Source organism: Aeromonas sp. MR19 (assembly GCF_963899305.1).
GTDB classification, from domain to species: Bacteria; Pseudomonadota; Gammaproteobacteria; order Enterobacterales; family Aeromonadaceae; genus Aeromonas; species Aeromonas bestiarum.
In genome coordinates, this window is record NZ_CAWQWZ010000014.1 from 1 (window position 1) to 46497 (window position 46497).

The following is a 46497-nucleotide window of genomic DNA, read 5'->3' on the forward strand; positions in this document are numbered from 1 at the left end:
AGCGCCGTGGAACCACCTGATCCCATGCCGAACTCAGAAGTGAAACGCGGTAGCGCCGATGGTAGTGTGGCATTCGCCATGCGAGAGTAGGACACTGCCAGGCACCCAACATTGAAAGCCCGCTCATTTGAGCGGGCTTTTTTATTGCCTGAAATCAGCCATTTATAAGCGATAAACAGCTGATCCTCTTCTTCATTGGCCCTGATTGGCACAGGGTAGCTCCATGTTGACCACCCCATCTTCCAGCTGGATGTCGATCTTGAAGCCAAGCCGCTTGGCCAGATTGATCATGCCGCGATTGCTGGGCATGGTCATGCCCGATAGCTGGCCAATGCCCCGCTCTCTGGCGTAGCGCACTATCTTCTCCATCATCAGCTTGCCGAGCCCGAGTCCTTTCAGGTCGGAACGTACCAGAATGGCAAACTCCGCATCGGACAGGTCCGGGTTGGAAATGGCCCTCACCACCCCGAGGATCTGCTGGCTGAAGGCCCCGTCCTGCCCGACGGCAACGAAGGCCATCTCCCGGTCGTAGTCAATCTGGGTCATGCGGGCCAGCTCTTCATGACCCAGCTCCCCTACGTCGGCGAAGAAGCGCTTGTACCTGTCTTCATCCGATACCTTGAGTACAAACTGCTTGTGGGCAGGTTCATCCTCCGGCCGGATCGGGCGCAGCAGAACATGACTCTGATCCTTGAGCCAGGCCCCCTCTTCCAGTTCGGTGGGATAGGGGCGTATGGCCAGTGTATTGCGTCCCTGCACCACAGGCATCAGCGTCAGGCTGGCATCCAGGATGACCATCTCGGCCCCGCATGCCTGCAGCGGATGCAGGTCCAGCTCCTGGATCTCGGGGAAGGCCAGCAGCAGCTCCGACAGCTGGCACAGCACCTGACCGAGAGCATCGATATCGAGTTTTTCGGGGGTGGCCTGCTCGCGGATCTTGCGACTCTTGAGGGCTCCTATGATCTGGTAGCGTGCCAGCGCCTGGTTCAACGGCGGGAGTGCGGCCACCATCTCTTGCGGCTCGGCCCCCGATTCGCCGAGAAGGATGACGGGACCGAAGACAGGATCCTGTTGCAGGCGGATCCTCAGCTCCAGCCCGCCGCTGCGGCGCGCCATCCGTTGTACCAGCAACCCCTCGATCCGTGCTCCCGGGTCGTGTTGCCTCACCCTGTCGAGAATGGCATCCGCTGCCTGGGCGACTTCGGCCGAGGTACGCAGGTTCAGCATGACGCCGTGCACCGAAGACTTGTGGGCAATATCCGGTGAGCGCAGTTTGACCGCGATCGGATAGCCGATCTGCTCTGCGGTCAGAGTGGCCTCGATGGCATCGGAGACGATCCAGGTCGGCAAAGTAGAGAGCCCGGCGGCCTGCAGTATGGGGTGCACCAGGTGGGTATCGAGTGTGAGCTGTTTGCGCTCCAGCGCTTGGCGGATAAGTTGTTGGCAGAGTTCGGCGTTGAGCTTGTCCCCCTGCAGGGAGGCAGGGGTCTCCATCAGCTGCTTCTGGTTGCGGCGGTATTCCACCATGTGCATGAAGGCGGCGACGGCGCTCTCCGGAGTACGATAGGTCGGAAATCCTGCCTCGCTGAACAGACGGCGGCCCTCTTGCGCCGAGTATTCTCCGGCCCAGTTGGTCAGGATATTGAAGCGCCTGGCCCTGGGATGTTGTTTGACGTAGTCGATCAGGCTGCGGGCCAGCTCGGCTCCGCGCGCCGTGAGGGAGGGGGCGTGAATGAGCAGGATGGCGTCGGCTTCATCCCCTTGCAGCAAGGTCTCCAGCGCCTGCCGATAGGCGGCAATATCGGCATCACTGCCGATGTCCCGCGGTGGCATGGCCAGTTTGCCGCCCCGCTCCAGCAGCACGTCGACCGCCATGTTGGCCAGTCCACGGCCATTGGAGATGATGGCCAATCTTTCCCCCTTGAGGGTCAGGGAGTGGCTCAGGGTCTCGACCGCGGCAAACAGCTCGTGGGTATCTCGCACCCGCAGCATGCCTGCCCGCCGAATGGCGGCATCGTAGACGTTGTCGAGGCCATTGGCCGGATCGTGGCGGCCGCTCTTGAGCACCAGGATGGGCTTGTTGCGTGAGGCTGCCCGTGCTGCCGAGAGGAAGTGGCGGGCGTCGTGCAGCTTGTCCATGTAGAGCAGGATGGCGCGAGTGGTGCCATCGCGGGAGAGCTGATCCAGCAACTGGCCGAAGTCGATGTCACAGTGATCGCCGAGGGAGATGAAGGCGGAGAAACCCAGCTCATGTTGCTTGGCCCAATCCAGGATGGTGGTGCTGACGGCGGCTGACTGGGAGAGAAAAGCCACCTGGCCAGGTTTGGCTGCGATGGGGGAAAAGCTGGCGTTGATGCCCTGACCCGGCAACAGCATGCCCATGCTGTTGGGGCCGAGCAGGCGAATGTCGTATTGGCGGCTCAGCTGTTGGAGCTGCGATCTCTCCTGCATGGAGAAGTCGGCAGCCAGTATGATGGCAGCTCCGGCGCCTTTCTTGCCCAACTCTTCGATGAGTGGCAGTACCCGTTCGCGTTTGGTACATATGATGGCGAGGTCGGGGGAGAGCGGCAGGCTGCTGATATCGGGATAGGCCAGTACGCCGGCGATGGCCTTGTTGTGCGGGCTGACCGGCAGTATGGGGCCCTTGAACTGGCCCGCGAGCAGGTGCCTGATCACCACATGACCCGCTTTCTGCGGGTTGGTCGAGGCACCGATGACGGCGATTGACTGGGGTTTGAAGAGCCGATCCAGGCCGCTTGGTTTCATGGGCACTCCCGTGGGTGGCGGATGGTGCCAGTTTAATACGCTTTGACTGCCTGTTCTGTGACCGGTTGCGGATCACTGTTTGGTGAGGGCGCTGACTCGCAGATAAAACTTCATCTTGCCCTGGATCTGGCGCACCGCCGCCAGATGGCGTTCCTGCAGATAGATATCCTGCTCCCGATCCAGCGGGGTCTGTGGTACGCCCAGACTCTGCAGGTACTCTTCAAACAGCTGTGAGCTGTTGATTTCGATCAGATGACGCATCATGGCGAGGCTCCTTCCATTCAGGCTGAACGTAGAGTCTAGTCTGTGACTGCCATCTCGTTATGACCATTGTCAGATTTGACACGAAGCGGCTCACACATCTGCGGGGCCGGGCTCAGTACCGGGCCCGCACGCATTATAGTGAGTGCATGAAACGCTGAGGGGCGAGGTACATGATCAGAGTCTGGCTGTGGTGCATCACACTCTTTGCGGGGAGTGCTCTGGCTGCCGAGTCGCACATTCGGGCCTGGAACCTGCTGCTGGATCATCCCAATCCGGCCGTGGCAGGCTTGCTGCGGCTGTCGCTCGATCTGACCGTGCCCGAATACGGTCCCTACCGCCTGAGTGCCAGCCCGCCGATGGAGCAGGGACGAGCCGTCAAGGAGTTGCAGGGTGGCGAGCTGGTGCAGATCGGGGTATTCGCGCCCGATGAGGAGCGGGAACGCACCCTGCTTCCTATCCATATTCCGCTGGCGAAGGGGTTGCTGGGCTGGCGGGTCTGCCTCATCCGGCAGGGGGATGAGGGGCGGTTTGCCAGGATCCACTCCTTGGCTGACTGGCATCACTCCGGGCTCACCATAGGCCAGCACAGATCCTGGCCCGATACCCGCCTACTCAAGACGAACGGTCTCAGGGTCGTGGTCGGCAGCCTGTATGAGGCCCTGTTCAACATGCTGCGCAAGCAGCGTTTCGACTGCTTCCTGCGCTCCGTCATCGAAATAGAAGATGAGCTCAAGTCACATCCGGATTTGGCCATAGAGCCTCATCTGGTATTCCGTTATCCGCTGGCACTGCTGTTTTTTGTCTCGCCCAAATATCCCGAGCTGGCACAACGTATCGAGCTGGGATTGCAGCGGGCGCGCCAGTCGGGTGCCTTTGATCGGGTCTTTGAGGAGGGGTTCGGCAGTACCATCCGTCGGTTGAAGCTGGATGAGCGGGCCATGCTGGAGTTGGATAATCCGGATCTGCCCGCCAGCAGCCGCGCCATGATGGCCGACCCGAGCCTCATCTATGCACCGGTCGCGGTCAGCCCGTCAGCGCAGTGATCCCTGGCCGCGCGCCGTATCCCAGAAGGCGCGGATCAGCGGCTCTTCCAGCCGCTTCTTGAGTACGGCGATGCCGACATCGAACGGCTTGAGGGCGGGCTTAGGCTCGACGATGCGCACCTTCTCCCCCATGGGGCTGTGGTCGATCACGGCGGCAGGTACCAGCCCGACGCCAAAACCGAGCGCCACCATGGCGACTATGCCCTCGTTGCCCGCCACCTCGGCATAGATGTTGGGGGCTATGCCCTTGTTGCGAAACCACTGGTCACAGCGTTTTCGCGCCAGACCCTGCTCGGAGAGGATCAGCGGCAGCCGCTCCCAGTCAGGCTCTCCCTGCAAGAACCACTGGTTGGGTTGAGGCGGGCTGCGTGGGGCGATAAACACCAACGGCACCTGTTGCAGGCTGGCAAACTCCAGCTTGGACGAGAGCGCATCCGGCCGCGCGGCGATGGCGAGATCGGCCTCGTCCGCCAGGATCTTGTCCACCGCCAGCGCCGGGTCGCCGGTCTCCAGCTTGATCTCCAGCTGGGGATAGCGGCGACGAAAGCGCTCCAGCACCTCGGGCAGCAGAAAGTAGCTGGCGGTGACCGAGCAGAACACCCGCAGCCGCCCTTGCAGCGGTTCGTCGCTGCGTTTGAGCTCCTGCTTGAGCTGACGCCACTCCTGCAACAGGCCGCCGCCGAACTCCCGCAGCTTCTCGCCAGCGGGGGTTAATCGCACCGAGCGGTTGTCCCGATCGAACAGCACGCAGCCGGTCTCCTGCTCCAGTCGCTGGATGGCACGGCTCAGGGTGGAGGGGCTGACCGCCATGGCATCGGCGCTCTTGCCGAAGTGGAGTGAGTCGGCGAGGTGGAGAAACAGCTCGAGATTGCGAAGGTCCATCTTTCAATTCCTGCCGCGGCGCTTGCCGATCTGGGATGACACAGGGTGAGATTGCCAAGAATCATCTTTCAATTCTTGCAACATACTGTTTCGAATATATCAGTTCAGGCAATAAGTGTCCCGCGCTATAGTGGTTCAGACAACGCCGTCATCCGGCATGGAATCAATCTAACGGAGCAATCACCATGGCTAACTATTTCAACACCTTGAACCTGCGTCAGCAGTTGGCCCAGCTGGGCAAGTGTCGTTTCATGCAGCGGGCGGAATTCGCCGACGGTTGCGACGTGCTGAAGGGCAAGAAGGTGGTGATTGTGGGCTGTGGTGCCCAGGGTCTGAACCAGGGTCTGAACATGCGCGACTCCGGGCTGGATATCTCCTATGCCCTGCGCAAGGCCGCCATCACCGAGAAGCGTGCCTCCTGGCAGAAGGCCACCGACAACGGCTTCGCGGTCGGCACCTATGAAGAGCTGATCCCGAGCGCCGATCTGGTGCTGAACCTGACCCCGGACAAGCAGCACTCCGACGTGGTGAAAACCGTGATGCCGCTGATGAAACAGGGCGCCGCCCTGGGCTACTCCCACGGCTTCAACGTGGTGGAAGAGGGTCAGCAGATCCGCGCCGACATCACGGTCGTCATGGTCGCGCCCAAGTGCCCGGGTACCGAGGTGCGTGAAGAGTACAAGCGCGGCTTCGGCGTGCCGACCCTGCTCGCCGTCCACCCGGAGAACGATCCCAAGGGTGAAGGCATGGCCATCGCCAAGGCGTGGGCTTCTGCCACCGGTGGCGACCGTGCCGGCGTACTGGAATCCTCCTTCGTGGCGGAAGTGAAATCTGACCTAATGGGCGAGCAGACCATCCTCTGCGGCATGCTGCAGGCCGGTTCCCTGCTCTGCTACGACAAGCTGGTTGCCGAAGGGACAGACCCGGCCTACGCCGGCAAGCTGATCCAGTTCGGTTGGGAGACCATCACCGAAGCCCTGAAGCAGGGTGGCATCAGCCTGATGATGGACAGGCTCTCCAACCCGGCCAAGCTGCGCGCCTTCGAGCTCTCCGAGCAACTGCGCACCCTGATGCGCCCGCTGTTCGAGAAGCACATGGATGACATCATCGCCGGTGAGTTCTCCCGCGGCATGATGGCCGACTGGGCCGAAGACGATGCCAAGCTGTTCGGTTGGCGCGAAGAGACCGGCAAGTCCGCCTTCGAAAACGCGCCGGCGTTCGCGGGCAAGATTGCCGAGCAGGAGTATTTCGACAATGGCGTTGTGATGGTGGCCATGGTCAAGGCGGGTGTCGAGCTGGCGTTCGAGACCATGGTGGCTTCCGGTATCTACGAGGAGTCTGCCTACTACGAATCCCTGCACGAGCTGCCGCTGATCGCCAACACAGTCGCTCGCAAGCGTCTGTACGAGATGAACGTGGTCATCTCCGACACCGCCGAGTACGGCAACTACCTGTTCGCCAACGCCGCCGTGCCCTTGCTGCGTGAGCACTTCATGCCGACCCTGAAAGCGGGTGATCTGGGTGCCAGCAAGGCGGAAGGGCAGAGCGTTGACAACCTGGCGCTGCTGGCGGCCAACGAGGCGACTCGCAACCACCCCATCGAAGCGATCGGTCAGGTACTGCGCGGTTACATGAAAGACATGAAGCGTATCGCCGTTGGCGGTTAAGCCTGCATCGAGCAGGATGATGAAGGGGCGGGGATGACGATCCCCGTCGCCGGTCGGACTGGACACCCGAACGGTCAGCCAGAAAAACCAGCCCGACCCGCCATAAAAAAGCCCCGCTCATCGAGCGGGGCTTTTGCATTCAGAAAGACCGGATAAATCAGGCTTTCCAGGCTTTCCAGGTGTTGATAAGGCCATTGGTGGAGCCGTCGTGGCTGGTGACAGCCGCGTCCGTGTTGAGCTCCGGCAGTATCTTGTTGGCCAGCTGTTTGCCCAGTTCCACGCCCCACTGATCGAAGCTGAAGATGTTCAGGATGGCGCCCTGCACGAAGATCTTGTGCTCGTACATGGCGATCAGGGAACCCAGCGTCTTCGGGGTCAGGCTCTTGAACAGTATGCTGTTGGTCGGGCGGTTGCCTTCGAACACCTTGAACGGCACCAGATCCTTGACCTGCTCCAGGGTTTTGCCGGCAGCCAGGAACTCGGCTTCGACCTGTTCTTTGCTCTTGCCGAAGGCCAGTGCCTCGGTCTGGGCGAAGAAGTTGGCCAGCAGTTTCGGATGGTGATCGCCGATCGGGTTGTGGCTGATGGCCGGCGCCAGGAAGTCACAGGGGATCAGCTTGGTGCCCTGGTGGATCAGCTGGTAGAAGGCGTGCTGGCCGTTGGTGCCCGGCTCACCCCAGATGATGGGGCCAGTCTGGTAGTCAACCGGCTTGCCGTTGCGATCCACCTGCTTGCCGTTGGATTCCATGTTGCCCTGCTGGAAATAGGCAGGGAAGCGGTGCATGTACTGATCGTACGGCAGAATGGCTTCGGACTCGGCACCGTGGAAGTTGTTGTACCACAGGCCGATCAGCGCCAGCAGCACAGGCACGTTCTGCTCATAGGAGGCAGTGGCGAAGTGCATGTCCATCTCGAAGGCGCCTTGCAGCAGGGCTTCGAAGTGCTCGAAACCGACGGACAGGGCGATGGGCATGCCGATGGCAGACCAGGAGGAGTAGCGGCCGCCAACCCAGTCCCAGAACTCGAACATGTTGTTGGTGTCGATGCCGAACTCGGCCACGGCCTTGCCATTGGTGGAGAGTGCAGCGAAGTGCTTGGCAACATGGGCCTTGTCACCGGCGATCTTGATGAACCAGTCGCGGGCGGTCAGGGCGTTGGTCATGGTCTCCTGAGTGGTGAAGGTCTTGGAGGCCACCAGGAACAGGGTGGTTTCCGGATCGATCTTCTTCAGGGTTTCGGCGATGTGGGTGCCATCGACGTTGGAGACGAAGTGCATCTGCAGGTGGTTTTTGTAGGGGCGCAGCGCCTCTGTGATCATCACAGGGCCGAGATCCGAGCCACCGATACCTATGTTGACCACGTGCTGGATCGCCTTGCCGGTGTAGCCTTTCCACTCGCCGGAAATGATCTTCTCGCAGAAGCCCTTCATCTTGGCCAGCACGGCGTTCACTTCCGGCATCACGTCCTTGCCATCGCACTCGATGGGACGGTCGGAGCGGTTGCGCAGGGCCACGTGCAGTACGGAGCGACCCTCGGTCATGTTGATCTTGTCACCGTTGAACATGGCATCGATCGCGCTGCGAAGATCGGTCTCTTTGGCCAGATCAACCAGCAACTTGAGGGTTTCCTCGGTGATCAGGTTCTTGGAGTAGTCGACCAGAATGTCGCCGCCAAAGGTGAGGGAGAACTTGTCGAAGCGCTTCGGGTCCTGCGCGAACAGATCCTTGAGTCGAGTCTCTTTGTTAGCTGCAAAATGGGCTTCCAGCGCCTGCCAGGCCTGGGTCTGGGTTGGATTGATATTTTTCATAGGATTACCGATCTTCCAAGTTGTGTTTGAACCTTGCAGGCAAGGCTCCCGCCAAACCTTATTATTCGAGCACTCTATCGGGCCCATTATACCGGGCTCATTGCGTGGCCCGTGTAACAGAGCTTTACCAATTGTCTGCCATCGAAGGAGTTTACAACCAAAACGCTGCGATTATGAGTCACTCATGGTCAGGGGATCTTGAGTTTGCTCATACTTCACCCGGCTTGCGCGGGTTGAAAGGGCTTTCATCTATGGCTGGCCGTGGCTTGCTGCCTGGCAAGTTCGTGTTACAGCCAAAGGGGTATCTGACAGTCGCTTTTCGGCTCATTTTATGAGCAAGCGCAAGTTGTCGGGGTGAGGCCTTGGCTAGCATATGAGCCGAATGGACGAGATCTCCCAGGGATGGCCACTGTCTGGAATGAGGAGATCGATATGAAACACGTTTTATCCCTGTTTGCCCTGAGCCTGATCGCCACCGGCCTCATCGGCCTGTTGACCATGGTGCTGACCAGTGCGGCGCCAACCCTGGAGATACGGGTGCTGGCCGTGATCGGTGCCGTCCTGGGGGGCTATGTGCTGGTGCAGCCGTTGCTCAACCGGGTCGCGCGTCGGCTGGGGTAAGGGGCTCCACCGCCTGTATGGATGGGCGTGCCGATCCAGGATGACAGCTGAGCGAATTCCGGCCCCGGTGGCCGGATTTTTTATGTCTGTGGCGCGCACATGAGGCCCAGAAACGACCATGCCAGCACTAAGGCTGGCATGGTGGCAGTCAGGTCCGGGTTCAGGCCTGGGGTTTTTGCATGTGCATGACCATCTGCGGGAAGGGGATCTCGACGCCTTCGGCGTCAAACGTCAGCTTCACCTTCTCGTGAAAGTCGAACCAGACACCCCAGTAATCGGCGGTCTTGACCCAGGGGCGTACCACTATATTGACCGAGGAGTCGGCCAAGGCGGCGACGGCGATAGTAGCGGCCGGATCCTTCAGGATGCGCGGCTCTTCATTCACCAGGCGCTCCAGGATCTGTTTGGCCTTGCGCAGGTCCGAGCCGTAGCCGATGCCGAAGGTCATGTCGACGCGACGGGTATCCATGCGCGAGTAGTTGACTATGGTGCCGTTGAGGATGGCGGAGTTGGGTACCACCACCATCTTGTTGTCACCCGAGGTGAGGGTGGTGGTAAACAGCTGAACGGATTGCACCACACCCGCAGTGCCCGCCACTTCGATGAACTCGCCCGCCTTGATGGGGCGGAAGATGATCAGCAGGAAGCCGGCGGCGAAGTTGGAGAGCGAGCCTTGCAGCGCCAGACCAATGGCCAGACCGGCGGCACCTATGATGGCGACGAAGGAGGCGGTCTGTACCCCGACCCGGCCCAGGGCGGCGATCACCACGAACACCAAAATGGTGTACTTGAGGATGCTGCCGACGAAATGGGTGACTGTGATGTCCAGCTTGCGGGCCTGCATTACCTTGACCACTGCGCTGCTGAGGAGGTTGGCGGCGATGTAACCGATCAGCAGGGTGATCAGGGAGGCCGCGATGTTGACGGCATACTCGATCAGCAGGCCCTGGTTATTGACCAGCCAGGTCTGCGCTTCGGTAATGATTTCGGGTTCCATAGGATGTCCTGTCAGGCAGTAAAGGTTTATGACGCATGAATCTAACACTGGAATGCGACAATCCGGGTCGCATCTGGTGCTCATCCCCTCTTTTTTGCCACAAAAAACAAGGGAGGCCAAGGCCTCCCTGTTTGCTCCAACCCGTCTGGACCAGCATTGTTGCTGATGATTGCGGCTGAATAGCCGCTGGGCTGAGTGGTCAGCTTTGCAGCAGCTGGCTGCGGATGAACAGCCATTGATCCTCGAAGCCGGCGGTGGGCTTGAGTTTGAACTCGGAGCGGACAAACTGGCTTATCCGTCCCTCGGTATAGGCCAGCAGCAGATTGGCCAGCATGGTTTCGTCGAGCTGGAAGCCCTGGCCTTCCCGCAGCCGCTTTTCCCGCAGTACCTGCTTGATCTGGGTCTCCAGCTTGTCGAACAGAATGCTGATGCGATCCCGCAGCCGATCGTGTTCGCCCAGCAGGGCGTCGCCGTTGAGGATGCGGGTGATGCCGGGGTTGCGCTCGGCGAACACCAGCAGCAGCTGAAGGATGTGATGGCAGCGGGCCATGGTGTCCTTCTCTTCCGCCATGATCAGGTTGACCCGTGACAGCAGGGAATCCTCGATAAAGTCGATCAGCCCCTCGAACATCCGCGCCTTGCTGGGAAAATGTCGATAGAGGGCTGCCTCAGAGACACCCACCTCGGCCGCCAGACGTGCCGTGGTGATACGCTGGCCAGGACTGGTCTCCAGCATATGGGCGAGTGCTTGCAGGATCTGATCGCGCCGACTCTGTTTCTGATTACTGCTTGCCATGGATTCCCCTAAAAAAAACAATGGCTTGATTCTATTATTAGGCACAGGCCCAAGGGCCCGTGTGGTCTGTTATTGGCGACCAGAAGAACCAAAACCGCCTTCACCCCGTTCACTCTGATTGAACTCATCGACCAGTTGGAAGCTGGCCTGAACCACCGGCATGATCACCAGCTGGGCGATGCGTTCGCCGGGCTGCATGGTGAAGCTGTCGTTGCCACGGTTCCAGACCGAGACCATCAGCTGGCCCTGGTAATCGGAATCGATGAGGCCCACCAGGTTGCCCAGCACTATGCCGTGCTTATGGCCGAGGCCGGAGCGGGGCAGAATGGTGGCGCACAGGCCGGGATCCTGGATGTGGATGGCCAGACCGGTCGGTACCAGGGTGGTATCGCCCGGTGCCAGCGTGATGGGCGCATCCAGCAGGGCGCGCAGATCCATGCCGGCAGAGCCCGGTGTGGCATAGGCGGGCAGCGGGTAGTCGGTGCCGATGCGGGCATCCAGAATCTTCAATTCAATTTGTGTTGTCATGGATAGTTCGTTTTTCAATGAGTGCTTGTGTGGACGTCCAGCATGGCCAGTGCAGTCTGTGTCGTCGTGAATCGTTCGCCTGCCGGGCGTGCCGGCAGACGGGCCGGGTGTTAGCCCCGGTAGTGACGCGCAATCAGGGCGATGAGGTGACGGGCCAGCGTCAGCTTATCGGCCAGCGGCAGAGGGGCTTGACCCCCTTGCCAGAACACGGTCAGGGCATTGTCATCGGCGTTGAAGCCCTGGCCCGCGCGGGACACGTCGTTGGCGGCGATCATGTCCAGCCGCTTACGCTGCAGTTTGTCGAGGGCGTATTGTTCCACATCCACGGTTTCGGCGGCAAATCCGACGGTGAAGGGCTTGTCTGACAGCGCTCCCACGGCGGCTATGATGTCGGGATTCTTGACCAGCTTCACCACCATCTGGTCGTTGTCGCCGGTCTTCTTGATCTTCTGGTTGGCGACCTGCTCGGGCCTATAGTCGGCCACGGCGGCGCAGCCAATGAAGAGATCGCAGTCGGCCACCCGGCTCATCACCGCCTGATGCATCTGCTCTGCGCTCTCCACATCGACTCGTACTACCCCACCCGGTGTCGGCAGGGCGACCGGGCCGCTCACCAGCGTCACCTCGGCACCCGCCTCACGGGCGGCGCGGGCGATGGCGTAACCCATCTTGCCGGAGCTGTGGTTGCTGATGTAGCGCACCGGATCCAGCGGCTCGCGGGTCGGCCCTGCGGTGAGCAGCAGTCTGACGCCAGCCAGCAGCGGCTCGGCGGCCAGTTGCTGGCAGCAGCGCTCAACCAGTTCGAGGGGATCCAGCATCCGGCCCGGGCCCACGTCGCCGCAGGCCTGGCTGCCTGAATCCGGCCCCCACAGCAGGATGCCGCGACCGGCCAGTGTCTTGAGGTTGGCCTGGGTGGCGGCGTTGAGATACATCTGCTGGTTCATGGCCGGGGCCAGTGCCACCGGTGCCGGTGTCGCCAGACAGAGGGTAGTCAGCAGTTCGTCGGCCATGCCGGCGGCCATGCGGGCCATCAGATTGGCGCTGGCCGGGGCGATCAGCACCAGATCCGCCCACTTGGCCAGTTCGATGTGGCCCATGCCCGCCTCGGCGGCGGGATCCAGCAGGCTGTCTGCCACCGGATGGCCGGAGACGGCCTGCAGGGTCAGCGGGGTGATGAACTCCTTGGCGGAGCGGGTCATCACCACCCGCACCTCGGCTCCCTGATCTTTCAGGCGGCGTACCAGTTCGGCACTCTTGTAGGCGGCGATCCCGCCACTGACACCCAACAGGATGCGTTTATCGGCCAATCTCATCTGCTGCTTCTCTTCCGGCTCACTCTGACTGGTCGGCTAAGATACCACAGGCAAGGGATGACGACAGAGGCTGACATGGGGGACTTGTGGTCGGGCTCCCGCGATTTTTTGCTATGTTTTCTCTCAATAGGCATGAGGGAGAGACAAATGAGCATCAAGGAGTGGCCAGAGGATGAGCGTCCCCGAGAGAAGCTGTTGCGCCAGGGGCCCGGCGCCTTGTCCGATGCCGAGTTGCTGGCCATCTTCCTGCGCACCGGTGTCAACGGGCTGAGCGCGGTGGATCTCTCGCGCCAGCTGTTGCAGCAGTTCGGATCCTTGCGAGCACTGCTCGGCGCCGAGCAGTCGGCCTTCTGTGATGCTCATGGGCTGGGGCCGGCCAAATACGCCCAGTTGCAGGCGGTGCTGGAGATGGGCAAGCGTCATCTGGCCGAGCAGTTGCAGCGGGGCGATGCCCTCACCTCGCCCCAGTTGACCCGGGATTATCTGCAGGCCCAGTTGCGGGATCGGCCGCGAGAAGTGTTCGCCTTGTTGCTCCTGGACAACCAGCACAGAGTGATTCAATTCGTTGAACTTTTTTACGGAACCCTCGACTCGGCGAGCGTCTGGCCCAGAGAAATCGTGCAGATCGCGCTCAAACATAATGCAGCCGCCGTGATTCTGGCGCATAATCACCCGTCCGGCGTGGCCGAGCCCAGTCGGGCCGACCGCCAGATCACGGATCGGATCTTGGCCGCCTTGGCCCTGATCGATATCAGAGTGCTGGATCACTTGGTGATCGGTGATGGCATCACGGTTTCTTTTGCAGAGCGTGGTTGGTTGTAACTGGCTCTGGCACTGTATTAGTTGATCTTTGATCACGGATGCTGTATAAAATGCCGCCTTCTGTTTGCCCCGCAATCGAAGGCCAGCGGGGCAGATATTTGCTCGAGCAATGAAGTAAGATTTGGAGAGACTGACATGTCTAGAGTATGCCAAGTAACCGGCAAGCGCCCGGCAGTTGGTAACAACCGTTCGCACGCTAACAACGCTACCAAGCGTCGTTTCCTGCCGAACCTGCACACTCACCGTTTTTGGGTTGAGGGTGAAAAACGCTTCGTAAGTCTGCGCGTATCCGCAAAAGGCATGCGTATCATCGACAAGCGTGGCGTTGAAGTGGTTCTGGCTGAACTGCGCGCCAGCGGTGTTAAGGTATAAGGAATTAGATCATGGCTAAAGGTATTCGCGAGAAAATTCGTCTGAACTCCAGCGCCGGTACTGGTCACTTCTATACCACTACCAAGAACAAGCGCACCATGCCCGAAAAAATGGAGATCAAAAAGTTTGATCCCGTTGTTCGTCAGCATGTGATCTACAAAGAAGGCAAAATCAAGTAATCACTTGAATTTGTCTCAAAAACCCGGCCTTGTGCCGGGTTTTTTTATGGCTGGAATTCAGTACACTGCCGGTTCGAAGGGAGGCTTGCCATGTTCAGATTGAGCCGCAAAGGCTGGAATAACGTGATCATAGTGGCCGTGCTGGCGGTGATCACCCTGCTGCACCGGCTGGAGATAGCCCAGCAGGAGAACAGCGCCCAGCGCGCCCGTCCCCTGTTGCCGGACAGCGCCGTCGTGCTCACCTGGCAGGGACCGAGCTGGCAGATCGAGCGCATCGGTCAGGGCTGGCGCAGCGGGCCGGATCTGGGGCTCAGCAGTGTCCAGCTGGCCGCTCACATCGAAGGCTGGCAGGGGTGGTTGTTGCCACCGGGTAGCGCCGTGCGGGGCACGCCGGTCACCCTCAAGATCTGGGTCGCCGGTCAGAGCGATCCGATTGAAGTGGGGCTCTATCAGGACAGCGGCAAGTTTGCCGCCCTGCTGCCCCCTTCGACCTGGCTCAGCCTGAGTCAGGAGCAGTACCGCAGCCTGCTGCGTCCCACCCCCTAATCCATTTTCGAGCGAGAGGACCCCATGCCTGAATTACCGGAAGTCGAAGTCAGCCGCCAGGGTATCACTCCCTGGCTCACCGGCATCAAGGTCACTCGCGTCGTGGTGCGGGATGGCCGGCTGCGCTGGCCGGTGCCGGGCGAAATCCAGGAGCTGGTGGATCTCGTCATCCACAGGGTCAGCCGCCGCGCCAAGTACCTGCTGCTGGAGACCGACTTCGGCACCGCCATCCTGCATCTGGGCATGTCCGGCAGCCTGCGGGTGCTGAATATCGGCACCCCGGCCGAGAAACACGACCACGTGGATATAGAGCTCGCCAACGGCAAGCTGCTGCGGCTCAACGATCCGCGCCGCTTCGGCGCTCTGCTGTGGACCCGTGAACCGGCCGAGGCCCATGCGCTACTGGCCAAACTGGGGCCGGAGCCGCTCACCGACGCCTTCAGCGCCGATTACCTGCAGGGGCGCGCCAAGGGGCGCAGCACCCCCATCAAGACCTTCCTGATGGACAATCATGTGGTGGTCGGGGTGGGCAACATCTACGCCAACGAGGCGCTCTATGCCGCCGGCATTCATCCCAAGCGGGCGGCGGGCAACATCAGCGCCGAGCGACTGGCAACCCTGGTAGCCGAGATCAAGCGGGTACTGGCCGAGGCCATCAAACAGGGGGGCACCACCCTCAAGGATTTCACCAGCGCCGATGGCAAACCTGGCTATTTCGTGCAGCAGTTGCAGGTCTATGGGCGGGGTGGTCAGCCCTGTTTTCATTGTCACACCCTGCTCAGTGAAATCCGGCTGGGACAGAGAACCACAGTGTTTTGCTCCCACTGCCAGCGCTGAATGGCCGTTATTTTGGCCAAAAACGGCCAAGTTGTAAGAGAGTATTTCCAGTCTGTTGAATATTTGCGCGCCCGTCACTAGTATCTCGACCGTTCAGGCAGTTTGAGAAAATAAAATGACAGCTAAATCAATAGACTGGGATCATTTATCCCGGCAGGGGCACTATTGTGCCCAAAAAATGGCCCGTTTCCTCTATCCCGATGACAGCGCCCGCAAGACCTTCAATCGCGCCAAGTTCGTGCTGCGCAGCCTGCTCTATCGGCAGCAGCTGAGCCGGGTATTCGAGCTGTTTCAGGCCGAACCCCTCAAGGCCCTGCCTGCCCACTATCCCGAGCTGCTCGACAAGCCGATGCGGCCCTACCGCTTTGCCGGCTCCACCGCGACCGAGCGGGCCGAGATGCTGGAGAACCACTACCGGCTGATGCTGGCCCGCTACCCGGATCTGATCGACCCGCTCTATCTGGGCGATGGCATCGAGCTCGGCCGCTATCCCGAGAGCGGCTGCCGCATCATATTGCGTCACGACGGTACCTTCCGCCGCGAGGCCGAACTGGCCCTCTCCATCGTCGACCCGCAGGGCAAGCGGCTTTACAGCTGTGCCTTCTCGCTGGCCGGTACACCCAAGCGGCTGGCCGTGGTGATCGGCTCGGTACAGGGCCCGGAGCCCTGCATCGAGCAAGCGCAGGACAAGGTGCGTGCGCTGACCAAGGAGGGCCACGGTCTGAGACCCAAGTCGCTGGTGGTGATGCTGGTGATGCAGCTGGCCGAGGCGATGGAGGCCGAGCATATCTCGGCGGTACGGATGAAGGCCCACATCTATCAGGCCAGGCGCTACAGCAAGAAGAAGAAAGCCTGTCTGCAGGCGGATTATGACGAGCTGTGGCAGGAGTTTGGCGCCATCGATCTGGATGACAACTTCGTACGGTTGCAGCCTGCCCAGCGCAAACCGCTGGAGGAGATAGCTTCCAAGAAGCGGGCCATGTACCGGCGCCGCTACGAGTGGCTTGACCAGCTGACCCTGGCGAGTCAGCAACAGCTGGGCCCGCGTCTGGCAGGTTGAGATGCGCAGGCTGCAGTGGCAAACAGGCTACCCGAGGGTAGCCTGTTTTTGATCACTTGCCTTGCTTGGCGGCAATCGCCTTGGCGACGATCGGGTCGACAAACTGGCGGATATCGCCACCGTGCAGGGCGACCTCTTTCACCAGGGTCGAGGAGATGAAGGAGTTCTCCTCCGCCGGGGTGAGGAAGACGCTCTCCAGCTCCGGCATCAGGCGGCGGTTCATGTTGGCCAGCTGGAACTCGTACTCGAAGTCGGAGACGGCGCGCAGGCCGCGGATCAGCACGTTGGCCTGCTGCTCTTTGGCGAAATCCACCAGCAGGCCGGAGAAGCCCACCACCTTGACGTTGGGCAGGTGGGCGGTCACTTGCTGGGCAAGCAGGACGCGTTCTGCCAGATCGAACAGCGGGCGCTTGCTCGGGCTGTTGGCGACGCCGACCACCACTTCATCAAACAGTCTGGCGGCCCGGCCAATGAGGTCGGTGTGGCCATTGGTGATGGGGTCGAAGGTGCCGGGATAAATTACCTTGTTGGTCATGTTGTTGATTCCTGCAACCTGGGAATTTGGTCGCATTATAGGGTCTGTTGGCGTTTTGTCGCGACCGGGATGGGGTGAGTGCCGGGGCGAGGCGCTAAGTTTGGTCGTTCAAATCGCTGTCGCCTGGCGTCTTCGCTTGAGAATAGCCCTGCATCAGGCAAGAATACCCGCACCGCGCATCAAGCCTCCTTGCATTGGTGACAGGGAGCAAAGGGATTTTTTATGAAACGTATTCTGGTAGTACGCAATGACAAGATTGGTGACTTCATGCTGGCCTGGCCGAGCTTTGCCATGCTCAAGCGCTCCATGGAGTGTCATGTGACTGCCCTGGTTCCTGCCTATACGGCGCCGTTGGCCCGCCTCTGTCCCTGGATCGACGAGATCATCCTGGATCCGGGTTCACGGGCCGACAAGGAACAGCAACGTGCCTTGCAGGCGCGCATCAAGGCGGCCGCCTTCGATGCCTCCATCTGCCTCTTCTCCAACTCTCGCAATGCCATGCTGGTGTGGAAGGCGCACATCCCTTACCGGCTGGCCCCTGCCACCAAGCTGGCCCAGGTGCTCTACAACCAGCGGCTGATCCAGCGTCGCTCCCGCTCCCAGAAGCCGGAGTACGAATACAACCTGGATCTGGTGCGCCGCTTCCTCGCCGACCAGCAGGTGAGCGTGGTCACGCCACAGGCGCCTTACCTCAGCTTCGATCCCCAGAGCCTGCAGCAGGTGCGCGAGCAGGTTGCCACCCGCTTGAAGCTGGATGCCAGCCGCCCCTGGCTGATGGTGCATGCCGGCAGCGGCGGCTCGGCCAACAACCTCTCCATCGAGCAGTACGCCCGCCTCATCATCAAGCTCAATCAGGCCTGCCCTGAGTTGCAGTGCATACTGACGGCGGGGCCGGGGGAGGAGAAGATCGCCGAACAGCTGGCGGCCGAGCTGCTGGCCCACGGCGGCAACGGCTGGATCTACCGCTCCGACGAAGGGCTGCCCAAGTTCTGCCAGGTGATGGCCAATGCCGCCCTGTTCGTGGCGGGCAGCACGGGGCCGCTGCACATAGCCGCGGCGCTGGACGTGCCCACCATAGGCTTCTTCCCGGCGCACCGCTCGGCCACCCCGCTGCGCTGGCGTCCGCTCAACAGCGAGGGGCGCCACCTGGCGTTCAGCCCGCCGGAAGACAGCGATCACCCGGAAGACATGAGCCAGCTCGATCCCAAGACAATGGCGGCGGCGATCGCCCGCTGGGCTCCACCTTTCTGGCGGGTCGAGAGCTGATAGCTACAAACAGGGCCCTTTCGGGCCCTGTTTCGTCATGCTGGTTTGAGCGGTTACGCAATTAGTGGCCGGTCTGATCCGGCGCCTGCGGCTGCTGGCGGATCCAGAGGTCGGCGTACTTCACGAAGGTGGAGTGGGCCGACAGTATGGCTAGCAGGAGTCCCTGCTTGCCATCGAGGAAGCCCGCCTTGAGCAGGTACATCTTGAGGAAGCAGCCCAGCGCATGCACCAGCCCCTGGCTGAGGGAACCCTTCTTGCCACGGGCGGTGCGCTGATCGGCCCAGGCCCTGGCATAGCCGGCGGACTTCACCAGATAGTGCTCCAGATCCCGATAGGTGAAGTGGAGCAGGTCGCCATGGATATTGACGATCTTCATGTTGGCACGCACCTCTACCTTCTCGTGCACCAGCACCTCGTTGTAGCTGGTGAGCGCTTTGGGGTAGAGGCGCAGCACCCGATCCGGATACCAGCCGCTGTGACGGATGAAGCGGCCAAACACCCAGGAGAGGCGCGGGATCGAGTAGATGGTATCGCTGGCCGGGTTGGCCATGACGGTGGCGATGGCCGCTTTCAGCTCGGGAGTGAGCCGCTCGTCGGCATCCAGCCACAGCACCCACTCTGACTGGACATGAGACTGGGCGAGGCGGCGCTGGCGACCGAAGCCCGGCCATACCGGGTTGACGAAGAAGCGGGCGCCGAATTCGGCGGCGATGGCAGGGGTTTCGTCCTGGCTGCCTGAGTCCATGATGACGATCTCGTCCACCAGGCCATCGAGGGAGGCGAGGCAGGCTCTCAGGTTTTCGGCTTCATTCTTGACGATCAGGACGGCCGCCAGGGTCGGTTTTTTCACGGATTAAGGGCTCTTGTTGGCGCCCGGCTGGCGGGCCATGCTCGAATTGGCGCCCATTCTAGCCTAAAACGGCAGGCGGGGCATGGTTCCGGCGCCTATGGCGCGTCAGTTGCAAATGGCTTCTTTTTTGGCATGAGAGCGGATGGTACGGGGATCTTCTGTTATTTCTCGGGCCATTCTTGGGGCATAATCTCGGCCAGCAACGATTAACCGCAGGGCTTGGCCCCAAGAGACGCGTGAGATGAAGATATTGGTGATCGGCCCCTCCTGGGTCGGCGACATGGTGATGTCCCAGAGCCTCTACAAGGCGATCAAGGCCAATCACCCCGACAGCGAGCTGCATGTGATGGCGCCCGCCTGGTGTGGTGCCCTGCTGGAGCGGATGCCGGAGGTGGACAAAGCCATCCCCATGCCGCTTGGCCACGGCGACTTCAAGCTGAGCGCCCGTCGTCGGCTCGGCAAGCAGCTGGCGGCGGAGAAGTACGATCAGGCCATCATACAGCCCAACTCCATGAAGTCGGCGCTGATCCCCTGGTTTGCCAGGATCCCGGTACGTACCGGCTGGAAGGGGGAGCACCGCTTCGGCCTGCTCAACGACATGCGCAGCAACAAGTCAGCCTTTCCGCTGATGGTGGAAGCCTACCTGGCGCTGGCCTATCCCAAGGCGCAGATGAAGAGCCGGGCCGACATTCCCGTCATTCCCCATCCATCGCTCAATGTCGATCTCATCAATCAGGGCAAGGCGCTGGACCGGCTCGGTCTGGATCGCGCCCGCCCCGTGCTGGTGCTCTGCCCGGGGGCCGAGTTCGGCCCGGCCAAGCGCTGGCCGGAAGGGCACTACGCCGTGGTGGCGCAGAAGCACCTGGATGAGGGCTGGCAGGTGTGGATCTTCGGCTCCGGCAAGGATGTGCCCGTGGCCAACACCATTCGCGACCGGATCAATCCCCTGTCGCGCCCCAATTGCCACGTACTGGCGGGCAAGACCAGCCTGTATGAGGCGATCGACCTGATGGCGCTGGCCGGGCGGGTCATCTCCAACGATTCCGGCCTGATGCACATAGCCGCCGCCCTCAACCGGCCGCTGATCGGGGTCTATGGCTCCACTTCGCCGCTCTACACGCCGCCGCTGGCGGACAGGGTCGAGATCGTCCACACCGACATAGAGTGCCGCCCCTGCTTCAAGCGCACCTGCAAGTTCGGTCACCTCAAGTGCCTGATCGAGCTGATGCCGGAGCAGGTGATAGAGGCGGGCAGGCGGCTGGAGTGCGGCGAGTCGCCGGCTCAGCCGATCGCGCTGCAAGTGGGCGAGCCACCGCGCTTCGTCTCCGACCCGGGCAAGCGAACGGAGCCAAAATAGCATGGGCTATCGGCTGCTCTACAACCTGCTGATCCACCTGGGCTTGCCGCTGGCGCTGCTGGCGCTCTACAAGCCGAAGAAGGGCAAGCCCGGCTTCGGTGCGCGCTGGGCCGAGCATCTGGGACGGACGCCCGCCAGCGGGCAGGAGGCGCCGCTCTGGATCCATGCGGTGAGTGTCGGCGAGACGCTGGCCATCAGCCCCTTCATTCGCGCCCTCAAGGCCGAGCGGCCGGACCTGCCGATCCTGCTCACCACCACCACCCGCACCGGCGCCGAACAGGCGGCCAAGCTGGGCGATCTGGTGGTGCATCGCTACGCGCCGCTAGACTACCCCTGGGCGGTGGCCGCCTTCCTCAAGCGCATCAAGCCGCGCGCCCTCTGGGTGATGGAGACAGAGCTGTGGCCGAACTGGCTGGCGGCCTGCGAGACGCGCCACCTGCCGGTGACCATCATCAATGCCCGCCTCTCGGAGCGATCCTGCCAGCGCTATGCCCGCTTCCAGGGGGCGTTCGACGCCTTGAGCCGGCCGCTGACCCATCTGCTCTGCCAGCATCAGGACGACGCCGACCGGTTCCATCGACTTGGCATAGGCCGCGAGCGGCTGGCGGTGACCGGTTCCATCAAGTTCGACATCCAGCTGGGGGACGAGGTGCAGGCCAGAGGCCGTGCCCTGCGCCAGCAGCTGGGACAGGACAGGCCTGTCTGGATCGCCGCCAGCACCCATCAGGGGGAGGACGAGCAGGTATTGGCGGCGTTTGACCGGGTGCTGCACAGCCACCCGCAGGCCCTGCTGATCCTGGTGCCGCGCCACCCCGAACGGTTCGATCGGGTGGCCGAGTTGTGCGCGCCTTATGGCTGTGCGCGCCGTACCGGCGACGCCCCGATCCGCGAGACGGACAAGGTCTATCTCGGCGATACCATGGGCGAGCTGCCGCTGATGCTGGCGGCGGCCGATCTGGCCTTCGTCGGCGGCAGTCTGGTGAGGGTGGGCGGCCACAACCTGCTGGAGCCGGCGGTGCTGGGCAAGCCCTGCCTGACCGGCCCTGCCTACTTCAACTTCAGCGACATCACCCGCCAGCTGGTGGCTCAGGGTGGTGCCGCTCTGGTGGCCGATGCCGCCGCGCTGGGGGAGAAGGTGAGCGAGCTGCTGGCCGATGGGGGCGAGCGCCGTCAGATGGGCGAACAGGCGCGCGCCGTGGTGCTGCGCAATCAGGGGGCGCTGGCACGCACCCTGTCCCACTGCCTCGCCAGCCTGGAAAACGACTGAATCCGGGCGGATGGACATAAAAAAACGGAGCGCATGGCGCTCCGTTTTTGTTTGTCGTGGGGCTCTTGGTCAGCGCACTATCAGGCCAAGCAGTATGCCTACCACGCCGAAGTCGGCATCGCTGAAGGTGGTGTTGGCAAAGCCGAGATCCCCCAGCACCGGCAACAGGAACACCGGCAGGAAGGTGATCAGCAGGCCGTTGGCGAAGGCGCCAAGCAGGGCACCGCGACGACCGCCGGTAGCGTTGCCGAACACCCCGGCCGCCGCGCCGACGAAGAAGTGCGGCACCACGCCCGGGATGATGACGGTGAGCCCCAGCAGGTAGAGCAGCACCATGCCAGCCAGACCGGCGGTGAAGCTCGACAGGAAGCCGATCAGCACAGCGTTGGGGGCGTAGGGGAAGACGATGGGGCAGTCGAGCGCCGGCTTGGCGTTCGGTACCAGCTTGTCGGAGATCCCCTTGAAGGCCGGTACTATCTCGGCGATGACCATGCGCACCCCCTGCAGGATCACGTAGACGCCGGCGGCGAAGGTGATGGACTGCATCAGGGAGAACATGAACCAGTGCTTGCCCTTGGCGACGCTGGCGACGAACTCGGGGCCGGCGAAGGCGGAGGTGATGAGGAAGATGATGCCCATGGTGAAGGAGATGGCTACTGGGGTATCGCGCAGGAACAGCAGGCTCTTGGGCACCTGCACCTCTTCACTGCTGTGGGCCTTGTTGCCGAACTTGGCGCCGATCCAGCCGGCCAGCACGTAGGAGATGGTGGAGAAGTGGCCGAGCGCCACCTCGTCTGAGCCGGTGATCTGCTTCATGTAGGGGTGGGCGAGGGCCGGGAACAGCACCATGGTGACGCCGACCACCAGGCTGCCGACCGCGATCAGCGGTATGCCGCTCATGCCGCCGGCGGAGAGGATGGCCGCCACCATCATGGACATGAAGAGGGTGTGGTGACCGGTCAGGAAGATGAATTTCCAGGGGGTGAGGCGGGCGATCAGTATGTTCACCAGCATGGCGAAGAACATGATCATCGCCATCTCCTTGCCGAACGACTGCTGGGCGATGGAGACGATGGCCTCGTTGTTGGGCACCACCCCCTTGATGCCGAAGGCGTGCTGGAAGATGGTGGCAAAATCGCCGAGCGAGTTCACCACCAGGGTGGCACCGGCCCCCAGGATGACGAAGCCCATGATGGTCTTGACCGTGCCCTTGATGCACTCGGTCACGGGTTTCTTCTGGGCAATCAAGCCAATCAGCGCGATCAGGCCGACCAGCACGGCCGGCTCCGACAGCACGTCAAACATCAGAAAATTGAAAAATTCCATGGTCAGCTCCAAGCAGATGGAAGAGGCGGCCCGCAGGCCGCATGGTGGATCCTTAGAGTGCGCCCAGTTCGCGCAGGGCGATGGATAGCTTCTCTTTCATGGCGGCCTTGTCGACCATGTTGTCCAGCGACACCAGGCGGCCGTTGACTCCCATGCTGACGAGCTGCTCGGCGATGTCGCGGGTGGCCACAAACATCTCGGCGGTTTCACTGCCGGCGGAGGCGAGATCCCTGTGATCCACCTCGGCGGTTACATTCAGCTCCTTGAGGATGCTCTTGATGCTCATCTCCATCATCAGGCTGGTGCCCAGGCCGTGTCCGCATACAACCAGAATTTTCATCGTCTCTTCCTCTGTCGGGCGCAGGGCGCCGCTCAGTAACGCGCCAGGATGCGCAAAATGTCGTTTTTGGTGTCGGCCGCCATGATGGCCGCCACGTCCTCTTCGTTCATGAACAGCTCGGCCAGCTGGGCGATTGTCTCCACGTGGGAGTTGCTGTCGCTGGCGGCAAGGGTTACCAGCAGCCGGACCGGGTCATTGCCCTCGGAGCCGAAGTTGACCCCGGTTTTCAGCACTGTCAGCCCCAGGCCGAGGCGGTTGACCCCGTCTTCCGGGCGGGCGTGGGGCATGGCCAGGCCCGGGCCCAGCACGTAGTAGGGGCCGAGCTCCTCGTGTGAGCGAAACAGCGCCGCCACATAGGAGGGCTCTATGGTGCCGTTGGCCAGCAGGGGGGCGGTGGCGAGCTCGATGGCATGACGCCAGTCGCGGGCACCCGCTTCGATGGAAATGACCTCTTCGGTCAGCAATTGAGTCAGCATGGCAATGATCCGGCTGGATGAGATGGCGCCAATCTAGCGATCTTGTCCCGCGATAACTGTGAGCGCGATCTCGAAAGTTAGCGCTACCAGATAGCGCTAACATCGAACTGTGATAGCGCTATTATTTCTATCATGGGAGGGATTCATCTTGCCCCGTCACTCGCTCAAAGGGGGTAAAATCCGGCTTGAGCAAATAGTCAGTGCCGCACTTTTGCCTTAAAGTGAGCACCCGTATGTCGAGGAAGGGAAGGGATGTCAGAAGCGAAGAAGCGCCGTAGCACGGGTCGGGTGACCCTCAACGATGTGGCCCAGCTGGCCGGAGTGGGGGCCATGACGGTGTCCCGTGCTCTGCGCACCCCCGAGCTGGTGTCAGACAAGATGCGCGAACGCATCGACGCCGCCGTGGATGAACTCGGCTACATTCCCAACCGGGCCGCGGGTGCGCTCGCCTCCGCCACCTCCCAGACCATAGTGGTGATAGTGCCCAGCCTGACCGAGCGCGGTTGCGGCGACATGATCGCCGGGCTGCAGCAGACCCTGCTCGATGAGGGCTACCAGATAATGCTGGGGGATGCCCAGCATCTGAAGCTGCAGGAGGAGAGCCTGCTGACCAGCTTCTTGCAGCACAACCCGGCTGCCGTGGTGCTGTTTGGCGGCGATCCCGGCGAGACCATTCGCACCCGGCTGCAGGCGGCCCGCCTGCCGGTGGTGGAGGTGGGGGCCATGGCGCGCCAGCCCATCGATATGAATGTCGGCGTCTCCAACTTCGATGCCGGCTATCAGTTGACCCGTCACCTCATAGAGCGCGGCTACCGCAACATAGGTTTTCTCTGCGCCCGTCAGGAGCAGTGGATGCTGCAACAGCGCATGCAGGGCTGGCAGAAGGCGCTGCTGGACAACTACCTCTCCCCCGATGCCATCATCAACACCTCTGAGCTGCCGAGTTTCAGCACGGGCGCGGCCATGCTGGGGGAGTTTTTGCTGCGCTGGCCCGAGCTGGATGCGCTGGTGTGCGTCAACGACGAGCTGGCGGCGGGGGTGCTGTTCGAATGTCAGCGTCGCCACCTGAGCGTGCCTGGCAAGCTCGCCATCGCCGGCTTCGACGATCTGGACGTGGCGCGCGCCTGCTATCCGGCGCTCACCTCGGTCCGGATCCCCTATCGCCAAATGGGGCAGGAGGCGGCCGAGCTTATCTTGCGCCAGCTGGCTGGCGACCCCGTCATGGGCACGGCCCTGACCCTGGATTTTCAACTGCAGAAGCGTCAAAGCAGCTGATCCCGTTTCACACTCATCAAAGAGGCAACCATGTTCAAGGCTCTGTTACTGGAAAACCAAGACGGCAAGACCACTGCGACCCTAACCCAGCTGGCCGAGAGCCAGTTGCCGGTAGGGGAGGTGCGAGTGGCGGTGAGCCACAGCTCCATCAACTACAAGGACGGGCTGGCCATCACCGGCAAGGGCAAGATAGTGCGTCAGTGGCCGCTGGTGCCCGGCATCGACTTCGCCGGCACCGTGCTGGAATCGACCGATAGCCGCTATCAGATCGGTGACAAGGTGGTGCTGACCGGCTGGGGTGTGGGGGAGGGACACTGGGGTGGCATGGCCGAGCAGGCGCGGGTCAAGGCCGACTGGCTGGTGCCGCTGCCGGCCGGGCTGGATGAACGCCAGGCCATGTGCATCGGCACCGCCGGCCTCACCGCCATGCTCTGCGTGCTGGCGCTGGAGGAGGCTGGCATCACCCCACAGAGCGGCGAGATCCTGGTGACGGGCGCCGCAGGCGGGGTGGGCTCCACCGCCGTCGCCCTGCTGGCTGCGCTGGGTTATCAGGTCGCGGCCCTGACCGGCCGTCCCGAGGAGCAGGGAGCCATGCTGGCCGCCCTCGGGGCCAGTCGCATAGTACCGCGCAGCGAGCTGCTGGAGTCTGCCAAGCCGCTGGAGAAGCAGCTGTGGGCCGGGGCGATCGACACAGTCGGCAGCCAGGTGCTGGCCAAGTTGCTGGCCCAGATGAACTACGGTGGCGCCGTGGCTGCCTGCGGGCTGGCGGGCGGCTTCGATCTGCCGACCAGCGTCATGCCCTTCATACTGCGCAACGTGCGGTTGCAGGGGGTCGATTCGGTGATGTGCCCGCTGGCGCGTCGTCAACTGGCGTGGCAGCGGCTGGCGCGGGATCTGCCCGCCAGTTTCTTCGCGCAGGCGGTCACCGAGATCGGGCTGGAGCAGGTGGTGGAAGCCGCCGAAGCCATCACGCAAGGCCGGATCGCGGGGCGCACCCTGGTCAAACTTTGATCCTGCCTTGACTGGCGAGCCCCATTTTTCTGGATAGACTTTGAGTGCGGGTGCACTATCCAAGGAGAATGAGCATGGGTGGACACAAGCCGGATTACGATCTCGATGATGAATGGGAACCGGAATCCTGGGAAGAAGAGCTGGATGAATGGGAAGACGAGAGCTGGCAGGACGACGACCCTCTCGACGACCAGTAGTCCACACATTGAGCACACAGGCGGGCCTTGGGGCCCGCCTGTTTTTTTGTGCGGCTCACAGGAATGGGGACGAGCGCTTGGTCGGCGGCATCAGGCTGGCTAGAATGAACTGCCCAAACGACACTCAAGGATGATTATGCGACTCTCTGTCATAGTGTTTGCCGCCCTGCTGGGGGGCTGTGCCTCCCACTCGGATGATCCGTGCGAGAAGGTGTGGAGCGAGGTGGGGGAGGCGGATGGCAAGCTGGGCTTCACCACTGAGCGGGTCGAGTTTCACCAGACCCAGTGCGGCAAGAAGGTGGATGCCGAGTTGTGGAAGCAGGGGCACCAGAAAGGGCTGGCCTGGTATTGCCGGCCGGAGCACCTCTATCTGGCGGGCCGATCCGGCGGCGAATATCGCGGCGTCTGTCCCAACGACACACAGGCGCGCAGACTGTTCGAACAGGGGCGCCAGGGCTGGACCGATCAATAGCCGGCCGCGCGGATAACCAGCCTTACTCTTCTTTCAACCGCAGCGGCTGACACAGATAGCTCTTGTCATTGGCGCTGCGGGCGCACTTGCCACAGACAAACTTGGGTTTGCGCACTATCTTGCGCAGGGTCTTGAGATCGGTCGGGATCTCGCTGCGACGCCATTCACACAGGGTCTTGTTGCCCATACCGACTACCTCGACAGCTCAGTGGGGCCTAGTGTAATCAATTTTCATTTCGAACACAGCAATACGGCCACCCCTGGGTGGCCGTATTGCTTGCCTCTGTCGGTTACTGGTAGAGGAACTTGGTGAAGATCAGCTCGCGCACCGCCTTCTTGCCGGTCTCTTTCACCAGCAGCTCGTTGGCCCGGGTCTGGCACTCCTTGCGCAGCTCCTCGCGGTTCACCAGCGACTTGATCTGCTCGCCGGTCTTGCTGCCCATCAGGCGTATGATGGCGTCGCGGATCAGCGGGTCGTGCTGCTCCAGCAGCTTGAGATCGGCCTCGTTCTCGGCCATCAGCTCCACAGTGACCCGGATATAGCCGAGGGTTTTGCCATCGCTCAGGTAGTTGGTGATGATGTCGGGATCCAGCAGGTGATAGAGGAAACCCGGCTTGGCGGCTTCGGCCCCTTCGGCGGGCGGCTCCTCCCCGGACGAGGCCTGCGCGTGCAGGGCGCCACAGCTCAGTAACAACACCAGCAGAATTTTGAAGATCTTCATATAGATGGCTCATCAGCGGCAGATACCCCATTTTTGATGTTGCCATCGGGGCCGTCAAGCACGGATGTTCTTACAATTCTCGATTGATTTACGGATAATAAACCGGATTTTAACCTGATAACGGAAATCTCCGGATGGTGAAGCTGTGAAGTCCGAGTTGACTGTTCCCCTCGTCCAGCTCGTCCCGTGGCGGGCTCCCGCAGAGTGCGAGCCGCCAGAGGCACTGCGGCCCTGGTTGCTGGAGGCCGACTCCATGACCCGGCGCCTGCGTCGCCACAATCGCCATTTCTCGCTGCAGCTGCTCGGCAATCGCAGCGTTGCCCTTGGCGCCGACGAGCAGCGGCTGGTGGCCGCTGAGCAGCCCCAGGGCCTGTGCCGCGAGGTGATACTGCACGGTGATGGGGGGCCGGCTGTGCTGGGCTGGACCCTGTTTGCCGAAGCCGCCCTGCAAGAGAGCGGGTTGCGCGAGCTGGGTGAACAGCCTTTGGGCGAGCGTATCTTCGGTGACGAGCCCGCCCGGCGCGATCACCTGCAACTGGCCTGTTTCGAGATTGCGAGCAATCCCTGGTGCCCGGCCGCCACCGTCTGGGGACGCCGTTCCCGTCTGTTTCTGGGGCAATGGCCACTGCTGGTCCATGAACTCTTCTTGCCCTCGCTGTCATCGAATAAGGAGCCGGAGTGAAGCTGTTAACCAAGGAGCGGGGACTGGCCTATGTGCAGTTGGCCCGCATCGACAAGCCCATCGGCACCCTGCTGCTGCTGTGGCCGACCCTGTGGGCACTCTGGCTGGCGGCCGATGGCCTGCCGGATCTCTGGACCCTGCTGGTATTCGTGGTGGGGGTATTTCTGATGCGCTCCGCCGGCTGCGTCATCAACGACTATGCGGATCGCAACTTCGATGGTCATGTGAAGCGCACCGCCGGTCGGCCCCTGCCCATGGGCAAGGTCAGGCCGCGGGAGGTGCTGGCGCTGTTCGCCGCGCTGGCGCTCATCTCGTTCGGCCTAGTGCTGACCATGAACCCGCTCACCATAGGCCTGTCGTTTGCGGCCCTGCTGCTGGCGGTCTGCTACCCCTTCATGAAGCGCTACATTCCGATCCCGCAGCTGGTGCTCGGCATGGCCTTCTCCTGGTCCATTCCCATGGCCTATGCGGCCCAGGCCAACGCCTTGCCACTGGTGGCCTGGCTGGTGTTTCTCGCCAACCTGCTGTGGACCATCGCCTATGACACCCAGTACGCCATGGTGGACAGGGACGACGACCTCAGGCTCGGCCTCAAGTCCAGCGCTATCCTGTTCGGTCGCCACGACAAGCGGATCATCGGTGTGCTGCAACTGGCCACCCTGCTGATCCTGCTGGCAGTGGGTCAACTGAGCGGGCTGGGCTCCAGCTACTACTGGTCGCTGCTGGCGGCGGCGGCGCTGTTTGTCTATCAGCAGCGGCTGATCCGGGAGCGGCAGCGGGAGGCCTGCTTCCAGGCCTTCCTCAACAACAACTATGTGGGGGCCCTGGTGTTTGCCGGGGTCGCGCTCAACTACCTGTGAGCCAGCCGCGTTGACGCGGGCCGTCCGGGACGCTCACTATTCGAGAGGCGGGGGTAAACCCTGCTGCCATGAAAAAGGCCGCATGCTGCGGCCTTTTTATTGATCTGTATTTGGCTCTTCTTGAGGTCAGAGCCGGTTGCCCGCCTGTATGGTGCGGCGGATCTTGTTGCTCAGCAGCGGCACTATGTTGTCGGCCAGCGCCTGGAAGCGGCCCAGATCCGGTTTGCACTCGGGGGAGAGGTAGCCCTCCTTGCGCAGGGTGTGGATCAGGGTGCTGAACAGCTTCTGGTCGAAGAACTCGGGGGCATTGATGCCGTGCAGAGTGCCGAGGCGCTCCGCCATCATCAGGCCGTCCGCCTCCAGCTGTTCCGCCTCGACATGGGGCTGGGCCAGCACCCGGGTCAGCACTATGGCGTAGCGTTGCAGCGTCTCCTGAATGCTCTCGGCCAGCAGCAGCAGGCGCATCTGGTTGCCCGGATTGACCCAATGGCCGCCATCGCGCGCCTCGACCAGTTGCTGGCGTTGCAGCTCGGCCAGCAGGGCATCGACCAGCTCCGGCAGCTCATCCTCTTCGTAGCGCAGGAACAGCTCCGTCTTGAGCAGCGGGTAGATGTCGACGCAACGGGCGACTATCTCGCCGCGGGAGATCCCCTCGCAACGCTCGATCAGCGCCGCCACCAGGGAGGGCAGGGCGAACAGATGGAGTATGTTGTTGCGGTAGTAGGTCAGCAGGATCGCCTGATAGCGGTCCAGGCTGATGATCTGGCCCAGCTTGTCCTCGCTCACCTCGAACTTGTTGAGCTCCATCGCCTGATCCAGCAGTGTCTTGGCATCCTCATCCGGGATTGTGCTCTGCGGGCTGTAGGGCACCTGCTTGAGCAGATCCAGATAGGTGTTGAGCTGGGCCTGCAGTTCGTCCCGGGTCAGGGCGTGGCGCTCGGCGGCCAGCAGCGCCAGCGCGCTCAGGGTCAGGCCGTTGACGGCGGCGGCCCCGTTGATGCGGGTCATCAGCAGCTCGGCCAGCTGGTTGACGGTGGGCGCCATCCACTCGGGGCGCTCCTCCTGGCCTATGTCGGCCTTCCAGGCCGGCACATGTTCATTGAGGTAGCTGTTGAGGGTCAGCGGCTCGCCGAAGTTGACGAAGCCCCGGCCATAGTTGCGCAGCTTGCGCAGTATGCCGAGCACCTGCAGGAAGCTCTCCTTCTCCTTGCGGCTGCCCTTGAGCTCGTTGTGGTAGGTGTTCACCTCCATCACGTGCTCGTAGCCCAGATAGACGGGCACCAGGGTGACAGGTCTGTCCAGCCCGCGCATCATGGCCTGCAGTGTCATGGCCAGCATGCCGGTCTTGGGCGGCAGCAGGCGGCCGGTACGGGAGCGGCCCCCTTCGGTGAAGAACTCCACCGAATAGCCCTTGGCAAACAGCAGGTTCAGGTATTCACGAAAGACGGTGCTGTAGAGCGGATTGCCCTTGAAGGTGCGACGGATGAAGAAGGCACCGCCGTGACGAAAGAGCGGGCCCGCCGGCCAGAAGTTGAGGTTGATGCCCGCCGCTATGTGGGGCGGCACCATGCCCTGGTGATAGATGACGTAGGAGAGCAGCAGGTAGTCCATGTGGCTGCGATGGCAGGGCACATAGACGATCTCGTGCCCTTCCTGCGCCAGCTGGCGTACCTTCTCGGCGCCGTTGACCGACAGGCCGCGGTAGAGCTTGTTCCACAGCCAGCCGAGGAAGCTCTCGCCGAGCCGGATCAACCGGTAGGAGAAGTCGGAGGCGATCTCGTCCATGTAGCCGTGGGCGCGTTTCTGCGCCTTCTCCAGGCTGATGCCGTCGCGCTGCGCCTCTTCCTCGATCGCCTGCTGGATCACGCTCGAATCCAGCAACTGCCTGAACAGCAGGTTGCGGTTCGGCAGTTTGGGGCCGGTGGCCGCCAGCTGCTGGCGGCTGAAGTGGGTGCGCGCCACCCGCGCCAGCTTGTGGGCTATGGCCTCGTCGGTGCCGTGCTTGTCGGCCATGTGACGCAGGGAGAGCGGCGGGGAGAAGCGCACCAGATTCTCGCGACCCTTGAGGATCACGATCAGCGCCTTCTTGAGGCGGTTCGGTGCCAGGCTGCTGATGATGTTCCAGCCGGAGGCTTCCTCGCCTTCCCGGCCGGGCGCGCGGCCCCAGAACAGGGTGACGGGCACCACCTGGATATCCAGCGCCGGATCCTGCTTGTGCAGATCCAGCAACTGGTGGAACTCCTGCAGGAAGGGCAGCGGCTTGCTGCGCTTGCCAAACAGGGGAGGCGGACGGTCCAGACAGACGTAGCGCGGCAGCAACTGGCCGTTCAGCTCCAGCGGCGTGAAGGGGCCGGGCAGGCCGAGATCCTCGCAGCACTGTTGCAGCGTCATCAGGTCGGTGATCGAGCTGGTTTTCAGGGCATAGACTATGGGTCTGGCCGGATCCAGCTTGAGCTCGGTGATGGGATTTTCCGGCAGGCTCTTGTGATTGACCAAGCCACTGACCGGCCATTGCAAGATGGCTCTGGAAATCTTCTGTCCAAGGGACATGTGCGTCTGCTCTCCGAAAAAATGCGGCGTGAGCATAGCAAATCACCGGCGCCTTGTCGCCGAGAGGTACGATGAGTCGGCTGCGCAGGATCAAAACAACGGTAAATGAGCGCCAGGCCATGACAAATGTCAGCTGTGCCTTGCCTTGGCCACAGCACTGTATATACTGCCAGTGTGCTGTATAAAAAGACAGGTGCCAATGTTATGAAACCTCTTACCCCCCGCCAGGCCGAAGTGCTGGAGCTGATCAAGGTGAACATGAGCGAGACCGGCATGCCGCCGACTCGCGCCGAGATTGCCCAGAAGCTTGGTTTCAAGTCGGCCAATGCGGCCGAGGAACATCTGAAGGCCCTGGCCAAGAAAGGGGTCATCGAGATCATGCCGGGGACTTCCCGCGGCATCCGTCTGCTGATCGAAGAGGAAGAGGTGCTGGAAGAGACAGGCCTGCCCCTGATCGGCAAGGTCGCGGCCGGTGAACCTATCCTGGCGCAGGAGCACATCGAGAGCCACTACCAGGTGGATCCTGCCCTGTTCCACCCCCGGGCGGATTTTTTGCTGCGGGTGCAGGGCATGAGCATGAAGAACATCGGCATCCTGGATGGCGACCTGCTGGCGGTACACAAGACCCAGGAGGTGCGCAACGGCCAGGTGGTGGTGGCGCGCCTCGATGAGGATGTCACCGTCAAGCGCTTCCAGCGCAAGGGCAGCCAGGTGTGGCTGCTGCCGGAAAACGAGGATCTGGAGCCCATAGCGGTGGATCTCTCCAGCCAGCAGCTCACCATAGAAGGGCTGGCCGTCGGCGTGATCCGCAACGCCGACTGGATGTAATCACCCTCGCCATGACACGGCCTCCTGCGGGAGGCCGTGTCGTTTTTGTGTTCCTTTCCCCATGATTTCAATCAGATCCTGATACCCGCCATTTTGTCTGCGGCGAACGGCCGCAGGTGACTCATTTCAGATATATCATTTGGTAAGGCAGTGGACTCGTTGCACTGTCCCCCGAATGCTCGACAAGACGCTCTTTACCCACGTCGCAGGAACCCAGGGGCAGCAGGGATGCATGACAACAGCCTCATGTGAGCTGGACAGCAATGGCATTTGGCCGGCCCACCACAGAGAGAGGCGATATCGCGGGATAAGAAGGGAGGGTGGCCAGCATGGCGCCGACGGCAAGGACCGTCCGGGTAATGAGGGCACACTCGCGCAGTCGACACGCGGCAGTCACAGGATCTGGCCACCTAGCGGTAGCAGACGATGCCGGTCGGCGTGACCTCTTGGTCAAGGAGGACAGGTATGGCTTCAAGCTCGCCATGGGATCCGGGTCTGGCATCGCCCGTTTCTTCCATCACACGTTTCATCAAGGGCAACCGGATGACCCGTTTCTATGCGCTCTGGGTGCATCACAAGGGCGCCTGCTGGACCATCTGGCTGGGCTGTCCCAAGGACAAGATAGTCCGCCTGGTCCGTCTGTTTCACAGCCATCACGACAGGGGACAGGCGGAGGCTCCCTGGACGGCCCCCGTCATACCGCTCCGCGCCCTGGCCCGTCGCCCCCATGAGCGGCGCAGACTGCAACCCTGATAGCCCGCATGCTGCTGACAGCCCCACCCTGACGGTGGGGCTGCTGTTTTCTGGCCTTGTTCGCCCGGCGGCCTGCCCATAGCGTCATCCCCTGACCGAAGTTGGATGCCGAATCGGCATCCGGTAGATGGGATGGTCCGGTCCGGGATTGGCTGGGTTACAATGGGTCATCCATTCGGGCCCGGTCTGCGGGCATGTCGAAGTGAAAGGGTCTGTTGTTATGGTTAAACCGCGTTACCCCTTGCTGTTTCTGCTGCTGGTCGGGGGCATGATGGCCGCATTCTACTGGAACCAGCCCTCCCTGCCCGAGCAGGCCGACTACTACCCGGCGGGGCGGGACATCAACCCGTTTGCCTTCACCGACGAGGACGGTCAGCCCTTCGTCCCGGCCAGTCTGGTGGGGCACTGGACCTTCCTGTTTGTCGGTTATACCTTCTGCCCGGATATCTGCCCGACCACGCTGGCGGATCTGCGCTCCGTCTACCCGGCGCTGAAGAAGATCGCACCCGAGAGCCAGGTGGTGTTCATCTCGGCGGATCCGCAGCGGGATGACGTGGCCCGCCTCAAGACCTATACCGCCTTCTTTCACCCCGAGTTCAAGGCGGCAACCGGCACCCATGACAAGCTGTTCCCGTTTGTACGCAATCTGGGCCTCATCTACTCCATCGCCGATCAGGGAGAGAAGGAGTACCTGATAGACCACTCCGCCTCCATAGTGCTGATCAACCCGGAAGGCAAGCTGGAGGCCGTGTTCCGTCCCCAGATGAGCGAGGGGCAGGTGCCCCACGTGGTCATGGCGACCCTGGTCTCCGATTTCGCCAGAATCGTGCGACTGGAAGGCGAGTGATGCCGGACGAGCGTCGGTTGCCATGCTGATCCCGCCCTGGTTGAAAGATGGCCGGCGCCATGGCGCCGTATTTGCCCTGGCCTTGCCCATGGTGCTCTCCAATATCACCACCCCCTTGCTGGGGCTGGTGGACACCTGGGTGATCGGTCATCTCGGCCAGGCCTGGTTTCTCGGCGGCGTCTCGGTCGGGGCTACCCTCATCAATCTCATCTTCTGGCTGCTGGGTTTCCTGCGCATGTCCACCACAGGGTTGACCGCCCAGGCCCATGGCGCCGGCAGCCCGCACAGCCAGCTCGACACCCTGGCGCGGGCGCTCGGCCTCGCCGTCGGACTGGGGCTGGCCCTGCTACTGCTGTTGCTGCCCTTCCTGCCTTCGCTCATTGCACTCGGTGGCGGTTCTGCCGAGGTGCAGAGCTATGCCGGCGAATATGTGTCGGTACGGATCTGGAGCGCGCCGGCGGCACTCTGCAATCTGGTGATCATGGGCTGGCTGCTGGGCATGCAGGATGCCCGCAGCCCTATGCTGCTGCTGATCTTCACCAACCTGGTCAACATGGCGCTGGATACTTGGTTCGTGCTGGGGCTGGGCTGGCAGGTGAAAGGAGTGGCCGCCGCCTCGCTGCTGGCAGATTACAGCGCCCTGGGGGTCGGGCTCTGGCTGGTGAGCCGTCATCTGCGCCGCCTGTCGCCCGAGGTGTGGCAGGGGGCCTGGCAGCGCTGGCGTCAGTGGCCGGCCTTGCTGAGACTGCTCAGTCTGAACCGGGATATCTTCGTCCGCTCCCTCTGTCTGCAACTCTGTTTCGCCTTCATGACCTTGCAGGGGGCGCGGCTGGGCGACGTGGCGGTCGCCGCCAATGCGGTGCTACTCAACTTCCTGATGCTCATCTCCTACGGGCTGGATGGCTTTGCCTACGCGGTGGAGGCCATGGTGGGCCGCGCCATAGGCCGGCGGGATCGGCAGGGGCTGCGCGAGGCCATAGTGCTGAACCTGGGGTGGGCGTTATTCATAGCAATGGGTTTCAGTCTGCTGTTTGCGGCGGGTGGCAGTCGGCTCATCGCCCATATCACCGACATTCCGGCGGTGATCGCCGAGGCGAATCGCCAGTTGCCCTGGCTGATCGTCATGCCCTTGCTGGCGGTCTGGTGTTTCCTGCTGGATGGGGTCTTCATAGGCGCGACCCGGGCCCGCGAGATGCGCAACAGCATGCTGGTGGCGGTACTGTGCTGCTTCTTCCCCATCTGGTGGCTCTGTCAGGGCTGGGGCGTGGCCGCCTTGTGGGCCGCCATGGGGGCGCTGATGGCGGGGCGGGGTCTGACGCTGGGGTGGCTGTGCTGGCAACTGGAACGCGATGGCCGTCTGTTGCACTCACCCCACGGCATGGAGCAGGCCGAGGGCGAGCCGTCATAGCCTGGCTGGCATGATCCTGTTGCAAGGGCTGGCCCATCACAGGGACGGCATCACCCGGTGGCGGCCAAGAGCCTAGAGGGATCCCTCATAGCCCAGCTGGCGCCAGCTCTCATACACGAATACCGCCACCGCATTGGCGAGGTTCATGCTGCGGCTCTGGGGCAGCATGGGGATGCGCAGCCGCTGCTCGAACGGCAGGCTCTCGATGAGATCCGCAGGCAGGCCACGGCTCTCCGGGCCGAACAGCATGGCGTCGCCGGGGGCAAACTGCACGGCCGAATGGGCAGTTCTTCCCTTGGTGGTGCAGGCGAATACCCGCCTGGGCGCCACCTCGGCCAGAAAGGCGTCATAGTCAGGCCAGCGCTTCACCTCGGCAAACTCGTGATAATCGAGCCCGGCCCGCTTCACCCGCTTGTCATCCCACTCGAAACCCAGCGGCTCTATCAGGTGCAGCCGGTAGCCTGTGTTGGCGCAGAGACGGATGATATTGCCGGTATTGGGCGGAATTTCCGGTTGGTAGAGCACTATGTCGAGCATGGCGGGATCCTGATGGGGGCCTAGATTGGGGCGAAAGGGGCGCCAGCATACCCAGCGCCCGGATGGATGAAAAGAGGCGACTCAGCCGATGGGCAGGCGGATGGTGATGGTCAGCCCGGCTGGCTGGTTGCTGCTGGCGCGTATGGTGCCACCGTGACGCTGGATCGCCTCCGAGGCGATGGCCAGCCCGAGCCCGGTGCCGCCTGTCTTGGCGTTGCGGGCATCATCCACCCGGAAGAAGGGCAGGAACAGCTGGGCCTGCTGCTCCACAGGCACGCCGGGGCCATCGTCGCGTATGGTCATCACCCACTCCCGTCCCTCTCGATACCAGTCCACCTTGATGAACTCGCGGGCGTACTTGAGCGCGTTGCGCAGCGGATTCTCCAGTGCCCGCGCCAGCAGCTCGGGCCACATCCGGATCGACTCGGTCGGCAGGGGCGGCAGCCGCAACTGCTTGCCGCTCTGGTTTGCCTCGAACATGGCATCGTCCAGCATGGGCTCCAGCAGATCCGCCAGCGGCATCACCACAGGCGCCTCCACGTGTTGCTGCACCCGCGACAGGTCGAGCAGGTCGCCGATCAGCTTGTCGAGCCGGCCTATCTCTGACTCTATCCGTGCCAGCTCGCTGCTGTCCCCTTGCTTGCGCCGGATCAGTGCCTGCGCCAGCTGGATGCGGGTAAGCGGGCTGCGCAGCTCGTGGGAGATGTCGGACAACAGCTGCTTCTGTTTCTGGATCATGTTCTTGAGGGTATCGACCATGTGGCTGACGTGATCCGCCAGCTGGCCGATCTCGTCGCGCCGCCCCAGGTTAGGGATCTGCATCTCCAGGTTGCCCTCCGCCAGCTGGGAGACAGACCGCTGCAACTGCAGTATGGGGCGGGTCAGGCGCCAGGCCAGCAGCAGGCAGAGTGGGGTGCTGACCAGCATGGCGATGCCCAGGATCTGGATCGGGTGATCCAGGATCTGGATGAACAGGAACAGATAGGAGTTTTCGACATTGAGGCCGAAGTAGACGTGATAGATCTGGCCGCGATGCTCCATCTGGAAGGGGCCGGCGATGGCCCGCTTGTGCTCGCTGCCCAGCATGGGCTTGGCCGGGTTGTCCGAATCGAGCATGAAGCGGACCACGAACTTGCTCAGGCGAGTGGTGGACTGCATCTGGCCTTTCTCATCGCGCAGATAGATGTTGTCCACCGGCAGCAGGCCCGCCGCGTCTATGGCCTGCACCAGATCGAAGTCATGATCGGGATCCGCCCCCTTCTGCAACGCCTTCAGGTTGTTGTTCATCCGGGTCATCTCGTGCGCCGGCAAGGGGATGATGTTGCGGGGATCCAGGGTCGGCAGTATCACCACGGCCGCCAGCACCACCAGCAGCATGAGCCAGAACCAGAGGAAGATCTGGGTGGAGAGGCCATTGAAGGTGCGGGCCGTGCTCATGCCTGTTCCAGCCACAGATAGCCGCGGCCGCGCACCGTCTTGAAGCGGGGCTGGCCATCGGTGCGCTCCGGCAGCTTCTTGCGCAGGTTGCTCAGGTGCATGTCGATGGCGCGATCGAAGGGCTCCAGCTTCTTGCCGAGCACCTGCTCGGAGAGATGGCTCTTGCTGATGATCTGGCCTGGGTTGCGCAGCAGGCACTCCAGCAGCCCGAACTCGGTTGCGGTGAGCTCCAGCAGCTGATCGCCGCTGCTGGCCTGTTGCAGGCCGGGTTGCAGCACCAGATCCATGAAGCGAAGCTCTTCGGAGGTGCCGCCGCGCTGGGGCTGGGCACTCTGGGTCCGGCGCAGTATGGCGCGCACCCGGGCCAGCAGCTCCCTGTCATCAAATGGTTTGGCGAGATAGTCGTCGGCCCCGGCTTCCAGCCCGTTGACCCTGTCCTGGCTGTCGCCACGGGCCGTCAGCATCAGCACCGGGGTGTCGTGGGTCTTGCGCAGTCTGGTCAGCATGGCGAAGCCGTTGAGCCTGGGCATCATCACGTCCAGCAGCACCAGGTTGAAGTCTTGCTCGGCCAGTCGCAGCAGCCCCTCTTCGCCATCCTCGGCGACTGTGACCTGGAAGCCTTCCAGAGTCAGAATTTCGGTGAGCAGCTGGGTCAGCTCGAGATCGTCGTCGACCAGGAGTATTTTGTGCATCTGAAGTCATTCCGCTGATTTTTCGCGCCAAGCCGGCGCAGGGGTCAGGGTATAATAGATTTTTAACCGCAAGAGGAAAGCCGGTTTTGAGCCATCAACAATATTCCCGCTGGGTGACGCTGGCCAGCATGGCCGCCGTCACCACGGCTACCCTGCTGATCACCGGCAAGCTGATCGCCTGGCTCATGACGGATTCATCGAGTCTGCTGGCGTCGCTCACCGACTCCTTCATGGATGTCAGCGCCTCCATCATCAACCTGCTGGCCATTCGCTATGCGCTGGCGCCGGCCGATGACGAGCACCGCTTCGGCCACGGCAAGGCGGAGTCGCTGGCGGGCCTCATCCAGTCCGCGTTTATTTCGGGCTCGGCCCTGCTGCTGGTGATGCACGGCATCTCCTCCCTGCTCAACCAGGCCCCCATACTGCGGCTCGAAGCGGGTCTCTGGGTCAGCGGCGGCTCCATAGTGCTGACCCTGCTGCTGGTCAGTTTCCAGGGCTTTGTCATCCGCAAGACCAACAGCGTGGCCATCAAGGCCGACATGCTGCACTACCGTTCTGACCTGCTGCTCAACGGCGGCGTCCTGCTGGCGCTGGTGCTGGCGGGGCGGGGCTGGTTCTGGGCCGATGGCCTGTTTGCCATCCTGATCGGCCTGTTCCTGCTGTGGGGCGCCATCCATATCGGCTATGAGTCGGTGCAGGCGCTGCTCGATCGTCAGTTGCCAGCCGAAGAACAAGCGAGAATAATGGCTCTCTGCTGTGACGTCGAAGGTGTCCACGGGGTGCATGATCTGCGTACCCGTCAATCCGGTCCGACCCGCTTCGTGCAGTTGCATCTGGAGCTGGATGATCAGCTCCCTCTGGTCAAGGCCCATCAGATCGCCGATGAAGCCGAACTGGCGGTGCGTCAGGAATTTGAGCGCATGGATGTCATCATTCATATGGACCCCATCTCTGTGGTGCACAAGGAACAGCAAGGCACTCCATCAGAACAACAGTAGGCTGCAACATGGATGATCTGGTTGCCAAAACCTGGCAAAAAATTGAGCGAGAAGCGGCATGCATGGTGACCGAAGAGCCCATGCTGGCCAGCTTCTTTCATTCCACCATTCTCAATCACAAGAACCTGCGCTCGGCCCTCAGCTTCCAGCTGGCCAACAAGCTCGACAGCGCCACCATGCCTGCCATCGCCCTGCGCGAGGTGATCGAGCTGGCCCTGCGCAGCGAGCCCGAGTTGCTGGCGGCAGTGGCGGCCGACATCTGCGCCGTGCAGGAGCGTGACCCTGCGGTCGATCTCTTCTCCACCCCGCTGCTCTACCTCAAGGGCTTTCATGCCCTGCAAGGCTATCGGGTTGCCAACTGGCTGTGGCGCCAGGGGCGCCGCTCGCTGGCGCTCTACCTGCAAAACCAGATCTCGGTGGTGTTCGGGGTGGACGTGCACCCGGCGGCGCGGATCGGCAAGGGCATCATGTTTGACCATGCCACCGGCATAGTGGTCGGCGAGACGGCGGTGATCGAGGACGATGTCTCCATACTGCAGAGCGTGACCCTGGGCGGTACCGGCAAGGAGAGCGGCGATCGCCACCCCAAGATCCGCGAAGGGGTCATGATAGGGGCGGGCGCCAAGGTGCTCGGCAATATCGAAGTGGGGATGGGCGCCAAGATAGGTGCCGGCAGCGTGGTGATCAACCCGGTGCCGCCGCACACCACAGTGGCTGGCGTACCGGCCAAGATAGTGGGCCGCCCGGAGTGCGACAAGCCTTCGCTGGATATGGATCAGTGCCTCTGATCCCCTGACCGAGACGATTCGATGGCCAAGCGCTGGTCAGGTTATCTGATCCTGGGGATGTGGCTGCTCAACCTGCTGCACCTCTATCTGGGATTCTCCCCCTGGCCTGCGGCCATCGCCGCCTGGGCCGCCTCCCTGCTCACCTGGCCCTGGCTGGTGGGGGCGGCCAAACGGCAGGCCCTGGCCCTGTACGGGGCCGCGCTTGCGCTGCTGATCTTCTCCTGGTGGCGGGGAGCCAGCCTCAACCCGGGCGACTGGCTGCTGCCCAACATCAACATGCTCACCATGTTTGCCGCCGTGAGCACCCTCAACCTGGCGACGTCGGGCCTGCTGACCGGCACTGCCTCCTGGTCCGGTCGCAAGGGGTTGTGGAGCACCATGGCCAGCCTCAACCTGCTGGGTGCCGTCATCAACCTCTCCGTGCTGTTCATCATCGGCGATCGGCTGGAGCGGGGCGGCACCCTGGAGCGGCGTCAGGTGATGGTGCTGAGCCGGATCTTCTGTGCCGCGGCCTTCTGGTCCCCCTTCTTCGTCGCCATGGCGGTGGCGCTCACCTATGCCCCAGGTCTGCAACTGTCGAGCATACTGCCGTTTGGCGTGGTCGCCGCGTTGCTGGCGATGGGACTGACCGCCTGGCAGGTGGAGCGACTCGGGGTCGAGGACTTTGCCGGCTACCCGCTGCGGTTGCAGACCCTGGGGCTGCCGGTGGCCTTGGCCCTGCTGGTGCTGCTGATCAAGCAGATCTGGCCAGCGCTCGGCATTCTGGCGGTGATCGCCCTGGTGGCACCGCTGCTGGCGCTGCTGTTCATGCCCAGAGCCGGGCGAGGCGCCGCCCTCAAGCGGCAGGTGGTGGAGCGTTTCCCCGCCATCGGCGGTCAGCTGGTGCTGTTTCTGGGGGCCGGTTTGCTGGCCGCCGGCATCAACAGTGCGCTGTCGGTGCTCGAAATCGGGGGCGAGCACGGGCTGCCGCTGTTCAACCACTTCGGCTGGCTGGAGTCATCCCTGACCCTGCTGCTGATCCTGCTGGTGGCCATCGTCGGCGTGCATCCGCTCATCAGCATCTCCGGGCTGGCGCCGCTGCTCTGGCCGCTGGCGCCGGATCCCAGCCTGCTCGGCATGTGTTTCCTGCTGGGGTGGGGGCTGGCGACCGGCACCAGTCCGCTCTCCGGCTCCAACCTGGCGCTGGCGTCCCGCTACAACCTGAGTGCCGGCTTGATCCTGCGCTGGAACCTGCTCTACGGCCTGTTGATGTACGGGGTCGCCTGCCTGTTGCTGGGGGCTTATATCACGCTGCACAGCTGACGGGGTAATCTGGTGGCGCGGTATGGATTCGAGATTGGATGCCTGTTGCTGGGGGCTTGAATCATGCTGTGCGGCTGACGGGATAATCTGGAAACCGGGTTCGATGACATGCCCGTGGTCACTGCCTCGACGAAGGGTTGTCTGTCGGTTGTCAGGGTCTTGTCGCGGTCCGGGCGCAGGATGCGAGAAAAACAGACGCATATTTAGGCAATACATCTATGGAAGGCGCATTTTACAGCGCACTGGCTTGTTTGTGCCGATGCCCTCAGGGTATGCTGGCTTCACGCGCTTGAATCGCCCTCTGTGGGGCATCGCAATTGAACATACAGGTATGCATATGTCACTAGAAGTCCTTGAGCAACTCGAATCCAAAGTACAATCCGCCGTCGACAACATCTCTCTGCTGAAGATGGAGCTGGACGAGCTGAAAGAGCAAAACGGCAAGCTGCAAGACGAAAACCATCAGCTGCGCAACGAACACGTTGCCTGGCAGGAACGTCTGCGCGCCCTGCTGGGCAAGATGGATCAGATGGGCGAAACCATCTAGTCCGCTGCCGGTTGGCAACATTGAAAACGGGCCGCTCCATGAGCGGCCCGTTTGTTTGTGGCGGGTAGGGGATCAGAGGGTCAGCAGCTGTTTGACCGTCTTCTCGATGCCGTCCGCCGCTTCGACTATGTTGTTGGCCAGCATGTAGGCGGGGGTGGAGATCACCTTGCGCTCCTGATCCACCACGAACTCGTTGACCGGGCAGTTGAGGTGGCTGCCGCCCATGGCCTCTATGGCGTTGGCTGTGCCTTCGTCATGGCCTATGGTGGCCAGGGTGCCGGCGCCATAGATGAGCGGGATCATGGCCGGTGCGATGCAGATGTAGGCCGCCGGCTTGCGGGCATTGGCAAAGCTCTGACACGCTTTCAGCACATCCGGCTGGATCTGGCACCCGGCACCCTTGGTGGCGAAGTCGCACAGGTTCTTGGCCGCGCCAAAGCCACCTGGCACCAGCAGGGCGTCATAATCGGCCGCATCCAGTTCGGCCACATCCCGGATCTGGCCGCGGCAGATGCGCGCCGCCTCGACCAGCACGTTGCGGCTCTCCCCCTCGCTGACGTCACCCGTCAGGTGGTTGACCACATGCAACTGCGCCACGTTCGGGGCGAAGCATTGGGTGGTGGCGCCATGGCGGGCCAGCGCCAGCAGGCTGATGACGGCTTCGTGGATCTCGGCCCCGTCAAACACGCCACAGCCACTCAAAATCACGGCCACTTTTTTCATGGCAAACTCCTCGTTGTTGAAAATGTGAGCCAGGATAGATTGTTGTACTTTTGTATGGTTATCGCTCGCCATCCGCTGGTCAAGTCATCTCGCTGTGCTAGGATTGTTTCGTTTTGGATCCTGCCGTACCTACTCCCTTAAATCTTTTTCCACATTGATCGAGATCATTCTAACAGTCTCGCGATCGGTTTTTACGATCTCAATGCATTGTTTTATATGGATTTTATATTTTTTGTGCACAGTTTTATCACTGTGGCTCATACTGCGCCCCATTTTTGAACACAGACTTATCCACAGCTTGAGTCCCTTTGGCTGCCCGCTTAGGGTGCTGCTGCACCCCTTGGTGTGAGGGGGGCCCTGTGGCATCCTAGCGGCTGTTTATCTCTGGCAGGACGATTTCATGGCCCCTAGCAACCCCCTTATTCTGGTCGACGGCTCTTCTTATCTTTACCGCGCCTTCTTCGCCTCCCAGCAGGCCGATCTGCGCACTTCGACCGGTTTGCCGAGCGGCGCCGTCCGTGTCATGGCCAACATGATGCGCAGCCTGCGCAAGCAATACCCTGACTGCCATGTGGCCGTGGTGTTTGACGCCAAGGGCAAGACCTTCCGCGACGACATCTATCCCGAGTACAAGGCGACCCGTGCCAGCATGCCGGACGATCTGCGCAGCCAGGTCGCCCCCATCCACCAGATGATCAAGGCGATGGGCTTCCCCTTCTTGATGGTCGAAGGCGTCGAGGCCGACGACGTGATCGGCACGCTCGCCCGCCAGGCGACCGAGAAGCAGCTGCCCGTGCTGATCAGCACGGGTGACAAGGACATGGCGCAGCTGGTCTCAGATCACGTCACCCTGATCGACACCATGAAAGATGTTAAGACCGACAGGGAAGGGGTGATCGAGAAGTTTGGCGTGCCGCCGGAGCTCATCATCGACTATCTGGCCCTGATGGGTGACAAGGTCGACAACATCCCCGGCATGACAGGCGTCGGCGAGAAGACGGCGCTGGCCCTGTTGCAGGGGATCGGCAGCATAGACGAGATAGCCGCCAATCTGGACAAGGTGGCGGCCCTCGGCTTCCGCGGTTCCAAGGCGTTCGCCGACAAGTTCCGCGAGCAGGAGGAGCAGGTGCGCCTCTCTTATCTCCTGGCGACCATCAAAACCGATGTCGAGCTGGAACAGAGTCTGGAACAGCTGTTGCTCAAACCGGTCGACAAGGAGTCCCTGCTGGCCGTCTATCGAGAATATGAGCTGCGCAACCTGATCAAGGAGCTGGAGTCCGGTGACGAAGAGGGTGCCGGTTCGGAAGAGGGGAGCGATGACACAGTTGCCCCCGTTGCCGCCATCGAAACCGACTACCGCTGCATTCTGGACGAGACCGAGTTTGACGACTGGCTGGCGCAGTTGCAGGCGGCGCCGTTGTTCGCCTTCGATACCGAAACTACCAGCCTCGACTATATGGAGGCACGCATCGTCGGGGTCTCCTTCGCCGTCGAAGCGGGCAGGGCCGCCTATGTGCCCTTTGGTCACGATTATCTGGGGGCACCGGTGCAGTTGACCGAAGCCGTGGTGCTGGGCAAGCTCAAGCCGTTGCTGGAAGATCCGACCCGTCTCAAGGTGGGGCAGAACCTCAAGTACGATCGCAACGTGCTGCTCAACCACGACATCGACCTGCAGGGTATCGCCTACGACACCATGCTCGAGTCCTATGTGCTCAACTCCACCGCCAGCCGTCACGACATGGACTCGCTGGCCAAGCGTTATCTCGGGGTCGAGACCACCTCGTTTGAAGATATCGCGGGCAAAGGGGTCAAGCAGCTCACCTTCAACCAGATCGAGCTGGAGCAGGCCGCCCCCTATGCGGCGGAAGATGCCGACATCACCCTGCGTCTGCACCAGACTCTGTGGGGTCAGCTGGAAGCCGTGCCTGGCCTGTGCCAGGTATTCAGCGACATCGAGCTGCCGTTGCTGCCTGTGCTGGCGCGGATGGAGCTGCTCGGGACCACCATAGATCCCAAGCTGCTGCATCAGCAGAGCCAGGAGATAGAGCTGCGTCTGGCTGAACTGGAGCGTCAGGCCCACGAGCTGGCCGGGCAGGAGTTCAACCTCTCCTCACCCAAGCAGCTGGGGGAGATCCTCTTCACCAAGCTGGGGCTGCCGATCATCAAGAAGACCCCCAAGGGAGCGCCATCCACCGCGGAAGAGGTGCTGGCCGAGCTGGCCGAGACCTACGAGCTGCCGCGCCTGCTGATGGAACACCGCACGCTGGCCAAGCTCAAGTCCACCTATACCGACAAGCTGCCGCTGATGATCAAGCCCCAGACCGGGCGGGTACACACCTCCTATCATCAGGCGGTGGCGGCCACCGGCCGTTTGTCCTCCTCTGACCCCAACTTGCAGAACATCCCGGTGCGCAACGAGCAGGGGCGCCGGATCCGCCAGGCCTTCATTCCGAGTGCCGGTTACAAGCTGGTGGCGGCTGACTATTCCCAGATCGAGCTGCGCATCATGGCGCACCTCTCCGGTGACAAGGGGCTGCTGACCGCGTTTGCCGAGGGCAAGGACATCCACAAGGCAACGGCTGCCGAGGTGTTCGGGGTGGCGCTCGATGCGGTTACCACCGACATGCGCCGCAGCGCCAAGGCGATCAACTTCGGCCTCATTTATGGCATGAGCGCCTTCGGTCTGGCCAAACAGCTGGGGATAGGTCGCGCCGAGGCGCAGAAGTACATGGATCTCTACTTCGAACGCTACCCGGGCGTGCTGGAATACATGGAGCGCACCCGCCAGCAGGCCGAAGCGCAGGGCTATGTCGAGACCCTGTTTGGTCGTCGCCTCTATCTGCCGGATATCAAGTCCCGCAACGCCGGTCTGCGCAAGGCCGCCGAGCGGGCCGCGATCAACGCCCCCATGCAGGGGACGGCCGCCGACATCATCAAGCGCGCCATGATCAACGTGGATGGCTGGATCCGCGGCATCGAGGATGAGTCGATCCGCATGCTGATGCAGGTACACGATGAACTGGTGTTCGAGATCCGCGAAGAGAAGCTGGAGGAGTACGTCGCCATCATCAAGGAGAAGATGTCGGCGGCGGCCGAGCTGCATGTGCCCCTGCTGGTCGAGGCGGGAACCGGCGATAACTGGGATCAGGCCCACTAACGCTCCGCACTCTGTTGCTGTGTGGATAGCAATATAAGAAGAGAAGCCCGGCATCACGCCGGGCTTCCTGTTTACAGCGTGCGTATCAGGCCTCTTGCAGGTACTCGTCCTTGAGCAGGACATAGTTGTCGGCCGAGGTCTTGAGAAACGCAATTTCGGCAGGCTTGAGCGCCCGGGCCTGTTTGACCGGGTTGCCCATATAGAGGAAGCCGGCTTCGAGCCGTTTGCCCGGCGGCACCAGACTGCCGGCGCCTATCATCACGTCGTCTTCTACTACCACTCCATCCAGAATGATGGCCCCCATGCCGACCAGCACCCGATTGCCTATGGTGCAGCCGTGCAGCATGGCCTTGTGGCCGACGGTGACATCTTCCCCGATCAACAGCGGATAGCCGTCAGGATTGCTGGCACTCTTGCGGGTGAGATGCAGCACTGTGCCATCCTGAATATTGCTGCGAGCCCCGATGCGTATGTGGTTCACATCACCCCGGGCCGCCACCATGGGCCAGATGCTGGCATCGTCGGCCAACTCTATCTCTCCCACCAGGGTGGCGCAGGGGTCTACATATACCCGTTTGCCCAGTTGCGGGCGTTTTCCCTTGTAAGGTCTCAGTCGCAAGTCCATCTTGGCCTCCTTGTTTTCGGCCATTCTAGCAATCCAGGGCCAGTTTCTGTGGATAAGTTTGTACAAAAGCTGTGGTTGGTTATGAATAACTAAATAAGTGCCGATTTTTGCAGTTTTATTGCATTGCGACCCTTGCCAACGCGATCAATCTCTCTATAATGCGCCACAT

48 protein-coding genes and 1 rRNA gene are annotated in these 46497 nt (G+C 62.1%); 28 read left to right on the plus strand and 21 right to left on the minus strand.

The features are described 5' to 3' along the window. Nucleotides 1-103, plus strand: a 5S ribosomal RNA gene (rrf, locus tag AACQ95_RS12095); the annotation flags it as partial. Nucleotides 104-192: 89 nt separating this feature from the next. Here rrf and AACQ95_RS12100 read toward each other — a convergent pair. After that, nucleotides 193-2766 carry a bifunctional acetate--CoA ligase family protein/GNAT family N-acetyltransferase gene (locus tag AACQ95_RS12100; RefSeq protein ID WP_241281010.1) on the minus strand — a complete coding sequence of 858 codons (2574 nt, stop codon included), beginning with the start codon at nt 2764-2766 and terminating at the stop codon, nt 193-195. 72 nt (nt 2767-2838) lie between these two features. Next, the gene (locus AACQ95_RS12105) at nt 2839-3030 is read right to left on the minus strand and encodes a hypothetical protein (RefSeq protein WP_098981107.1); all 192 of its coding nucleotides are present in this window, start codon (nt 3028-3030) and stop codon (nt 2839-2841) included. 170 nt (nt 3031-3200) lie between these two features. On the opposite strand from AACQ95_RS12105, the gene AACQ95_RS12110 reads away from it, so the two are divergent. Next, the gene (locus tag AACQ95_RS12110; protein WP_241281011.1) at nt 3201-4073 is read left to right on the plus strand and encodes a hypothetical protein; all 873 of its coding nucleotides are present in this window, start codon (nt 3201-3203) and stop codon (nt 4071-4073) included. Here the strand turns inward: AACQ95_RS12110 and ilvY are convergent. Further along, nucleotides 4062-4955: an HTH-type transcriptional activator IlvY gene (ilvY, locus tag AACQ95_RS12115; protein WP_241281013.1), complete on the minus strand. Its 894-nt coding sequence runs from the start codon at nt 4953-4955 to the stop codon at nt 4062-4064. The genes AACQ95_RS12110 and ilvY overlap by 12 nt on opposite strands. A gap of 185 nt (nt 4956-5140) precedes the next feature. Here ilvY and ilvC point away from each other — a divergent pair, with 185 nt between their 5' ends. Continuing rightward, nucleotides 5141-6622, plus strand: a complete 1482-nt coding sequence (gene ilvC, locus AACQ95_RS12120) for a ketol-acid reductoisomerase (protein WP_103473007.1) — start codon at nt 5141-5143, stop codon at nt 6620-6622. A 157-nt stretch (nt 6623-6779) separates the two neighbouring features. Here the strand turns inward: ilvC and pgi are convergent, their stop codons facing one another. Further along, nucleotides 6780-8429 (minus strand): glucose-6-phosphate isomerase, encoded by a 1650-nt coding sequence (pgi, locus tag AACQ95_RS12125; RefSeq protein WP_103473006.1) that lies wholly within the window; start codon nt 8427-8429, stop codon nt 6780-6782. A 432-nt stretch (nt 8430-8861) separates the two neighbouring features. On the opposite strand from pgi, the gene AACQ95_RS12130 reads away from it, so the two are divergent. Beyond that, nucleotides 8862-9050: a hypothetical protein gene (locus tag AACQ95_RS12130; RefSeq protein WP_043139637.1), complete on the plus strand. Its 189-nt coding sequence runs from the start codon at nt 8862-8864 to the stop codon at nt 9048-9050. A 160-nt stretch (nt 9051-9210) separates the two neighbouring features. Here the strand turns inward: AACQ95_RS12130 and AACQ95_RS12135 are convergent, their stop codons facing one another. The 4 genes from AACQ95_RS12135 to coaBC all read right to left on the minus strand — a co-directional run bounded on the left by AACQ95_RS12135 (nt 9211) and on the right by coaBC (nt 12684). Then, on the minus strand, nt 9211-10047 hold the full coding sequence (locus AACQ95_RS12135) for a mechanosensitive ion channel domain-containing protein (RefSeq protein ID WP_042873341.1): 837 nt from the start codon (nt 10045-10047) through the stop codon (nt 9211-9213). A gap of 199 nt (nt 10048-10246) precedes the next feature. Beyond that, entirely contained in the window at nt 10247-10843 is a 597-nt protein-coding gene (gene slmA, locus AACQ95_RS12140) for a nucleoid occlusion factor SlmA (RefSeq protein ID WP_005321293.1), read from the minus strand. A 69-nt stretch (nt 10844-10912) separates the two neighbouring features. Then, entirely contained in the window at nt 10913-11371 is a 459-nt protein-coding gene (gene dut, locus AACQ95_RS12145; RefSeq protein ID WP_043139630.1) for a dUTP diphosphatase, read from the minus strand. 110 nt (nt 11372-11481) lie between these two features. Further along, nucleotides 11482-12684, minus strand: coding sequence for a bifunctional phosphopantothenoylcysteine decarboxylase/phosphopantothenate--cysteine ligase CoaBC (gene coaBC, locus AACQ95_RS12150; protein ID WP_241281014.1), 1203 nt, complete (start codon nt 12682-12684; stop codon nt 11482-11484). Nucleotides 12685-12831: 147 nt separating this feature from the next. Here coaBC and radC point away from each other — a divergent pair, with 147 nt between their 5' ends. From radC to AACQ95_RS12180, 6 genes are all read left to right on the plus strand, one after another. Continuing rightward, entirely contained in the window at nt 12832-13506 is a 675-nt protein-coding gene (radC, locus tag AACQ95_RS12155; protein WP_043139626.1) for a RadC family protein, read from the plus strand. 135 nt (nt 13507-13641) lie between these two features. Continuing rightward, complete coding sequence (gene rpmB / locus AACQ95_RS12160) at nt 13642-13878, plus strand: 50S ribosomal protein L28 (protein WP_005321271.1); 237 nt, start codon at nt 13642-13644, stop codon at nt 13876-13878. Between the two features lie 11 nt (nt 13879-13889). Next, nucleotides 13890-14057: a 50S ribosomal protein L33 gene (gene rpmG, locus AACQ95_RS12165; protein WP_005307500.1), complete on the plus strand. Its 168-nt coding sequence runs from the start codon at nt 13890-13892 to the stop codon at nt 14055-14057. Nucleotides 14058-14147: 90 nt separating this feature from the next. Continuing rightward, nucleotides 14148-14603: a hypothetical protein gene (locus AACQ95_RS12170; protein WP_241281015.1), complete on the plus strand. Its 456-nt coding sequence runs from the start codon at nt 14148-14150 to the stop codon at nt 14601-14603. 24 nt (nt 14604-14627) lie between these two features. After that, entirely contained in the window at nt 14628-15440 is an 813-nt protein-coding gene (mutM, locus tag AACQ95_RS12175; RefSeq protein ID WP_241281017.1) for a bifunctional DNA-formamidopyrimidine glycosylase/DNA-(apurinic or apyrimidinic site) lyase, read from the plus strand. A gap of 178 nt (nt 15441-15618) precedes the next feature. Beyond that, on the plus strand, nt 15619-16500 hold the full coding sequence (locus tag AACQ95_RS12180; protein WP_043139617.1) for a VirK/YbjX family protein: 882 nt from the start codon (nt 15619-15621) through the stop codon (nt 16498-16500). A 52-nt stretch (nt 16501-16552) separates the two neighbouring features. On the opposite strand, the gene coaD is transcribed toward AACQ95_RS12180, so the two are convergent. Further along, complete coding sequence (coaD, locus tag AACQ95_RS12185; RefSeq protein WP_043555919.1) at nt 16553-17035, minus strand: pantetheine-phosphate adenylyltransferase; 483 nt, start codon at nt 17033-17035, stop codon at nt 16553-16555. A 222-nt stretch (nt 17036-17257) separates the two neighbouring features. Here coaD and AACQ95_RS12190 point away from each other — a divergent pair, with 222 nt between their 5' ends. Next, a complete protein-coding gene (locus AACQ95_RS12190; RefSeq protein ID WP_241281018.1) occupies nt 17258-18301 on the plus strand; it encodes a glycosyltransferase family 9 protein in 1044 nt (347 codons plus the stop codon). Nucleotides 18302-18362: 61 nt separating this feature from the next. On the opposite strand, the gene AACQ95_RS12195 is transcribed toward AACQ95_RS12190, so the two are convergent. Then, nucleotides 18363-19151 (minus strand): glycosyltransferase family 2 protein, encoded by a 789-nt coding sequence (locus AACQ95_RS12195; protein ID WP_043139609.1) that lies wholly within the window; start codon nt 19149-19151, stop codon nt 18363-18365. Nucleotides 19152-19392: 241 nt separating this feature from the next. On the opposite strand from AACQ95_RS12195, the gene waaF reads away from it, so the two are divergent. Next, the gene (waaF, locus tag AACQ95_RS12200; RefSeq protein ID WP_241281020.1) at nt 19393-20508 is read left to right on the plus strand and encodes a lipopolysaccharide heptosyltransferase II; all 1116 of its coding nucleotides are present in this window, start codon (nt 19393-19395) and stop codon (nt 20506-20508) included. Between the two features lies 1 nt (nt 20509). Continuing rightward, a complete protein-coding gene (waaA, locus tag AACQ95_RS12205) occupies nt 20510-21775 on the plus strand; it encodes a lipid IV(A) 3-deoxy-D-manno-octulosonic acid transferase (protein ID WP_241281021.1) in 1266 nt (421 codons plus the stop codon). A 69-nt stretch (nt 21776-21844) separates the two neighbouring features. Here the strand turns inward: waaA and AACQ95_RS12210 are convergent, their stop codons facing one another. Genes AACQ95_RS12210 through AACQ95_RS12220 form a run of 3 tightly spaced genes read right to left on the minus strand, consistent with a single transcriptional unit; the run spans nt 21845 to nt 23917 of the window. Further along, nucleotides 21845-23101 carry a PTS ascorbate transporter subunit IIC gene (locus AACQ95_RS12210; protein WP_043555924.1) on the minus strand — a complete coding sequence of 419 codons (1257 nt, stop codon included), beginning with the start codon at nt 23099-23101 and terminating at the stop codon, nt 21845-21847. Nucleotides 23102-23153: 52 nt separating this feature from the next. Continuing rightward, nucleotides 23154-23441 carry a PTS sugar transporter subunit IIB gene (locus tag AACQ95_RS12215; protein WP_043139596.1) on the minus strand — a complete coding sequence of 96 codons (288 nt, stop codon included), beginning with the start codon at nt 23439-23441 and terminating at the stop codon, nt 23154-23156. A gap of 32 nt (nt 23442-23473) precedes the next feature. Continuing rightward, entirely contained in the window at nt 23474-23917 is a 444-nt protein-coding gene (locus AACQ95_RS12220) for a PTS sugar transporter subunit IIA (RefSeq protein ID WP_043139594.1), read from the minus strand. 252 nt (nt 23918-24169) lie between these two features. Here AACQ95_RS12220 and AACQ95_RS12225 point away from each other — a divergent pair, with 252 nt between their 5' ends. The 4 genes from AACQ95_RS12225 (at nt 24170) to AACQ95_RS12240 (ending at nt 26872) form a co-directional block, all read left to right on the plus strand. Further along, entirely contained in the window at nt 24170-25192 is a 1023-nt protein-coding gene (locus tag AACQ95_RS12225) for a LacI family DNA-binding transcriptional regulator (RefSeq protein ID WP_098981092.1), read from the plus strand. 30 nt (nt 25193-25222) lie between these two features. Further along, nucleotides 25223-26203, plus strand: a complete 981-nt coding sequence (acuI, locus tag AACQ95_RS12230; RefSeq protein WP_241281022.1) for an acrylyl-CoA reductase (NADPH) — start codon at nt 25223-25225, stop codon at nt 26201-26203. Between the two features lie 74 nt (nt 26204-26277). Next, nucleotides 26278-26400 carry a hypothetical protein gene (locus AACQ95_RS12235; RefSeq protein ID WP_111589670.1) on the plus strand — a complete coding sequence of 41 codons (123 nt, stop codon included), beginning with the start codon at nt 26278-26280 and terminating at the stop codon, nt 26398-26400. 136 nt (nt 26401-26536) lie between these two features. Next, entirely contained in the window at nt 26537-26872 is a 336-nt protein-coding gene (locus AACQ95_RS12240) for a DUF2799 domain-containing protein (protein WP_042873408.1), read from the plus strand. A gap of 22 nt (nt 26873-26894) precedes the next feature. Here AACQ95_RS12240 and AACQ95_RS12245 read toward each other — a convergent pair whose 3' ends face one another. Both AACQ95_RS12245 and AACQ95_RS12250 read right to left on the minus strand, forming a co-directional pair. Further along, a complete protein-coding gene (locus AACQ95_RS12245; RefSeq protein WP_005321246.1) occupies nt 26895-27059 on the minus strand; it encodes a hypothetical protein in 165 nt (54 codons plus the stop codon). A gap of 103 nt (nt 27060-27162) precedes the next feature. Further along, nucleotides 27163-27594, minus strand: a complete 432-nt coding sequence (locus AACQ95_RS12250) for a flagellar basal body-associated FliL family protein (protein WP_043139574.1) — start codon at nt 27592-27594, stop codon at nt 27163-27165. 145 nt (nt 27595-27739) lie between these two features. Between AACQ95_RS12250 and AACQ95_RS12255 the strand changes: the two genes are divergently transcribed. Then, nucleotides 27740-28276 carry a chorismate--pyruvate lyase family protein gene (locus AACQ95_RS12255; protein ID WP_043139568.1) on the plus strand — a complete coding sequence of 179 codons (537 nt, stop codon included), beginning with the start codon at nt 27740-27742 and terminating at the stop codon, nt 28274-28276. Beyond that, nucleotides 28273-29136, plus strand: coding sequence for a 4-hydroxybenzoate octaprenyltransferase (gene ubiA / locus AACQ95_RS12260; protein ID WP_241281023.1), 864 nt, complete (start codon nt 28273-28275; stop codon nt 29134-29136). The genes AACQ95_RS12255 and ubiA overlap by 4 nt, the downstream gene beginning before the upstream one ends. Nucleotides 29137-29262: 126 nt before the next feature. On the opposite strand, the gene plsB is transcribed toward ubiA, so the two are convergent. Continuing rightward, nucleotides 29263-31686, minus strand: a complete 2424-nt coding sequence (gene plsB, locus AACQ95_RS12265) for a glycerol-3-phosphate 1-O-acyltransferase PlsB (RefSeq protein WP_098981085.1) — start codon at nt 31684-31686, stop codon at nt 29263-29265. A 204-nt stretch (nt 31687-31890) separates the two neighbouring features. On the opposite strand from plsB, the gene lexA reads away from it, so the two are divergent. The 4 genes from lexA to AACQ95_RS12285 all read left to right on the plus strand — a co-directional run bounded on the left by lexA (nt 31891) and on the right by AACQ95_RS12285 (nt 35522). Beyond that, nucleotides 31891-32514: a transcriptional repressor LexA gene (gene lexA, locus AACQ95_RS12270; RefSeq protein WP_042873420.1), complete on the plus strand. Its 624-nt coding sequence runs from the start codon at nt 31891-31893 to the stop codon at nt 32512-32514. A gap of 465 nt (nt 32515-32979) precedes the next feature. Further along, on the plus strand, nt 32980-33267 hold the full coding sequence (locus AACQ95_RS12275; RefSeq protein ID WP_043139557.1) for a hypothetical protein: 288 nt from the start codon (nt 32980-32982) through the stop codon (nt 33265-33267). 220 nt (nt 33268-33487) lie between these two features. Next, a complete protein-coding gene (locus AACQ95_RS12280; protein ID WP_103472996.1) occupies nt 33488-34114 on the plus strand; it encodes an SCO family protein in 627 nt (208 codons plus the stop codon). 22 nt (nt 34115-34136) lie between these two features. After that, a complete protein-coding gene (locus AACQ95_RS12285) occupies nt 34137-35522 on the plus strand; it encodes an MATE family efflux transporter (protein ID WP_241281024.1) in 1386 nt (461 codons plus the stop codon). A gap of 72 nt (nt 35523-35594) precedes the next feature. Here AACQ95_RS12285 and trmL read toward each other — a convergent pair whose 3' ends face one another. From trmL to AACQ95_RS12300, 3 genes are all read right to left on the minus strand, one after another. Further along, nucleotides 35595-36059 (minus strand): tRNA (uridine(34)/cytosine(34)/5-carboxymethylaminomethyluridine(34)-2'-O)-methyltransferase TrmL, encoded by a 465-nt coding sequence (gene trmL, locus AACQ95_RS12290; protein WP_043139552.1) that lies wholly within the window; start codon nt 36057-36059, stop codon nt 35595-35597. An 81-nt stretch (nt 36060-36140) separates the two neighbouring features. Continuing rightward, nucleotides 36141-37496, minus strand: coding sequence for an ATP-binding protein (locus AACQ95_RS12295; protein ID WP_098981081.1), 1356 nt, complete (start codon nt 37494-37496; stop codon nt 36141-36143). After that, nucleotides 37493-38188, minus strand: a complete 696-nt coding sequence (locus AACQ95_RS12300) for a response regulator (RefSeq protein ID WP_043139547.1) — start codon at nt 38186-38188, stop codon at nt 37493-37495. The genes AACQ95_RS12295 and AACQ95_RS12300 overlap by 4 nt, the downstream gene beginning before the upstream one ends. Before the next feature lie 86 nt (nt 38189-38274). Between AACQ95_RS12300 and fieF the strand changes: the two genes are divergently transcribed. The 4 genes from fieF (at nt 38275) to AACQ95_RS12320 (ending at nt 41823) form a co-directional block, all read left to right on the plus strand. After that, entirely contained in the window at nt 38275-39186 is a 912-nt protein-coding gene (fieF, locus tag AACQ95_RS12305; protein ID WP_043139544.1) for a cation efflux pump FieF, read from the plus strand. Nucleotides 39187-39194: 8 nt separating this feature from the next. Next, nucleotides 39195-39974: a serine O-acetyltransferase gene (gene cysE / locus AACQ95_RS12310; protein WP_042868480.1), complete on the plus strand. Its 780-nt coding sequence runs from the start codon at nt 39195-39197 to the stop codon at nt 39972-39974. A 21-nt stretch (nt 39975-39995) separates the two neighbouring features. After that, a complete protein-coding gene (locus AACQ95_RS12315; protein ID WP_241281025.1) occupies nt 39996-41276 on the plus strand; it encodes a hypothetical protein in 1281 nt (426 codons plus the stop codon). A gap of 337 nt (nt 41277-41613) precedes the next feature. Beyond that, entirely contained in the window at nt 41614-41823 is a 210-nt protein-coding gene (locus tag AACQ95_RS12320; RefSeq protein WP_042037447.1) for a cell division protein ZapB, read from the plus strand. A 72-nt stretch (nt 41824-41895) separates the two neighbouring features. Here the strand turns inward: AACQ95_RS12320 and elbB are convergent, their stop codons facing one another. After that, on the minus strand, nt 41896-42546 hold the full coding sequence (gene elbB, locus AACQ95_RS12325) for an isoprenoid biosynthesis glyoxalase ElbB (protein WP_043139533.1): 651 nt from the start codon (nt 42544-42546) through the stop codon (nt 41896-41898). Nucleotides 42547-42946: 400 nt separating this feature from the next. On the opposite strand from elbB, the gene polA reads away from it, so the two are divergent. Continuing rightward, nucleotides 42947-45703: a DNA polymerase I gene (polA, locus tag AACQ95_RS12330; RefSeq protein WP_241281026.1), complete on the plus strand. Its 2757-nt coding sequence runs from the start codon at nt 42947-42949 to the stop codon at nt 45701-45703. A gap of 85 nt (nt 45704-45788) precedes the next feature. On the opposite strand, the gene AACQ95_RS12335 is transcribed toward polA, so the two are convergent. After that, entirely contained in the window at nt 45789-46328 is a 540-nt protein-coding gene (locus tag AACQ95_RS12335; RefSeq protein WP_241281027.1) for a gamma carbonic anhydrase family protein, read from the minus strand. Nucleotides 46329-46497 lie beyond the last annotated feature (169 nt).

What these genes read in the sequence shown, in the direction of transcription:
- rpmB (WP_005321271.1), top strand. Translation starts at nt 13,642, where the DNA reads ATGTCTAGAGTATGCCAAGTAACCGGCAAGCGCCCGGCAGTTGGTAAC.
- AACQ95_RS12210 (WP_043555924.1), bottom strand. Translation starts at nt 23,101, where the DNA reads ATGGAATTTTTCAATTTTCTGATGTTTGACGTGCTGTCGGAGCCGGCC.
- AACQ95_RS12235 (WP_111589670.1), top strand. Translation starts at nt 26,278, where the DNA reads ATGGGTGGACACAAGCCGGATTACGATCTCGATGATGAATGGGAACCG.
- AACQ95_RS12245 (WP_005321246.1), bottom strand. Translation starts at nt 27,059, where the DNA reads ATGGGCAACAAGACCCTGTGTGAATGGCGTCGCAGCGAGATCCCGACC.
- plsB (WP_098981085.1), bottom strand. Translation starts at nt 31,686, where the DNA reads ATGTCCCTTGGACAGAAGATTTCCAGAGCCATCTTGCAATGGCCGGTC.
- AACQ95_RS12105 (WP_098981107.1), bottom strand. Translation starts at nt 3,030, where the DNA reads ATGATGCGTCATCTGATCGAAATCAACAGCTCACAGCTGTTTGAAGAG.
- radC (WP_043139626.1), top strand. Translation starts at nt 12,832, where the DNA reads ATGAGCATCAAGGAGTGGCCAGAGGATGAGCGTCCCCGAGAGAAGCTG.
- AACQ95_RS12130 (WP_043139637.1), top strand. Translation starts at nt 8,862, where the DNA reads ATGAAACACGTTTTATCCCTGTTTGCCCTGAGCCTGATCGCCACCGGC.
- elbB (WP_043139533.1), bottom strand. Translation starts at nt 42,546, where the DNA reads ATGAAAAAAGTGGCCGTGATTTTGAGTGGCTGTGGCGTGTTTGACGGG.
- AACQ95_RS12170 (WP_241281015.1), top strand. Translation starts at nt 14,148, where the DNA reads ATGTTCAGATTGAGCCGCAAAGGCTGGAATAACGTGATCATAGTGGCC.
- polA (WP_241281026.1), top strand. Translation starts at nt 42,947, where the DNA reads ATGGCCCCTAGCAACCCCCTTATTCTGGTCGACGGCTCTTCTTATCTT.
- AACQ95_RS12285 (WP_241281024.1), top strand. Translation starts at nt 34,137, where the DNA reads ATGCTGATCCCGCCCTGGTTGAAAGATGGCCGGCGCCATGGCGCCGTA.
- AACQ95_RS12320 (WP_042037447.1), top strand. Translation starts at nt 41,614, where the DNA reads ATGTCACTAGAAGTCCTTGAGCAACTCGAATCCAAAGTACAATCCGCC.
- slmA (WP_005321293.1), bottom strand. Translation starts at nt 10,843, where the DNA reads ATGGCAAGCAGTAATCAGAAACAGAGTCGGCGCGATCAGATCCTGCAA.
- ilvY (WP_241281013.1), bottom strand. Translation starts at nt 4,955, where the DNA reads ATGGACCTTCGCAATCTCGAGCTGTTTCTCCACCTCGCCGACTCACTC.
- AACQ95_RS12190 (WP_241281018.1), top strand. Translation starts at nt 17,258, where the DNA reads ATGAAACGTATTCTGGTAGTACGCAATGACAAGATTGGTGACTTCATG.
- AACQ95_RS12315 (WP_241281025.1), top strand. Translation starts at nt 39,996, where the DNA reads ATGGCCAAGCGCTGGTCAGGTTATCTGATCCTGGGGATGTGGCTGCTC.
- AACQ95_RS12275 (WP_043139557.1), top strand. Translation starts at nt 32,980, where the DNA reads ATGGCTTCAAGCTCGCCATGGGATCCGGGTCTGGCATCGCCCGTTTCT.
- AACQ95_RS12100 (WP_241281010.1), bottom strand. Translation starts at nt 2,766, where the DNA reads ATGAAACCAAGCGGCCTGGATCGGCTCTTCAAACCCCAGTCAATCGCC.
- waaF (WP_241281020.1), top strand. Translation starts at nt 19,393, where the DNA reads ATGAAGATATTGGTGATCGGCCCCTCCTGGGTCGGCGACATGGTGATG.
- AACQ95_RS12280 (WP_103472996.1), top strand. Translation starts at nt 33,488, where the DNA reads ATGGTTAAACCGCGTTACCCCTTGCTGTTTCTGCTGCTGGTCGGGGGC.
- ilvC (WP_103473007.1), top strand. Translation starts at nt 5,141, where the DNA reads ATGGCTAACTATTTCAACACCTTGAACCTGCGTCAGCAGTTGGCCCAG.
- dut (WP_043139630.1), bottom strand. Translation starts at nt 11,371, where the DNA reads ATGACAACACAAATTGAATTGAAGATTCTGGATGCCCGCATCGGCACC.
- mutM (WP_241281017.1), top strand. Translation starts at nt 14,628, where the DNA reads ATGCCTGAATTACCGGAAGTCGAAGTCAGCCGCCAGGGTATCACTCCC.
- coaD (WP_043555919.1), bottom strand. Translation starts at nt 17,035, where the DNA reads ATGACCAACAAGGTAATTTATCCCGGCACCTTCGACCCCATCACCAAT.
- AACQ95_RS12220 (WP_043139594.1), bottom strand. Translation starts at nt 23,917, where the DNA reads ATGCTGACTCAATTGCTGACCGAAGAGGTCATTTCCATCGAAGCGGGT.
- pgi (WP_103473006.1), bottom strand. Translation starts at nt 8,429, where the DNA reads ATGAAAAATATCAATCCAACCCAGACCCAGGCCTGGCAGGCGCTGGAA.
- AACQ95_RS12180 (WP_043139617.1), top strand. Translation starts at nt 15,619, where the DNA reads ATGGCCCGTTTCCTCTATCCCGATGACAGCGCCCGCAAGACCTTCAAT.
- lexA (WP_042873420.1), top strand. Translation starts at nt 31,891, where the DNA reads ATGAAACCTCTTACCCCCCGCCAGGCCGAAGTGCTGGAGCTGATCAAG.
- AACQ95_RS12240 (WP_042873408.1), top strand. Translation starts at nt 26,537, where the DNA reads ATGCGACTCTCTGTCATAGTGTTTGCCGCCCTGCTGGGGGGCTGTGCC.
- AACQ95_RS12300 (WP_043139547.1), bottom strand. Translation starts at nt 38,188, where the DNA reads ATGCACAAAATACTCCTGGTCGACGACGATCTCGAGCTGACCCAGCTG.
- rpmG (WP_005307500.1), top strand. Translation starts at nt 13,890, where the DNA reads ATGGCTAAAGGTATTCGCGAGAAAATTCGTCTGAACTCCAGCGCCGGT.
- acuI (WP_241281022.1), top strand. Translation starts at nt 25,223, where the DNA reads ATGTTCAAGGCTCTGTTACTGGAAAACCAAGACGGCAAGACCACTGCG.
- AACQ95_RS12250 (WP_043139574.1), bottom strand. Translation starts at nt 27,594, where the DNA reads ATGAAGATCTTCAAAATTCTGCTGGTGTTGTTACTGAGCTGTGGCGCC.
- coaBC (WP_241281014.1), bottom strand. Translation starts at nt 12,684, where the DNA reads ATGAGATTGGCCGATAAACGCATCCTGTTGGGTGTCAGTGGCGGGATC.
- AACQ95_RS12215 (WP_043139596.1), bottom strand. Translation starts at nt 23,441, where the DNA reads ATGAAAATTCTGGTTGTATGCGGACACGGCCTGGGCACCAGCCTGATG.
- cysE (WP_042868480.1), top strand. Translation starts at nt 39,195, where the DNA reads ATGGATGATCTGGTTGCCAAAACCTGGCAAAAAATTGAGCGAGAAGCG.
- waaA (WP_241281021.1), top strand. Translation starts at nt 20,510, where the DNA reads ATGGGCTATCGGCTGCTCTACAACCTGCTGATCCACCTGGGCTTGCCG.
- AACQ95_RS12335 (WP_241281027.1), bottom strand. Translation starts at nt 46,328, where the DNA reads ATGGACTTGCGACTGAGACCTTACAAGGGAAAACGCCCGCAACTGGGC.
- AACQ95_RS12135 (WP_042873341.1), bottom strand. Translation starts at nt 10,047, where the DNA reads ATGGAACCCGAAATCATTACCGAAGCGCAGACCTGGCTGGTCAATAAC.
- AACQ95_RS12295 (WP_098981081.1), bottom strand. Translation starts at nt 37,496, where the DNA reads ATGAGCACGGCCCGCACCTTCAATGGCCTCTCCACCCAGATCTTCCTC.
- AACQ95_RS12225 (WP_098981092.1), top strand. Translation starts at nt 24,170, where the DNA reads ATGTCAGAAGCGAAGAAGCGCCGTAGCACGGGTCGGGTGACCCTCAAC.
- trmL (WP_043139552.1), bottom strand. Translation starts at nt 36,059, where the DNA reads ATGCTCGACATAGTGCTCTACCAACCGGAAATTCCGCCCAATACCGGC.
- AACQ95_RS12110 (WP_241281011.1), top strand. Translation starts at nt 3,201, where the DNA reads ATGATCAGAGTCTGGCTGTGGTGCATCACACTCTTTGCGGGGAGTGCT.